55 protein-coding genes (2 of these 55 only partly in view) are annotated in these 57671 nt (G+C 50.7%); 16 read left to right on the forward strand and 39 right to left on the reverse strand.

The window, feature by feature from the left end; translation table 11 throughout:
• A protein-coding gene (locus HNQ57_RS00795; protein ID WP_184460737.1) for a TOL_0244 family TonB-dependent receptor crosses the window boundary here: on the reverse strand, positions 1 to 227 show its start. Its footprint begins 1738 nt before the window's first position; only the first 227 of its 1965 coding nucleotides appear in the window; its start codon is at positions 225 to 227; the stop codon falls past the left edge of the window.
• 238 nt (positions 228 to 465) lie between these two features.
• Here HNQ57_RS00795 and HNQ57_RS00800 point away from each other — a divergent pair, with 238 nt between their 5' ends.
• Positions 466 to 1485 (forward strand): AraC family transcriptional regulator, encoded by a 1020-nt coding sequence (locus tag HNQ57_RS00800; RefSeq protein WP_226968263.1) that lies wholly within the window; start codon positions 466 to 468, stop codon positions 1483 to 1485.
• A 15-nt stretch (positions 1486 to 1500) separates the two neighbouring features.
• On the opposite strand, the gene HNQ57_RS18125 is transcribed toward HNQ57_RS00800, so the two are convergent.
• The 5 genes from HNQ57_RS18125 to HNQ57_RS00825 all read right to left on the reverse strand — a co-directional run bounded on the left by HNQ57_RS18125 (position 1501) and on the right by HNQ57_RS00825 (position 6927).
• Complete coding sequence (locus HNQ57_RS18125; protein ID WP_184460738.1) at positions 1501 to 3036, reverse strand: acetyl-CoA acetyltransferase; 1536 nt, start codon at positions 3034 to 3036, stop codon at positions 1501 to 1503.
• Between the two features lie 128 nt (positions 3037 to 3164).
• A complete protein-coding gene (locus HNQ57_RS00810) occupies positions 3165 to 3944 on the reverse strand; it encodes an SDR family NAD(P)-dependent oxidoreductase (RefSeq protein ID WP_184460739.1) in 780 nt (259 codons plus the stop codon).
• A gap of 24 nt (positions 3945 to 3968) precedes the next feature.
• Positions 3969 to 4997 carry a phosphotransferase gene (locus HNQ57_RS00815; protein WP_184460740.1) on the reverse strand — a complete coding sequence of 343 codons (1029 nt, stop codon included), beginning with the start codon at positions 4995 to 4997 and terminating at the stop codon, positions 3969 to 3971.
• Positions 4998 to 5006: 9 nt separating this feature from the next.
• On the reverse strand, positions 5007 to 6230 hold the full coding sequence (locus tag HNQ57_RS00820; protein WP_184460741.1) for an acyl-CoA dehydrogenase family protein: 1224 nt from the start codon (positions 6228 to 6230) through the stop codon (positions 5007 to 5009).
• 25 nt (positions 6231 to 6255) lie between these two features.
• Positions 6256 to 6927, reverse strand: coding sequence for a histidine phosphatase family protein (locus HNQ57_RS00825; protein WP_184460742.1), 672 nt, complete (start codon positions 6925 to 6927; stop codon positions 6256 to 6258).
• 111 nt (positions 6928 to 7038) lie between these two features.
• On the opposite strand from HNQ57_RS00825, the gene HNQ57_RS00830 reads away from it, so the two are divergent.
• Positions 7039 to 7941, forward strand: coding sequence for a LysR family transcriptional regulator (locus HNQ57_RS00830; protein ID WP_184460743.1), 903 nt, complete (start codon positions 7039 to 7041; stop codon positions 7939 to 7941).
• Here the strand turns inward: HNQ57_RS00830 and HNQ57_RS00835 are convergent.
• The 4 genes from HNQ57_RS00835 to HNQ57_RS00850 all read right to left on the reverse strand — a co-directional run bounded on the left by HNQ57_RS00835 (position 7938) and on the right by HNQ57_RS00850 (position 10610).
• On the reverse strand, positions 7938 to 8264 hold the full coding sequence (locus HNQ57_RS00835; protein WP_184460744.1) for a hypothetical protein: 327 nt from the start codon (positions 8262 to 8264) through the stop codon (positions 7938 to 7940). The genes HNQ57_RS00830 and HNQ57_RS00835 overlap by 4 nt on opposite strands.
• Positions 8265 to 8643: 379 nt before the next feature.
• A complete protein-coding gene (locus HNQ57_RS00840; protein WP_184460745.1) occupies positions 8644 to 8895 on the reverse strand; it encodes a hypothetical protein in 252 nt (83 codons plus the stop codon).
• Positions 8892 to 9287 (reverse strand): hypothetical protein, encoded by a 396-nt coding sequence (locus HNQ57_RS00845; RefSeq protein ID WP_184460746.1) that lies wholly within the window; start codon positions 9285 to 9287, stop codon positions 8892 to 8894. The genes HNQ57_RS00840 and HNQ57_RS00845 overlap by 4 nt, the downstream gene beginning before the upstream one ends.
• 306 nt (positions 9288 to 9593) lie before the next feature.
• Complete coding sequence (locus tag HNQ57_RS00850) at positions 9594 to 10610, reverse strand: AraC family transcriptional regulator (RefSeq protein ID WP_226968262.1); 1017 nt, start codon at positions 10608 to 10610, stop codon at positions 9594 to 9596.
• A 172-nt stretch (positions 10611 to 10782) separates the two neighbouring features.
• Between HNQ57_RS00850 and HNQ57_RS00855 the strand changes: the two genes are divergently transcribed.
• The gene (locus HNQ57_RS00855; protein ID WP_184460747.1) at positions 10783 to 11823 is read left to right on the forward strand and encodes an AraC family transcriptional regulator; all 1041 of its coding nucleotides are present in this window, start codon (positions 10783 to 10785) and stop codon (positions 11821 to 11823) included.
• On the opposite strand, the gene HNQ57_RS00860 is transcribed toward HNQ57_RS00855, so the two are convergent.
• From HNQ57_RS00860 to HNQ57_RS00870, 3 genes are read right to left on the reverse strand one after another with little or no spacing between them, the layout of a single operon-like run.
• Complete coding sequence (locus tag HNQ57_RS00860; protein WP_184460748.1) at positions 11799 to 12938, reverse strand: acyl-CoA dehydrogenase family protein; 1140 nt, start codon at positions 12936 to 12938, stop codon at positions 11799 to 11801. The two genes, HNQ57_RS00855 and HNQ57_RS00860, sit on opposite strands and share 25 nt — an antisense overlap.
• 18 nt (positions 12939 to 12956) lie before the next feature.
• A complete protein-coding gene (locus HNQ57_RS00865; protein WP_184460749.1) occupies positions 12957 to 14159 on the reverse strand; it encodes an acyl-CoA dehydrogenase family protein in 1203 nt (400 codons plus the stop codon).
• A gap of 52 nt (positions 14160 to 14211) precedes the next feature.
• Entirely contained in the window at positions 14212 to 14631 is a 420-nt protein-coding gene (locus HNQ57_RS00870) for a hotdog domain-containing protein (RefSeq protein WP_184460750.1), read from the reverse strand.
• Positions 14632 to 15010: 379 nt separating this feature from the next.
• Here HNQ57_RS00870 and HNQ57_RS00875 point away from each other — a divergent pair, with 379 nt between their 5' ends.
• The 3 genes from HNQ57_RS00875 (at position 15011) to secD (ending at position 19769) form a co-directional block, all read left to right on the forward strand.
• Positions 15011 to 16570, forward strand: a complete 1560-nt coding sequence (locus HNQ57_RS00875) for a class I adenylate-forming enzyme family protein (protein ID WP_184460751.1) — start codon at positions 15011 to 15013, stop codon at positions 16568 to 16570.
• A 189-nt stretch (positions 16571 to 16759) separates the two neighbouring features.
• On the forward strand, positions 16760 to 17110 hold the full coding sequence (locus tag HNQ57_RS00880; protein WP_184460752.1) for a hypothetical protein: 351 nt from the start codon (positions 16760 to 16762) through the stop codon (positions 17108 to 17110).
• 127 nt (positions 17111 to 17237) lie between these two features.
• Positions 17238 to 19769, forward strand: a complete 2532-nt coding sequence (gene secD / locus HNQ57_RS00885) for a protein translocase subunit SecD (RefSeq protein WP_184460753.1) — start codon at positions 17238 to 17240, stop codon at positions 19767 to 19769.
• Between the two features lie 68 nt (positions 19770 to 19837).
• On the opposite strand, the gene HNQ57_RS17760 is transcribed toward secD, so the two are convergent.
• From HNQ57_RS17760 to HNQ57_RS00920, 7 genes are all read right to left on the reverse strand, one after another.
• Complete coding sequence (locus tag HNQ57_RS17760; RefSeq protein ID WP_184460754.1) at positions 19838 to 22447, reverse strand: c-type cytochrome; 2610 nt, start codon at positions 22445 to 22447, stop codon at positions 19838 to 19840.
• A gap of 177 nt (positions 22448 to 22624) precedes the next feature.
• Entirely contained in the window at positions 22625 to 23542 is a 918-nt protein-coding gene (locus tag HNQ57_RS00895; protein ID WP_221301529.1) for an FAD:protein FMN transferase, read from the reverse strand.
• A gap of 1 nt (position 23543) precedes the next feature.
• Positions 23544 to 24755, reverse strand: coding sequence for a DUF3570 domain-containing protein (locus tag HNQ57_RS00900; RefSeq protein ID WP_184460755.1), 1212 nt, complete (start codon positions 24753 to 24755; stop codon positions 23544 to 23546).
• A 33-nt stretch (positions 24756 to 24788) separates the two neighbouring features.
• Positions 24789 to 25001: a DUF4266 domain-containing protein gene (locus tag HNQ57_RS00905; protein WP_184460756.1), complete on the reverse strand. Its 213-nt coding sequence runs from the start codon at positions 24999 to 25001 to the stop codon at positions 24789 to 24791.
• Positions 24998 to 25501 carry a TlpA family protein disulfide reductase gene (locus HNQ57_RS00910; RefSeq protein WP_184460757.1) on the reverse strand — a complete coding sequence of 168 codons (504 nt, stop codon included), beginning with the start codon at positions 25499 to 25501 and terminating at the stop codon, positions 24998 to 25000. The genes HNQ57_RS00905 and HNQ57_RS00910 overlap by 4 nt, the downstream gene beginning before the upstream one ends.
• A 144-nt stretch (positions 25502 to 25645) precedes the next feature.
• Entirely contained in the window at positions 25646 to 27793 is a 2148-nt protein-coding gene (locus HNQ57_RS00915) for a 3-hydroxyacyl-CoA dehydrogenase NAD-binding domain-containing protein (RefSeq protein ID WP_184460758.1), read from the reverse strand.
• A gap of 99 nt (positions 27794 to 27892) precedes the next feature.
• Entirely contained in the window at positions 27893 to 29101 is a 1209-nt protein-coding gene (locus HNQ57_RS00920) for an acetyl-CoA C-acetyltransferase (RefSeq protein ID WP_184460759.1), read from the reverse strand.
• 356 nt (positions 29102 to 29457) lie between these two features.
• Between HNQ57_RS00920 and HNQ57_RS00925 the strand changes: the two genes are divergently transcribed.
• Positions 29458 to 31020 carry a long-chain-fatty-acid--CoA ligase gene (locus tag HNQ57_RS00925; RefSeq protein ID WP_184460760.1) on the forward strand — a complete coding sequence of 521 codons (1563 nt, stop codon included), beginning with the start codon at positions 29458 to 29460 and terminating at the stop codon, positions 31018 to 31020.
• 81 nt (positions 31021 to 31101) lie between these two features.
• On the opposite strand, the gene HNQ57_RS00930 is transcribed toward HNQ57_RS00925, so the two are convergent.
• A complete protein-coding gene (locus HNQ57_RS00930; protein WP_184460761.1) occupies positions 31102 to 33501 on the reverse strand; it encodes a TonB-dependent receptor in 2400 nt (799 codons plus the stop codon).
• A gap of 295 nt (positions 33502 to 33796) precedes the next feature.
• Between HNQ57_RS00930 and HNQ57_RS17765 the strand changes: the two genes are divergently transcribed.
• The 3 genes from HNQ57_RS17765 to HNQ57_RS17775 are packed head-to-tail and all read left to right on the forward strand — an operon-like array spanning position 33797 to position 34633.
• A complete protein-coding gene (locus HNQ57_RS17765; RefSeq protein WP_226968260.1) occupies positions 33797 to 34147 on the forward strand; it encodes a hypothetical protein in 351 nt (116 codons plus the stop codon).
• Between the two features lie 31 nt (positions 34148 to 34178).
• Positions 34179 to 34319, forward strand: a complete 141-nt coding sequence (locus HNQ57_RS17770) for a hypothetical protein (protein ID WP_244966081.1) — start codon at positions 34179 to 34181, stop codon at positions 34317 to 34319.
• Positions 34320 to 34348: 29 nt separating this feature from the next.
• Positions 34349 to 34633, forward strand: coding sequence for a cation:proton antiporter regulatory subunit (locus HNQ57_RS17775; protein ID WP_264299229.1), 285 nt, complete (start codon positions 34349 to 34351; stop codon positions 34631 to 34633).
• Between the two features lie 24 nt (positions 34634 to 34657).
• On the opposite strand, the gene HNQ57_RS00940 is transcribed toward HNQ57_RS17775, so the two are convergent.
• The 3 genes from HNQ57_RS00940 to HNQ57_RS17780 all read right to left on the reverse strand — a co-directional run bounded on the left by HNQ57_RS00940 (position 34658) and on the right by HNQ57_RS17780 (position 36588).
• Positions 34658 to 35578, reverse strand: a complete 921-nt coding sequence (locus HNQ57_RS00940) for an alpha/beta hydrolase (protein ID WP_184460762.1) — start codon at positions 35576 to 35578, stop codon at positions 34658 to 34660.
• 72 nt (positions 35579 to 35650) lie between these two features.
• Entirely contained in the window at positions 35651 to 36124 is a 474-nt protein-coding gene (locus HNQ57_RS00945; protein WP_184460763.1) for a hypothetical protein, read from the reverse strand.
• A 308-nt stretch (positions 36125 to 36432) separates the two neighbouring features.
• A complete protein-coding gene (locus tag HNQ57_RS17780) occupies positions 36433 to 36588 on the reverse strand; it encodes an EthD family reductase (protein ID WP_226968258.1) in 156 nt (51 codons plus the stop codon).
• 203 nt (positions 36589 to 36791) lie between these two features.
• Between HNQ57_RS17780 and HNQ57_RS00955 the strand changes: the two genes are divergently transcribed.
• From HNQ57_RS00955 to HNQ57_RS00965, 3 genes are all read left to right on the forward strand, one after another.
• Positions 36792 to 37334, forward strand: coding sequence for a DUF2058 domain-containing protein (locus tag HNQ57_RS00955; RefSeq protein ID WP_184460764.1), 543 nt, complete (start codon positions 36792 to 36794; stop codon positions 37332 to 37334).
• Between the two features lie 148 nt (positions 37335 to 37482).
• Complete coding sequence (recQ, locus tag HNQ57_RS00960; protein WP_184460765.1) at positions 37483 to 39630, forward strand: DNA helicase RecQ; 2148 nt, start codon at positions 37483 to 37485, stop codon at positions 39628 to 39630.
• A gap of 121 nt (positions 39631 to 39751) precedes the next feature.
• Complete coding sequence (locus HNQ57_RS00965) at positions 39752 to 40705, forward strand: GAF domain-containing protein (RefSeq protein ID WP_184460766.1); 954 nt, start codon at positions 39752 to 39754, stop codon at positions 40703 to 40705.
• A 64-nt stretch (positions 40706 to 40769) separates the two neighbouring features.
• On the opposite strand, the gene HNQ57_RS00970 is transcribed toward HNQ57_RS00965, so the two are convergent.
• Together HNQ57_RS00970 and HNQ57_RS00975 are read right to left on the reverse strand one after the other, a co-directional pair.
• Positions 40770 to 41483 (reverse strand): YebC/PmpR family DNA-binding transcriptional regulator, encoded by a 714-nt coding sequence (locus HNQ57_RS00970; protein ID WP_184460767.1) that lies wholly within the window; start codon positions 41481 to 41483, stop codon positions 40770 to 40772.
• 82 nt (positions 41484 to 41565) lie between these two features.
• Positions 41566 to 41985 (reverse strand): DUF3010 family protein, encoded by a 420-nt coding sequence (locus HNQ57_RS00975; RefSeq protein WP_184460768.1) that lies wholly within the window; start codon positions 41983 to 41985, stop codon positions 41566 to 41568.
• 707 nt (positions 41986 to 42692) lie between these two features.
• On the opposite strand from HNQ57_RS00975, the gene HNQ57_RS00980 reads away from it, so the two are divergent.
• Positions 42693 to 43613, forward strand: a complete 921-nt coding sequence (locus HNQ57_RS00980) for a glutaminase (protein ID WP_184460769.1) — start codon at positions 42693 to 42695, stop codon at positions 43611 to 43613.
• Positions 43614 to 43669: 56 nt separating this feature from the next.
• Here the strand turns inward: HNQ57_RS00980 and efp are convergent, their stop codons facing one another.
• From efp to HNQ57_RS01020, 8 genes are all read right to left on the reverse strand, one after another.
• Positions 43670 to 44242, reverse strand: coding sequence for an elongation factor P (gene efp, locus HNQ57_RS00985; RefSeq protein ID WP_184460770.1), 573 nt, complete (start codon positions 44240 to 44242; stop codon positions 43670 to 43672).
• A gap of 50 nt (positions 44243 to 44292) precedes the next feature.
• On the reverse strand, positions 44293 to 45426 hold the full coding sequence (earP, locus tag HNQ57_RS00990) for an elongation factor P maturation arginine rhamnosyltransferase EarP (protein ID WP_184460771.1): 1134 nt from the start codon (positions 45424 to 45426) through the stop codon (positions 44293 to 44295).
• An 83-nt stretch (positions 45427 to 45509) separates the two neighbouring features.
• Positions 45510 to 46139 (reverse strand): SCO family protein, encoded by a 630-nt coding sequence (locus HNQ57_RS00995; protein WP_184460772.1) that lies wholly within the window; start codon positions 46137 to 46139, stop codon positions 45510 to 45512.
• A gap of 68 nt (positions 46140 to 46207) precedes the next feature.
• The gene (locus tag HNQ57_RS01000; protein WP_221301530.1) at positions 46208 to 46552 is read right to left on the reverse strand and encodes a cytochrome C oxidase subunit IV family protein; all 345 of its coding nucleotides are present in this window, start codon (positions 46550 to 46552) and stop codon (positions 46208 to 46210) included.
• 10 nt (positions 46553 to 46562) lie between these two features.
• Positions 46563 to 47240, reverse strand: a complete 678-nt coding sequence (locus HNQ57_RS01005) for a heme-copper oxidase subunit III family protein (protein WP_184460773.1) — start codon at positions 47238 to 47240, stop codon at positions 46563 to 46565.
• 4 nt (positions 47241 to 47244) lie between these two features.
• Positions 47245 to 47925, reverse strand: a complete 681-nt coding sequence (locus HNQ57_RS01010) for a cytochrome c oxidase subunit 3 (RefSeq protein WP_184460774.1) — start codon at positions 47923 to 47925, stop codon at positions 47245 to 47247.
• Positions 47925 to 49691: a cytochrome c oxidase subunit I gene (locus HNQ57_RS01015; protein ID WP_184460775.1), complete on the reverse strand. Its 1767-nt coding sequence runs from the start codon at positions 49689 to 49691 to the stop codon at positions 47925 to 47927. The genes HNQ57_RS01010 and HNQ57_RS01015 overlap by 1 nt, the downstream gene beginning before the upstream one ends.
• Positions 49688 to 51106, reverse strand: coding sequence for a c-type cytochrome (locus HNQ57_RS01020; protein ID WP_184460776.1), 1419 nt, complete (start codon positions 51104 to 51106; stop codon positions 49688 to 49690). Before HNQ57_RS01020 ends, HNQ57_RS01015 begins: the two co-directional genes overlap by 4 nt.
• A gap of 793 nt (positions 51107 to 51899) precedes the next feature.
• Here HNQ57_RS01020 and HNQ57_RS01025 point away from each other — a divergent pair.
• Entirely contained in the window at positions 51900 to 52376 is a 477-nt protein-coding gene (locus HNQ57_RS01025; RefSeq protein WP_184460777.1) for an Lrp/AsnC family transcriptional regulator, read from the forward strand.
• 88 nt (positions 52377 to 52464) lie between these two features.
• Entirely contained in the window at positions 52465 to 53202 is a 738-nt protein-coding gene (locus HNQ57_RS01030; protein ID WP_184460778.1) for a hypothetical protein, read from the forward strand.
• A gap of 16 nt (positions 53203 to 53218) precedes the next feature.
• On the opposite strand, the gene HNQ57_RS01035 is transcribed toward HNQ57_RS01030, so the two are convergent.
• The 5 genes from HNQ57_RS01035 to HNQ57_RS01055 form a co-directional block, all read right to left on the reverse strand.
• Positions 53219 to 53974, reverse strand: coding sequence for an SDR family NAD(P)-dependent oxidoreductase (locus HNQ57_RS01035; protein ID WP_184460779.1), 756 nt, complete (start codon positions 53972 to 53974; stop codon positions 53219 to 53221).
• A 49-nt stretch (positions 53975 to 54023) separates the two neighbouring features.
• Complete coding sequence (locus HNQ57_RS01040) at positions 54024 to 55145, reverse strand: helix-turn-helix transcriptional regulator (RefSeq protein WP_184460780.1); 1122 nt, start codon at positions 55143 to 55145, stop codon at positions 54024 to 54026.
• 140 nt (positions 55146 to 55285) lie between these two features.
• The gene (gene dmpG, locus HNQ57_RS01045) at positions 55286 to 56314 is read right to left on the reverse strand and encodes a 4-hydroxy-2-oxovalerate aldolase (RefSeq protein WP_008249263.1); all 1029 of its coding nucleotides are present in this window, start codon (positions 56312 to 56314) and stop codon (positions 55286 to 55288) included.
• A 12-nt stretch (positions 56315 to 56326) separates the two neighbouring features.
• Positions 56327 to 57241, reverse strand: a complete 915-nt coding sequence (locus HNQ57_RS01050) for an acetaldehyde dehydrogenase (acetylating) (protein WP_008249262.1) — start codon at positions 57239 to 57241, stop codon at positions 56327 to 56329.
• A 44-nt stretch (positions 57242 to 57285) separates the two neighbouring features.
• A protein-coding gene (locus tag HNQ57_RS01055; RefSeq protein WP_184460781.1) for a fumarylacetoacetate hydrolase family protein crosses the window boundary here: on the reverse strand, positions 57286 to 57671 show its end. The gene runs 403 nt beyond the window's last position; only the last 386 of its 789 coding nucleotides appear in the window; its start codon lies beyond the right edge, outside the window; the stop codon is at positions 57286 to 57288.

Below are 57671 nucleotides of genomic sequence, written 5' to 3' on the forward strand. Positions count from 1 at the left end.
TGCTGAAGTGGTTCGCTACGCTTAGATACCGAAACCACGTCAATATTCATCAAGGACTCAAGGCTAAGACTGGCCAAATCATCGACGCGGGCAAGCAACAGCGGCTGAGGATTGACCGCATACACACTCGGCGCAATAAGCATAAATAGAATAGAAGCAGGTAACACACCACGGCAGGAAGTGTGCTTAAAATGTGTATTCACCGCCTGCATTCTCATTTTCGGCATATATTACACTCATTTTTTAACGGACTAATTTGTCCTAACTCTTATTCATGCCCTGCTTAGCTAAGGTTCACGGGCCCAATGTTCACGGTAAGACACAAATATTCTACCGACTATAGTATATTTTACTTATATAGGCCTTATATCCTTATCCCGCGATAAGGGGGCCTGTTATGATTGAACACCCAGAGCGCTCGTCTCTAGCAAACAATTTCAACACGCATGCCGTAAGTAGAAGAAAATGAGTAGCATAACGTCAATGCGCAACATTTCTGTTGCCAATTACTTTCTTCACGCCGTTCTCCACAATGCGGAGGCCAAGGGCTTAGACCCCAACCAGCTGCTTATGGATGCGGGCATATCCAAAGAACTACTTAAACAACAGAGCGCGCGTATTCCCGCCGTAAAATTAGGCAAACTGCAAACTATCGTTACGCGAGCAATGAAGGATGAATTTCTAGGGTATGGCCCCGGTCGCTACACCCTCGGAACATGGAACAATATGTGTTATTCGGTGATTAACTGCACGACGCTGGGCCACGCTCTAGCGCGCTATTGCCGGTTTTATCAGATGTTCGAGTGGGGCTTACAACCCTACTTTGAAATTAATGATGACGAGGCTAGATTAATTGTAGCGCCGAGCGATCAAGAGTATGAGTACCAAAATTACGCTTATGAGCTCGTCATGTTTAATCTGCACCGGTTTAGCAGCTGGATTACCCAGCAGCACCTGCCGCTCATTGCCGTAAACCTTCAGTACCCTGCCCCCGAGCATGCCGCAGAGTACCGCCATTTATTTCTGGGCCAGCCGGTATATTTTAACCAGCCACGCACCGAAATGATTTTCCACAGTAGCTTGGCCGATTTGCCCACGAAACAAAACGAGCAGTCTTTACACCGTTTTTTACGGCACCCAAATCTCGTATTCCTCATTCAACAGTACGATGAAAAAAGCTGGACCGCCCAAGTGCGGGTCATTATCAACAAAAGTCTGATCAATACGCCGGGCATAGAAGACATAGCCACACAGCTGTATTTACACCCCCAGACGCTACGACGACGCTTAGCTCAAGAAGGTACAAGCTTTAACGAAGTCAAAACTCAGTGCCGGCACGACACCGCCTTGTACTATCTTGGTAAATCCACGCTGTCAATTGAGCAAATAGCCCAACGCACCGGCTTCTCAGAAGCCAGTGGTTTCACCCGTGCCTTTAAAACGTGGACCGGAATGTCACCGCAAAAATACCGGCAACACCTCTAAGCCCCCAACGACCAACTAGTCCAGATTAAAGCTCACAATATTCTTATTTGCCTTGTGGTGTACTCTCACCTTACGACCAATCAATTCGGCTTCCCCCGCCATTGTTGCCAAACTAGACTCGTCCTCAGCGTCAGTATTGGCTAAAAAACGCCTACCATCATCAAAACGGCCAACCACCATACCGAGTGTTGCCACGCCACGGTTATACACCAGCGTATAGGTCTCAATACTGCCGACACCCTCAGCTTGCTCAACAAGCTCTGCGCGCGGCAAAGCATTGAACTTGGCCTGTAAATTAGGATCGGCATTGTGGCAAGGCTTGGCTGGTGCTTGCGCCGAGTAAACTCCCACGGACTGCTTAGACAAGAAACCACCATTGGCAGTAATCAAACCGTAGTCTTGCGGTTTGCTGCGCAAGGCGTCTGTTAGACTAGCGATGGCGTGGGTACTATAGCTATTCCCTGCGCCACCAAAGAACGGCAAACCGCCCGTTACCGTAAGCGGTTTATCCGTCGTCCAATCCAGCCCCATAGCCTCACAGGCAGCGAGTACCGCAATAGGAAAACAACTGTATATATCCATAATATCGATCTGATCAATCGACTTACCCACGCTGCCTAACACCGCATTCAAGCTCAGGCGCATGGTCTCGGACACAGCCAAGTCTGGCCGCTCCGACACCCAGCGATCATCGACATCAGCGTAGCTGTGCAAATATACCCATTGCGATTCAGGAATGCCCAGCTCAATAGCCTTATCAACCGAACACATTAACAAAGCGGCGCCCTGATTCACGGCGTCTTGCGCCACCATCCACTTAGTGTACGGCCTTGCTACCCAATAGTTTTCCTTAGAAACCTCATTGAGAAAGGCCTCACTGCGAACCGTGGGAAATTGCGAATAGGGGTTGCTTGCCGCCACTTCCGAAAATTTAGCAAACAATTTAGAGGCCAGAGTCCGGTGAGCAGCCTCTGACAAACCATGCCTGGCGCGCCAAGCATTTTCAAACAAAGGATAAACTTGGGTTGGGAAGGTGATACCGTGATTTATTTCGTAGTCGGTAAACAGCAAATGGCAGCCGCGATCGTCAAGCTGACCGTCCACCTGCTCACTCCAATCCAGAGCCAAACCGGCTTTCAACGCCTGCTTCATAATACCGGTGGCTTCTGCACCGGCTATCAAGCCCATGGTCATTTCACCGGCGGCAATTTTTTCTGCAAACTCATTTACAAAGCGCTGTGGAGAATGCCCGCCTTCGCGGCCATAAATAGCATTTTGAGGATCTGCGCCAATACGCTTAGCCAATGATCGCGGAACATTATTACTCGCACCAAGGGGACAAGCACCGCCGGGTATCGAATCAATAAATCCGCGAATATAGGCGATGGTATCAATATGTGCCGCGAGAGGCGTGTTGGCCTGCGCCGAGGCCAAAGCTACCTTTGCCGCTTCCGCAGCTATATCGACCGGTGCCAAGGCATTGTCGGCGGTAAGTACATCACGAAACACATACTGACCGGATGCGACTAAAATGGGTGTTGTGTTCGCCACGGGAATCCCTCTATATCATTATTTATTAAGCACGAAGTGTATCGCGCTAATTGCTAGATTGTATTGACACTAGCGGTCACCGCTAATGGTAAATGGGTCAAAGCAAACGAAGCTTTTATGCGGCAATTTTAGAGTGATTGCACTAAATGCCCGCCATCCACCGGTAGCGCCACGCCATTTAGAAAAGAACCGGCGTCGCTGGCTAATAATAATAGCGGCATACTCAGCTCATTCATCTGCCCAAGACGACGGGGGGGTATCTTACCCAAATACTGACGCCCCTTCTCTGTTTGAAAAAAGTCGCTATTAATCTCGGTTTCAAAATACCCCGGACACAAGGCATTCACCCGAATATTACTGCGCCACAATTCCTGCGCGGTATTTTTGGTTAACTGCACCACCCCCGCCTTAGCGGTTGCATACAAACTATTATTGGCGCTTGGCTGCAGCCCGAGGATCGAAGCAATATTAACAATACTGCCGCTAACACCCGCCTTAATCATCCGCGCGGATGCCTCTCGCGACACCCGCCACACCGCGCGTAGATTAGTATCAACGACAAAGTCCCACTGCTCCTCGGTGCTGTCCACAAAACGGCTTGGATCAGCAACGCCAGCATTGTTCACCACGATAACCACCGCGCCCACCGCCGTCTCAGCCTGATCGAAGGCTGCCACTACGGATGCTTTGTCATTAACGTCCATCGCCACCGCCAAGGCTTTCCCACCTTGCGCTGAAATATCTGCAACCAGCGCCTCTAGTTTGTCTACACGCCGAGCGGCAACCACCACCGTCGCGCCAGCCTGCGCCAATACTTTGGCAAAATGTGCCCCTAAGCCGCTAGACGCGCCGGTGACCAAAGCCACCCGGCCAGACAAATCAATACTCTTCGCTATTGCTTCATTCATTTTTAACAACCTAATTAACCCTTATTACTCGCCTTTTTCGATCAACGCCATGCCTAGTTCAGCAAGGGGTGCCGCCAACGCGCCATAGGCCATCGCTTTTTCGCTCGACGCATTGCCATCCAGCGCACGCTTGTACACGCCCTGCAAAATCGCGCTGAGACGGAAAAACGCAAAGGCCAGATAAAACACCCAGTGATCAATTCCCTCAATACCGCGCCGCTCACAATATCGACGTACGTATTCTTGTTCAGACGGTATACCCAACGCCTCGCGATTGAGACTGCCAAGCCCCGGAATGGCGGCATCACCAGGAATACGCAGTTGCATACACTGGTAAGCTAAGTCGGCGTAGGGGTGCCCCAAGGTCGACAACTCCCAATCCAACAAGGCCAAAACCGTAGGCTCTTTATTGTCGAACATCATATTGTCGAGCCGGAAATCACCGTGGTTAATACACACCAAACCGTCGTCTGGCGGCAGATTCGCATTTAACCACTCGATCATCGCTTCCATAGCCGGCACCGTTGCGGTTTCACTGGCGCGGTATTGGCTAGTCCAACGGCTGAGCTGGCGCTCAAAGTAATTGCCGGGACGGCCATAATCACTCAAGCCAATAGCGTCAACATCCACATTGTGCAAATCGGCTAAAACCTGATTCATGGCGTCGTAAATCGCGCCGCGCTCTGTGGGGCTCTGCTCTGGCAGCGCCGCGTCCCAAAGAATACGGCCATCAAGGTAATCCATAACGTAAAACATTGAGCCAATAATGCTGTCGTCCTCACACAGCACCCGCATTTTAGGCACCGGCACATTGGTTTGGGCCAGCGCCTTCATCACACGATACTCGCGGTCGACCGCGTGGGCAGATTTCAGCAACTCACCCGGTGGCTTGCGCCGCAGCACATATTTGCCACTGGCGGCCGCGATCAGATAGGTCGGGTTAGACTGGCCACCGGCAAATTTGTCGGCGGTCAGCGGCCCTTTAAAACCAGCGATGTTTTTTTCAAGATAAGCGCCTAAAACCGCAATATCTAAATCAAAGGTAGTTGCCATGCATCCTCCTTAAACAGCGTAGCGATCTATAATTTGTTTGCCCAAGGCCATTTGATGCACCTGATCTGGGCCGTCGGCCTGGCGACACCAACGCGCGTAATTAAACGCTTCAGCCATAAAGTAATCTTCAGTTAAGCCGCCGGCGCCGTGCAACTGCATGCAGCGATCTATGACATTTTGCACCAGCAGGGGTACGGTTGTTTTAGTGGCTGCAATCATATCGGTGGTTTGCATTGGCCCCTGTTCGTCGATCTGTTTACAGGTTTTTAAAACCAACAAGCGAGCCATTTCAATTTCGGAAAAGCTCTTAGAAATTTCCTCGCGCACCGATTGATGTTTGCTCAGAGGCTTACCAAAGGTAGTCCGTGACACCGCGCGCTGGCAAGCCAGCTCTAAGGAGCGCTGCGCCGCGCCAATCAAACGCATGCAGTGGTGCATACGGCCAGGGGCCAAACGTCCTTGCGCGATTTCAAAGCCACGACCTTCGCCCAGCAAAATATTTTCCAGCGGCACCCGCACATTTTCAAATACAATTTCTGCATGACCAATGGGCGCATCGTCGTAACCCAAGGTGCTCAGCGGGCGAATAATTGACAATCCCGGTGTACCCTTGGGCACCAATACCTGACTCTGCTGCTTATGACGGTTAGCATTATCTGGATCAGACTTGCCCATCACGATAAAAATTGCAGTGCGCTCATTCATTGCGCCGGTAATAAACCACTTACGCCCGTTCAGCACCCACTCATCGCCGTCTTTTACAATGCTAAGTTCAATATTGGTAGCATCGCTGGACGCAACCTGAGGCTCGGTCATTGCGTAAGAAGAGCGAATATCGCCATTGAGTAAGGGTGTTAACCACTGTTCGCGTTGCGCGTCAGTGGCGTATTTCATAAAGACTTCCATATTGCCGGTGTCGGGCGCATTGCAATTAAAAACTTCTGGCGACCAAATAACTCGACCCATTACTTCCGCGAGCGGCGCGTAGTCAGTAAAGCTTAAACCACCGTGCTCGCAGTACTCCGAGAATTCCTCGGGGCAAAATAAATTCCACAAACCTGCCGCCTTGGCTTTTAGCTTGAGTTCGTCCATTAAAGGTAAAATACCAAAGCGATTCTCGGCGCTGTGCAACTGCTCGGCATAGGCTTTTTCGTTTGGATAAATATGCTCATCCATAAAGGCAGTTAATTTTGCCAGTAACTGCTGACCTTTTTCGCTCTGACTCAAATCCATTATCGTATCCTCTATTTAATATGTATTAGGTGTAACTGATTAATTGCTGGTGGCCCGCTAAATGGGGCACTGCGTTAAACGTATTTAAATGAAACTGCTCGCCCTTGGTGAAATAGCGAGTAATACCGGAGTTCTTGGCCTGCAAATTTAAATTCACCATGGTCTCTACATCGACTTTAAGTGCTTCACGTAAAACAGCGCTAACAGGCCCGCCCGAGGTCACCACTAAAACGCGACCCTTGGCGGCCGCGAGGCTAGTCATGGTACCGCGCACCCGGCTTTCAAAATTAGCCCAGGTCTCTGTAACGTCGCTTAGTTCACCACGGCTCCAAGCCATTAACGCAAGGCGCAGGGTGCGATAAAAAATCCGGGGATCACTGTGGTCAATTTTTTGCTTAACATTTGACAAATAAGCAGCGATTAAACTGTGAAAATCGTATTCGTTCAGCCCCGGCAAGACCTGCGCATCAGGCATAGCAATGGCAGGCGAGGACTGGGCAACGACATCACGAATTCCCGCTAAGGTTTCTCTATGCCGGCGCATCGTGCCAGTAAAAACCGTATCAAAACCTGCCTCCGCAGCGCTAAAGTACTCACCAAGCAAACGGGCCTGCTCCCAGCCAATATCAGTTAAACGATCGTAATCGTCGCTGGCAAAAGCCGCCTGACCATGCCGAACCATTACTACTTCAGTCATAACTCGCTCTCATCTCTAACAAGAGCCAGATCATACTCAAACCAAATTCATTATTGAAATTGATTATCCTTATGAATCATAATAAGTATTATTTATAGTGGAATCGTCAAAATGAGTGCCGCCAAGATCGATCTAAATCTATTTGTGGTCTTCGATGCTATTTATTCTCATCAAAGCCTGACCCGAGCTGCAGGCGTATTACACGTGACCCAACCGGCTGTAAGCAGCTCTTTAGCGAAATTGCGCGCCGTGTTCGACGACCCACTTTTTGTGCGCACACCCAGTGGCATGACCCCCACGCCACTAGCACGCCAATTAATAATGACCGTCAGGGACGCCTTAAAGAACCTCGATAACTGCGTCACCACGCGAATTGCTTTTGCCCCCGCCAAGAGCACGCGAACATTCCGCATTCACGCCACGGAGAATGCGGAACTCCTGCTATTGCCAAAATTACTCAGCCAGCTCGCCACACAAGCGCCGGCGTGTAATCTCGAAGTGGTATTTATGGACCGCAGGGAAGTCCCTTTTGAATTGGCCAGTGGCAATATCGATCTCGCAATTGATGCCCCTCTGCTCAGTCATCCTGAGTTAATAAGCCAAGTCCTATACGCCGATGAATACTGCTGCGTTATGCGTAAGGGCCATGCTTTAAGTAGAGAACAGCTTAGCCTCAAGGGGTTTATCGACAGCCGACACATACATGTATCCAGTCGCCTAAGCGGCTCTGGGCATATTGATCTCGCCCTGCGCTCTATCGGCGAGCAACGACGAATTGCCCTGCGGTTGCAGCACTACGCCGCGCTGCCGGCACTGCTGAATCGATCCGATTTTATCGCGGCCATTCCCAGCAGTATCGCGACGCACTGGCAGCTCCCGAGTCAGCCACTGCCATTTGCCGCGCCTAAATTAGAACTACGCTTATTTCACCACAAAAGCGTTAGCCACGACCCCGCGTTACTTTGGCTAGGTGGGTTACTTCGCCAAGTTCAGACTAGGGATGGCGCCGTTTAAAAAGCTGGCTCGGTGAAACCATCTGAAGCCTGCCAGTAGGGTCGCCACAGCAAACCCAGCGCAGGCACATAAATATTACTCGCTGAAGCGCGGATGACAACTTCCTCTAATTCTTCCCGCGGGCTATCCCACTGTTCAGCCATCGCCGCGAGTTCTGTTTGTAGAGCGTGCTCTAACTCTGCAACTTGGGAACGCAGAGCCTCGGCATTTCCGACATCTTGGCTTCCTTTGCGAATGCGATTAGCCTTGCTCATCGCCGAGCCCGCCCGACGAGCTGTACTCGATTTTCGGCCGCCGCCAAACAAGGCGCTGCCAATAGACATCACCGTGTCTACCTTCTGTTGACTGGCCTGAGATTGTTCACGCTAAGTCACCTGCTCTGCTTTGCGCAGGCGCTCCTCCAAACGTTGAACCTTAGTCTCGTATTTATTGCGCGACTTCCCGGCGCTAAGATCGCGCTGTTCATTGGCCGCGGTTTGCAAACGAATTCAGAAAGCCTCCTTCAGTCTCCCCTACCTCAGAGCTTAGCTTCATCCCAGCGCTGCGATACAGTATTAAGGTGTGATCCGTCCGAATGTGGCGTTTGAATTGTTTCTCCCATTGCCTATAATTTTTACCGAGCGCCAAATTGGCCGGCGGCACGCGGTAGCCTGCCGCCTTGTCACCCTCGCTTTTTAAACTATTAACCTCAATTGCTAGCCTTTAAGCGTCCTGCCACGCAACATCCATTTCGCTATCGTCCAACTCTACACTCAAAACGTATTTTTCAAGACGCTCAACTTTATGGGTTTTACTACTAAACAATACCTCCGCAGCAACGACCAAACAGACGTCATAACACAGCCTCGAATCTTGTTCGGGCGCCGCAATAGTCGCGGCGAGGTAATACTGAGGAATATCTGACTCTATACTACTAGGTTGCTGCGCCAATACTGCCGATTGCGACTTCGTCACCGGTGCGCGGTGAATGTCTTGTCAGCTACAGACGCAAGATGTGAATTACTCTGCACAAACGCTGTGCTGTGCTCCCTAGCCTTTTGCTCCGTTAAGCGCTTAATTTTCTCGCGAGTCAGCGGCCCCGCGAAATAACTCATCACGCAACGGGTAGTAAAGATTTCCAAGTGGCTGTGTGCGTGTACGTAATGCACTAATAATTGGCGCTGACCGAGGCCAGCCAAGACTTTTTCCAACCCGCCCTTTTCAAATGCCTCCGCCCCCGTTGCAGCACCCAACAACCCTTCCAGCACCCGCTGTTTGTCACGATCGGTTTGCAAGCGGCCAATAAGCCAGGTTCCGGTATTTGACAGTCCTTTGTAATCCAAATCCACGGGATTCTGGGTGCTCAACACCACACCCAAACCAAAGGCCCGCGACTGCGTCCTCCCGAACTGCTTATTTTTCGGCCTAGATAAAATGCGCCTAGTTTTTCGCAAGCATTAACATGCTTCGCCTGTCGCCATGAGCTACACCATAAATATCCATTTACCCGAGCACAGCCATGAGCACTAAATAACGCAGGGCTGATTTACAAAGTAGTTGGCATTTGGACTAGGTACAAGCCGTGGTTAGCAGTGATGCATATTGTCAGAACGCTTAGCATTAAACACAATGTCACTATTTTTATAGCCTAAAAAGCACTACGGATACTGGCATCAATTTAATATTTGCTGACTCATTCTATAGCGGCCAGGTGCCTGACCAAACCAGCGCTTAAAGGCTTTTTGAAAAGCACTTTGATCACTGAAGCCCAACTCGGCCGAAATATCTAACAAGCCCATTTCACTGTCACTGATAAGTTTTTTAGACTGTTGCTTGCGCGCGTCATCGACTAAGCCTTTGAAATTGGTTTCAGTATTATTAAGCCGGCGCTGCAGTGTCCTAGAGGCCAAGCCTAGCTCAGCTGCCACATCTTCCAATTTGGGCACGCCCTCCGACAACTGACGAATAATACACTCCAAGACCTCTTTAACAATGCGATCTTCCATTTGTAAATTGGCTAATTCAGCGCGTGCGGCCTGCACCAACGAAATGTGAATCGCGGTATGTGGAAAACGAGTCGGCCGATCAAGGAAATGATTATCAAAAACAACGCAATTGGTACTGCTATTGTAGTGGACCGGGGCTTCAATTATCGCTTCGATTTCCTTGCAGCTATCCGGCCCACAATGATTAAAATGAATTTCTCGCTTACTACACCAACGATCGAGAATTGGCTTATTCACGTGATACCAGCTGGTAAAAAAGAACTCAACTAGCTGCCTAGAGGCTTGCTGACGCGGGGGTACTACCCAGCTTAAACACGCTAAATTTTCGTCTAAAACCGAATACTCAACATCGCCGTGGTCAATTAATAGCCTTGAGAAATCCACCACCGCATGCACGGCTTCACGCGTACTTGGCGCACTCATCCCTAGGTAACTCACCATACCCCAGGCTTCCTTAGAACTATGGGCTCCGGCGTGGGCGCCTAAATAAGGATCGTCAAGCAACTGGCTACCAGCATCGAGCATCATTTCAAATAAGCGCAAGGGAAAGCGACCGTGCTCGGTAATATGCTCCTCTGGCTTCAGTCGCATAATGGCGTGTAATTGGCTAGGGCGAACACCCTGACTGCTCAGATAAGCCAATAAACTGTCTAAGTATTCGACGCAAACCGTAGGTAATCGCAAAACTGTACCCTCATTATTTATATAATTTTTAGAGTCCGGCAGATAGCCAGCGGCTCGCTTCAGGGCCGCAGTCATAGAGTAACAAGATTTAAGGGCGACAAACCCGCGACCAGTATCATTACCGGCCATATTTTATTATCATTATCGTCCACAGCTACCCAGGTATCCAATAATGCAATTGTTCGAACTAGAACATATGGGCCGGCGTCGCCTAGCTACCTTAATGGAATTGCTGAAATCTGGCCACCCGGAAATTAACCGTGACGACTTAGCGGTGAGACATGGTATCGCTCGCGACTGGAGCCGAGCGAGCAACGACAACAGCATGTGGGCCTTTTTACACGCTTTACGGGAGCTAAAAACCGGCCCTATTCCCGATTTAGCGCTGCGAATCGGCGATCGCGCGCAACTCACTGACGCTGGGCTATTGGGTTACGCCGTACTGACCTCGCCGACGATCATGCATGCATCAAAACTCACCAGTCACGCACTGAACAGTTCTCATTATTTAGTGAGAACGCGGCTCTCATTGAATGAAGAGCTAGGTCGGGTAGTGTTTTCTGTCGTTAACGAAGCCCGGGAGTTTCGCCAAGAATTATTTGAAATGAGTTTATTGGCGGTGTGGCGCTGTACTCAGGTGATCCTACCCAGCGGCCGGGGCGCGATTCCCCTGTACGTAACGTTCAATTATCCCGCGCCGCCCCATGCCGACCAATACCGCGCGCTCTTCGGCTGCCCAGTAGAGTTTGACCAAGCGCACACTGTTCTCGCGTGGCCACTAGCGTGGATGCACGCCCCGATTCCCACAGGCAGTGCAGACTTAATGCGGCAATGCGCCTCTGAATTGGAGCAGGTGCTAGGCGAGGGTTACCGTGGCAACAGTATTGTCGCTCGGGTAAAACGGAACTTAGTCGAACATCCGCAAAGCTGTAACTTCTCCTTAGAAGGCACGGCGCAACTGCTCAAGATCCACCCCCGCAGCCTGCGCCGCTATTTGGCCGAATCCAATACTAATTTTCGGCACGTCTGCTTAACGGTCCGAATGGAGTTGGCTCAGCAATATTTGCGTCATACCAATATGCCCTTAAAAGCGATCGCCTACCAACTCAGCTACCGCCATGCCAATAATTTTAATCGTGCCTATAGTGACTATTACGGTGAGCCGCCCAACGAGCTGCGTCAACGCCATCAAGCGGCGTCGACGGTTAGCTGAGTTTGTCGCTGCGCCAAATAATTTAGCTGGTAATCGCGATTACCACACAAAAGGTCTAAGACCGTTAAGCGCTTAAAATACGCGCCAACGCTAAGTTCTTCGGTCATGCCAATGCCGCCATGTAGCTGCACAGCCTGCTGCCCCACATAGCGGCCAGCACTGCCTATTTGCGCTTTAAGCATGGCAACACGCTCGCCAAACTCACTGCTGCCTTGGACCTGAAATGCCGCCCACAGCAGTGACCGCGTTTTCTCACAAGCAATCATCATGTCGGACAAACGATGCTGCAAGGTTTGAAATGTAGCAATGGGCACACCAAATTGCTGGCGAGTTTTACAGTAGTCCAAACTTAGCGCGAGCAACTGATCCATTGCCCCGAGGCCATCTGCGGCCATGACCAGCAGCGCCTCATGAAGTGTCTCTTGCAAGGTAGCAGCGGCCTTGCCATCGGAAAACAGGGCTGCGTCTGCGCTTATTTCGACATTGCAAAACCGTATTTGCCCGGCGCGTTGGCCGTCGGCCAATGTCTGCGCCTGAACGTGTAAGCCGACTGCGTCACAATCAATCAAGTAGGCATTGAGGCCGCCATCCTCAGCCACTGCGGTCACAATCAATTTATCCGCCGAGGATGCCCCTAAAACCACACATTTTTCGCCATTTATCAGCAAATTATCGCCGATGTGGCTCCGCGTGGCGGTGGCGTTGACATCTAATGGGTTTCCGCGACTTGCCCGCTCTTCCCAGGCTAGGCAGAGCTTGAGATCCCCCGCGACAAGCTTCGGCAATAGCACATTGCTCAGATCACTATTATCCGCTTTAGCTAATAGCCCACCTGCCAGCACGACGGTAGCAATATAGGGCTCCAAGACTAAGCCCCGGCCAAACTCCTCGGCAATTGCCATTAAAAACCCGCTATCGACACCGAGGCCACCGACATTTTCGGAAAACGGCAAACCAAGCAAGCCTAACTCAGCAAACTGCTGCCAGTGCTCTTCGCTATAACCCTGTTCGCTTTTACACAGCGCTAAATGGCAATCATAGCCGTATTTATCCTGCACAAACTTGCGCAGCATATCTTTGAATTGGCTTTGCTCTTCGTTGTATTGATATTGCATATGGTCTCCTCGCTGCGCCTAGCTAGCCAGTATTGCTTTGGCCAATAGACTGCGCTGCACTTCATTTGAACCGGCATAGATGGACGCCGCTCGGGTGTTTAGGTAGTAAGGCATAACGAGCATGTCAGACTCCTCGCCAAAGCCAGCAATATCGCTACCCACCGCCAGCGCTGCGGTTTGCAATGGCAGGGCATCTAGGCCGACAATATCCAGCTGCAATTCAGAAAATTTTTGCATCACTTCCGAGCTAATAATTTTTAACAGCGACGCCATGGGTCCGGGGTTTTCACCGTGTTTTAAATTGGCATTCACACGCTTTTCAGTGTGTTCAACTGCACGAACGTCAATTTCGAGTTCCGTTAGACGGCGCTGAATATGCACATCATCGGCCACACTGCGCCCGCTATCATCGAGGGCAAGGCTGCTGCGGGCGCGTAATTTTTCTAAGGCAGGCACTAACCAAGCGCCAAAGCTGCTACCGCCGCGCTCAAACTCAAGCACGTATTTCGCGACATTCCAGCCTTTATTTTCCTCGCCAATGCGATTGCGCTTAGGCACCCGCACATCACTGAAAAACACCTCACATTGTTCCGGGCAGCCATCTAAACCAACGATGGGCCGCACTTCAATACCGGGGAAATTCATATCGAGCAATAAAAATGTGATTCCCGCTTGGGGTTTACCGGCGCTACTGGTTCTCACCAATGCGAACATTTTATTGGCGTGATGGCCGTAGGTCGTCCAGGTTTTTGAGCCATTGAGAATATAGTCATCACCATCGCTGTCCGCTCGGCATTTCAGTGCAGCCAAATCTGAGCCGGCACCTGGTTCGGAGTAACCCTGACACCAAAAATCCTCCCCCGACAACATCCCCGGCAAAAACTCTTCCTTCTGCTCTTGTGTGCCAAACCCCAATACCGCGGGTCCCACCATCTGTAAATTTTGTGGCAATAACGGCGGCACGCCACGTCGATTACATTCCTCGGCGAAAATATAGCGCTGTTCAACAGTCCAGCCGGTACCGCCATATTCTAGTGGCCACGTGGGTGCAACCCAACCTTGGCGAAATAGAATTTTGTGCCATGCCATGGTTTCTTTGAAGGGCGCAAAAACGCTGGTCGTCTTACGTCCGGCCTCAAGAATTTCCTCGCTTGGCGCCACGTCCAAGAAGGCGCGAATCTCAGCGCGAAATTCAACTGAGTGCTGATCTTCTATTAACAAAATATAAACCCCTAAATAATAGCTCGTCGCATCAAACCGACTAAGGTGTTAATTACGAGCGCGCAATGCGTAAAAAGCCGAGCATCTCTCCTTTTAATACCTCGCGAGTTGCCACCGGAATCATTCCAACGGCACCATCTAACTTTGAGACCAAGACCATAACCGAGCTACCCACGGCCAATAATTTATCCGCTTGATAAAAACGGCACCCCAAGGTGCAGCTACATTTCCCCAGTTCAATGACCGACAGCTCTAGTTCAACACTGGGGTGCGGCTGACAGGCGTGTAAATAATCAAATTGCAGCGACTGCTGCTGCCAAGCTTGTGAAAGACATGCCTTATCGCCTTGGGTGTGGCACTCGTCCAAATAGATTTTACCTGCCGCTTCAAACCACGCGCTGATCACCGCGTTTTTCACTAAACCACGGTCATCGTATTGACCTTCATCGGCGACAAACTGCTTATGTTGCATAGCGTGTTAACTCACTGCTCATTATGGCTAGGGTGCGCCATTTTATTTCACCAACATACTATTTAAGCGCTGACCAATAATAGTTTCAGCTTCGCTCATCATTCTCGATATCAAGGTCTCGCGACGTGGCAAATCGTGGATCAGGCCCATAGCGCAGAACTGTAAACACTCCCCCCGCTAAGGCACAGGTCGGTGCACGTCAGCACTTGTCTATTTACGTCACCGCACCACTGCAGCAGCCGAACCTAAAGTAGCATGCAGTGCTCAGTGAGAATGCGGTGGCGCAGAATAACCACCGCTGACGTGCCATGCTCTAGTGACAAATTCATAGAGCATGGAGAATGTAAGCTTAATAGCAGACTGCCACCAGAGGTTCTCCATGCTTATCCACCAGATGATTGAGTTCAATGCCATCAATCACTCAGAGCAAACCGCCATAAAATTTGGTGAGCACAGCCAAACCTATGCCGACTTTAACCAACTCGCTAATCGCCTGGCTCGGGGTCTAATCGCACTGGGGCTATCACCTGGCAGTCGCGTTGCATTACTGAGCAAAAACAACGCTGAGTTTCCACTCATTGCAACAGCATGCATGAAAAGCGGGCTATGCTTAGTACCACTAAACTACCGTTTGGCCGCACAAGAAGTTGCCTATATCTTGCGGGATTGTAGTGCCGACGTGCTCATTTGCGGTGACGACACATTATGCCTACTCGCCGAACAAAGTGGCGAAACTGAGAGCATCCCCCATCGTTTTAGCCTAGCGCAAACAACGGAAATATGGCCAAGCATAGCGTGTGTATACAGCGACAATAGCAGTAAATTGGCAAGCCTCGATCAACATGAAAAACTGATTGCAGCACAGATCTACACCAGCGGCACCACTGGCCACCCCAAGGGCGTAATGATTGGCTACCAGCAATTGCTAAGCGGCTACGTCATGAGCAACCACATCAGCCCGCGCCAGCAAGTAGCCCACAATTGCATTATGCCGCTACCGCTGTTTCATGTTGCTGGTTTCGCGGCCATGATGTTCTGGCTTGGCAATGGCTGTAGCATTGAACTCGTCGCGGACTTTCATCCTCAAGAAATAGTCGATGCGATTACGAGTAGTAGTAACTGCGATATCGTGCTCGTGCCTGCCATGATCCAGGCTATGTTGGCGTTTGTTCCCAATATACAAGACTATGATTTTACTCCCTTAAAACGAATTACCTATGGCGCTTCGCCCATTTCTATCGACGTTTTGCAGCAAGCCCTCGCTATATTTAAATGTGATTTTGTGCAGGGATTTGGTATGAGCGAACTCAGCTGTATGGTGCTCAGTTTGTCGGCCGACGATCACCGACGCGCCCTCGCCGGCGAACCCCAGTTGCTTCGGTCCTGCGGCCGAGCACTCCCCGGTGCAGAGCTGAAAATCATCAATGAGCAAGGTAGCGAACTCCCGACAGGTGAAACTGGCGAGCTATTAGTGCGCTCCCCCACCACCATGATCGGCTACTGGCAGCAAGCGGACAAAACTGCCCAAACCCTCTGCAATGGCTGGCTGCGCACTGGCGACGCAGGTTTTATCGACGACGAAGGCTATTTCTATATTCGCGACCGAGTTAAAGACATGATTGTCTCCGGCGGTGAAAATATTTATCCCGCCGAAATTGAGAATGCCTTATTCAGTCACCCCCAAATTCAGGACGTTGCGGTTATCGGCGTTCCGGATCATAAGTTTGGCGAGACCCCACTCGCAATCTGCGTTTTAACGCCCGGCAGCGAGCTACTCAGCGAAGATCTCATCGCCTACTGTAAAGAGCGCTTAGCAGCCTACAAGTCACCCCGACAGTTTGAGTTTATCGCGGCGCTTCCTCGCAACCCCTCAGGCAAGGTGCTTAAGCGACTTTTGCGGGAACCGTATTGGCGAGACGCAGAGCGCCAAGTCGGCTAGCCGCAAGAAAATTTGGCAATATTAAAATATAAATGTCCGGCCTAGTGACGGCTATCTAGCGCCGTGCTAGTGTGCGCGCAATCAACAGGCTATGCGATATTTTCGCAAGAGGAACTAGCCGCTTTGCCTATTATTAAAGCCACTACATACACGCAATTTTATGCGAAGTACCTTCGCAGATTGCACGCCGTGGCTGTTCACAAACCACTCATTGGCGGCTTTGCGGCGCTGATAACCCTATTTGTGCTGCTCGGGGCCAGCTCAAGCCTACCCTCGTCATATTTTACTGTCGTCAACGGCGATACGAGCAATGAGTTCGCACTGACCTCCCATGGTTTCAGTTTTGTGGAACCACGGCGACTGAATGCCGACAGCGGGACTCAGCCCGACGCCGAAAAAGCGATCGCGACCGAAATCCAAAACTTATCCGCCAGTATCGACTCAGATTTTGGCAGCACCGATTACGGCCATTGCTTTGACCAGCGCCAACGGTATTTCTTAAACAGCTTAAGTCCTCGCGCCCCTCCACTACAGAGTTAAGCCGACTAATACTGCCACGACCAGCCTGCGTCGTAACAAGTATTCGGCACCGCCTCAAAAAAAAAGCGACGAAATATTAATATTCGGTGACCACCGCTATGCCGTGGCGCCTTGCCGTGAGAAATATATGCATCACTTTAAACTCAAAGTTCTAAGTTATATCGCCATCGTACTCCTTGGCATCATTACTGCACTACCCAGCCTCCTGCCGAGCAATTACCTCGAAAGTGCACCCGCTTGGTACCAGCATCATAAGGTTACCCTAGGCTTAGACCTACGCGGCGGCTCTCACCTGTTGCTGCACATTGACGACAAAAAATTAATCGCCGATACCAGCCTGCAATTCGCCGACAAGCTCAGTAGCAAACTACGAGAGAACGCCATCAGCGCATCCCCCGCCAAAGTAAATACCGACTCAATTGTGGTGGAATTGCGACATTCCGCGCAGTTATCCGCGGCGGAGCAGCTCGTTATCGATTTGCAAAAAGACCAAGTTCCGCGCCCATTCCGGGTAAGTACAAGCGACAATCACTTGCTTATTGATATGAGCAAGTCCTACCGCGAGACACTCTTGGCCGACGCAGTGCAGCGCAGCTTAGAAGTGCTTAAACGCCGGATTAATGAGACCGGAGTGGTTGAACCCTTAATTACCAGCCAAGGTAAAAACGGCATACTCGTGCAATTACCTGGTGTAAAAGACCCCAGTAGAATCAAGGCTCTTATCGGCCGCACCGCACAAATGAGCTTCCACCTTGTTCACGAACCAGGACCCGATGGCGACGCCGCGACCCTGCGCTTAGCCGATGCCGAATCTCAACAACTTTACACTCTAAACCGGCTAGCCTTATTAAGCGGCGGCGACGTCAGCGATGCTCGCTTGGGCTTTGACCCAAACACCCAAGAAGCCGTCGTAAACTTTCGATTAAATCAGCACGGCGCAGAAATCTTTGCCGATATCACCAAAGCCAATATTGGCCGCGCCTTTGCGGTAGTACTGGACGACGTTGTCGTTACCGCGCCGGTTATTCGTGGCGTCATTGGCGGTGGCTCTGGACAAATTAGCGGCAATTTCACGAGTCGAGAGGCCGGCGACCTTGCCCTACTTTTACGCGCTGGCTCGCTTCCCGCGTCATTAACCATCGTCGAGGAACGCACCGTTGGCCCCGATCTCGGCAGCGACGCGATTGCCATGGGCGTCACGACCGGCCTCATTGGCGCAGCATTGGTCCTCTCCTTTATGATGGCCGCCTACGGTCGCTGGGGGCTAATCGCCAATACCGCGCTGGTCGTTTACTCCACTTTATTGATTGCCGCGCTGGCCGCTCTAAACGCCACGCTAACCCTACCGGGTATTGCCGGCTTAATTCTGAGCCTCGGCATGGCAGTAGACGCCAACATCCTGATAAATGAACGAATTAAGGAGGAGTGTCGCGCCGCAGTTAGCGGCCGCTATGCAGTACAACGAGGATTCGAACGCGCCTTCAGTACCATTCTAGACTCCAATATCACCACCTTAATTGCCGTGGGGCTCCTCTTTCTTTTCGGCAGCGGCCCGGTACGCGGTTTTGCCGTCACCATGGCTGTCGGGCTTGTGCTATCGATGTTTACCTCGATTGCCTTTACTCGTCTCATCATTGATTGGCGAGTCAATCGTCTGGGCAGAAAACCCCTGAACATTCAGGGACTTCGGCTGTTAAACAGCTTCGGCAAACACAAGACGATACCCTTTCTAAAGGCCAGCCGCGCCGGCATCATCGGCTCAGCAATCTTATCTCTGGCATCGCTAGCCCTACTCTTTCAGCCAGGTCTTAATACCGGCATCGATTTTAATGGCGGCACGGTACTCGAGGTGCGCAGCACCTCAACGACCAGCATAGACACCGTGCGGCAAAGCCTACGCAGCATCGCCCTCGATAATTTCGCCATTCAAGAATTCGGTGAACAAGGCAATTTTCTAGTGCGTCTGCCCAGTCAGACGCAAACTAAAAGTCCAGAAGCAGACATCGCCGCGATCAAAACGGCAATTGCCACGGTCGACGCCCAAGTGACGTTTCCACGCTTAGAAATGGTTGGTCCAAGCGTCAGCGGCGAGTTTATCGCAACCAGTGCCATTGCCGTTTTATTAGCCTGCGGTGGGATGTTTATCTACTTATGGAGTCGCTACGAGCGCTATTTTGCGATCGGCGCCATGGCTACCTTGGCATTGGATGTTACCAAGACCTTAGGTTTCTTTGCCCTAACTGGGGTCGAGTTTAACCTCACTGCAATCGCCGCGCTGCTCGCCCTAATCGGCTATTCAGTAAACGACAAGGTCGTGGTATTTGACCGCATTCGCGAAAACTTGCGTGCCACACCCGACAAACCACTATACGAGCTTATTAATGAAAGCCTAACATCGACCTTAAACCGGACCGTATTTACCTCTGCCACCACATTTTTAGCAATACTGCCGATGGGCATTGCAGGTGGTAGCGCCGTCGCGAGCTTTGCGCTGCCAATGCTGTTTGGCATTGTCATTGGCACCAGTTCATCTATTCTAATTGCGGCCCCGATTGTACTTCTACTCGGCGAGCGAACAATGGAAAAAGTTAAATCCCAGGCACAACTAGGCATTAAAGCCAGACCGCAAAGCCTGTTTTTAAACGAAGATCGTCCTTAATTTGCACCAGGCTCCCGTAGACTGTATCAGTGGTCTCCGGGGACCTGGTCGTTAGGCGCACTTAGAAACTACAAGGTTTTTAAATACTCAATAATGGCTCGACGTTCAGCGTCAGTAAGCACATCACTAAACGCGTGACCGCCATTGCCCTGGCTAAACATAGTGGTGTTATAAACTTTACGATTCTCGATATCCTGATTGCTCAAGGTCGGCGGATTGGCGATATTCCAACCTAACAATAGGTTTCCGTAAAATTCGGATAGGAAAAAAGCAGACTCCAAACCCGTAGGGTTACATTGAATCGACGACGATACTCCCGCCGCGGCGCAGTCTAACTTCTCATACTTCCAGCCCAAACGCTCGCGATCATAGGCGCGATTAAAATCGCTATCAAAGCCCATCACCACTGCGCCTGCTTGGTCTGCGCGGGCAGGTTTCGAGACTCGCTTCCAAACAGTTGGCCGCTTACCTGAATCCAACAAACTCCAGACATCTGGCACCGCGCCATTATGAAGATAGGGTGCTGTCGCCCAAACGCCATACAACGGCGGTGCAGCGTAACCCGACGGACGCTCTTGTCCCTTAGCATCAATTTGCATGCCCGGCATATTTTGCACCCGACAATCGTCAATCCCTTCTCGGTTTGCGGTTTCTGGGTAAGCCACCGAGGTATTCGAGTTCGCCTCATTCGTACCCTCATTATAACTTTCCAAGCGCACACGGTCGGTATCAATTACTTCAATAGGTACAACATAACTCGCGATCCCGACTAACGCCGGGTTGGCAAGAAACTCAGGCTTGTTCACATAGCGTGGGGAATAGGCACCGTGGCAACTTGCACAGCTGCCATTGCCGCCTAGCGGTTTGGCAATAAGGTTATTTAAATTAACCGCCCACAGGTCTTTGGCGTGGAATAACACCGCGCCCTGTTCTGCAAGATCAGTGTTAATAACACTGGGATAAACCGGCGCACGCCGGGACATAATATAGTGGTCACCGTCCTGCACGTGGGCGCTAATCCAGCCGGGATTCTGCTCGGGCACGCCGTATTTATTGGTCAGCAAGGGTGAGAACAAGGCAAAGTCCACGCGCACGGCATCACCGGGGAACATGGCATCAACAAATTTTACCGGGCGGTGACCAACGTTCCACCAAGCCGGCGTATCGCCCGTGCCGGTTGTGCCATTGTTCATCACCGCTGCAAATTGCTGGGGCGTTGTCACCCCGGTCAAGGCGGTAATATTAGAGAACTGAGCATTATTTGTGCCGCGTACCCGCCCGGCCAAACCGAGGCGATCGATTGCAACGCCACTGGGCGAGCCGAAGGCCGCAAAATCTCGGGAACTCACACTGGCATCTAACATGCCGCCACCGCCGCCGACCGCAAATTTATCGCCGATTTGTACGCCGTGGCAGCCCTGACAATTACTGTTAATCTCACCACTGTAGCTGCCGTCAGGAAAGCGCGTTTGAATCATACCGAAGGGCAAGGCGCCACTACCGCCGTTAGTGGCATTGGGATCTTCACCAGGCAGCGGGTAGGGATACTTGGGGTCCGGCGCACCAAAGCCATAGCGCTCGGCGACTAGCTCATCTAAGTTATCTGGGCGACCTGGCAAGCCCCATACCACCCATAAATTATTGTACTGATCGGCACTCAGCGCGGCATTGCCGTGAGGGTAGTCACCAGCAAAGGTGGTGGCTGGGCGAATGATTTCACCGTCTGGGTAAGTTTTATAATTGCCGCTGGCATCCAGCATAGGGGCGTCACCCATAATCACCGCGCCGCGCTCAAAACTCGCCTTAAATTCGCCACAGGTTTTTGGATGGGGGTATTCATTTACCAACGCCGGATCTATATGACAGTCCTTCCAAAAGGCATTAAAATAAACTGCACGGCCGTCATTATATCCAGGCTTAACCAAGGCTCGCGGATCAACGGGTAAAACCGCCGTCGCCACCCAGTTTTTAGCCTCGCAGAAATCTACCCAGGCATGACCACCGCGGGAGCTGCCTAGCAGCGGCTGCTCAGTGCCGGTATCCACCGAAACCAAGCTACACTTTTGCGGGTCCGCCCAACATTGCAATAAACTACGCATATTGGCGTATTCCGCTGTGCTGACAGCCCACTGCTTGCCACCTACATGGGGATCGGTCTGGGCGCGACTGTCACTGGCTTTGAATAAAATAGGACTTTGTTCAACGCCGCCGCCAAGTCCATTCCAGTCGCTGTGCAATTTGAGCAATTCATCCGCTAAGCTGGCGTTCTTAATCAGCATAAAGCCACGGCCATCACCGGCACCATCAGAGTCAGCAACGCCGCCAGCGACATGGCAGGTACTGCATATCTTTAACGAGCTGTGGACATTGGCTTTATAAAATTCGAATATCGGGTCCTTACCGCCACTTCCTGAACCGCTGCCATTGCCGTTGCCATCTGCAATATCCGGGGTATCGCAAGCATCGCCTATGCCGTCGTCGTCACTATCCGCATTTTGGCCGTCGGCATTGGCAACAAAGGGGCAATTGTCGTCTAAATCAACAATACCGTCCCCATCACTGTCGGTCAGGGGGTTGCCGACAATATCAACCACATCGCCGCTGGAACTGCCGCCACAGCCCACCATTAGGCTTGCGCTAAATAGTATTACCCAAAGAACACGCCGATACCTAGTCATATGCCGAACCCGATAACTGTTATTTTGAAACATTCAGGCTGACATTATTGCCACAATCATGCCAACTCAAATTGGTTAAAGCTGCCGTTGTCTGTCACAAGGCGACACCGCAATTCCATGGGGAAACAGGGGGAAACAGGAAGCAGAATGGACTTTATTCGTATGACAAAATCTAACTCAGGACTGCCATGGCCCTAGATCCCCGCCGGTTTGTCCGTTCGCCTGCACCCAGCAGTGAGGCAAGCCGAGTTCGTCTAGCCATGCTGGCGCTGCGATCACGCCCTTCAGCAGACCCACCGTGGCGGCCGTTCCGGCCAATAAACACAGCGGCGCCACGACACTGAGTGATCGAAAGGTATTTTCCACCGGCCAGCCGCTACGGGGGTCAAGAATATGGCTGTAGCGCTTACCGGCTATCACCATAAAACGCTCATAATCGCCACTACTCGCCAAACCCCCGCTCTTTAACGGCACCACCAATTTCGCTTGGGTCGGCTGCTGAGGATCACGTATACCAATTTGCCAAGCACTACCGTCTGGGTGGGGCCCGAGCACCCGAATATCACCCCCTAAATCAACTAGGCCATGAGCAATACCCTGTTCGGCACAAACTCGTGCTGCGGCATCAACCGCATACTCTTTCGCAAATCCGCCAAAATCCAATTCCATACCAACCTGACTTAGCCGGACTTTGCCCGCGGTCAATTCAACCTTAGGCCAACCCAGCACCGCAACTAAGTTTGCCACCTCACGCTCGCTAGGGAGTTGTCCTGATTTAAAATTCCACGCCCGTCGCAACACCCCTGAACTTATATCAAATAAACCATCACTTTGCTGATAGGCGCTATCGGCGTACTGCAATAACGCGCTGGTCTCACTATCAATGGTGACGGCATCGCCGCCCGCCGCGCGATTTATTGCGCTCAACACACTGGTGTGACGATACCGAGAATATTTTTGTTCTATGCGATCAACTTCGGCTATCGCGGCCTCAGCGGCGCGATCAGCGAAGCCTTGCGAAGTTGCATACAAGCGCAATTCACAGGGGCTCGCCATAGCGGTAAAGGGAAATAAAAAAAGGTGTAATTCTGCCACGCTATAAATGTAGTTTCAGGCCAAGGGATAAAATATCAAACTCGACTAAACCTGGGTTTTCCACCCCGACGTCGTCCAGCGCCAGGCTCGCCGCGGCGCGATAACTTTCCCATTCCACGTTTGTAGAAAACTCACCCCAGTTACGCTCCAAGCGAAGTCGAAAACTTAGAGCGCCGTAGGGTGACAACCGGTAGTCGCTAGAAGCGTAGCCATCGCTGCGCGCATTGTAAAAAAACGGTCCATAAAAATACGCCTGAGATTGGCTGTAATAACGCAGCGAAGGCGTCAACTGCCAGTTGTCGCCCAAGTTCTGATACCAAGCTAAATCAACGGTATGGGAGCTGATGTCCCAGTCATCGTCAAAAAACCGGTAATCCACATGCAGAGCAGCTCTCACCGCGGGTAGGTAGTGACGCATACGCACGTTCAATACCAATTGCTGCCGTTCATTGGGTCGCGCATCAGCAACGGTATTGCTCAGATCCGCCCGCCACACTTTCTTATAGGGGTCAGATAAATAGCCGTCATTCGTCACCATACTGAGGCTGCCCTGCACTACGGTATTGGCATTTAAGACCTGCGCCACGGCAACAAACGCCGTTGTGCTGCTGCGGCTAGCGCTATCGATACGGTCTGGCATCTCAGGGTCAGTTGGCTCAATCTCGTCGTCGCTAAAACCAAGGCCAGCCGTCAACGTCAATTCCCGCGCGGGAATCTCTATACTACCCTCTACGCCCATATTCACTGCTTGGTAATCATTTTCAGTTGAGTAACCCAACAAAACCTTGGCAGCATGCTGGGAAGAAAAATAATGGCCAAGGCTAGCCTGTATATCTTTGCGCTCTTCTTCAATACTCGCCCCGCTCATAACCTGCACGGGGCCATTACCGCTAGTGCCCGGCATAATAAACCACGGCGAGGCACCACTCATGGTTTCGTAACTAAAGTCTACCGCTAGGTCCGAGGCGCGACCAAGAGGCGATATAAAGCGGAGCTGATGGGTGTCAATCTCGTAACGCGAAGCAGAGCCAGCGGCTAATTTGCTGCGTTCAATATCCGCTTCGCGGTAGGCGGAAGCTTTGTAGCCTAGTTCAGCCTCGGCAATCGGCGCCGCGGCCTGAGCCGTGCTCACGATACCCGGAATCGCTAGGGCTGCTGCGCTAAGCGCCATGAATGCGCTAGCCCCTTGGCCGCGCGCATTTTTTTGCTTCATAAATATGGCCTCATAAGATTCACGCTAAGACGTTTAATTGCAGCCACAGCCACCACCACCGGCGCTGGCAGCCCCGCTGCTAGCCTCTTTACTGAAGTAGACATGATTGCGCTGGCTGGCGCTCAAGCTATCAGGATCCCAGGCCATTTCGGGCCGGGCCAAATAACCACGATCCCACGCTTGCAAGGGCTCTACTGCACAGGCCGAGAGCAATAGCGCTGTTACAAAAAGGAATAGCAATTTCATGATTTTTCCTCGGCCAACAAGGCCAGCACAATTTCTCTTAGGCGAGCCCCATCACCGGGCCGAAAGCCCTCGTGAACATGGCGGACAACACCCTGGCGATCAATGAGATACGCACTCGGCATGCCCTTTAGCCCGAAAAGCTTCGGCAATTCCTGCTCGGCATCATAAATTAAGGGGTAGCTGACAGGCCGAGATTGCAAAAACCGCTTTGCATCGCGGATATCGGCGTCCACATTCACCGCCAATACCATAAAACCTTGGGAATTGAACTCTTGATACAGGCCTTCTAAGGTCGGCAAGGACGCGCGACAAGGGCCGCACCAAGAGGCCCAAAAATCCAAATACACCAATTGACCGTGAAAATCAGCCAGCTGAATTTTGTGTACAGCGCCCAACGCCGGCGCAGAAAAATTCGGCGCTTTTTCACCGACCTGCAAAGCCAGTGCCGATTGCAAAAAAAGTCCCACAAAAGCCAGTGCCAAGGCGACGCTACGCAGCATACTGCTACCCCGCTTATCATTATTGTAAAGCCAGTATAAGCGAACATAGCGCGCCGCGCCGCCATTGTTATTGTTCTTTGCCGCCCTGCGCTGCTTTAAGCCGCCACTTTCTATTTGGCGACTTAAAGCCGTAAGCTTTACTCGCTAGGCAAACAACTCCCCTTTTTCGGCCTTATCGAGCAGCACTTGCGGTGGCTCAAAGCGCTCACCGTATTTCTCGGCGAGCACGGCAAGGCGAGTAGCGAATTTTTTCAGGCCGTAGGTATTAATGAACTGCAGGACACCTCCGGTATGGGGCGGAAAGCCAATCCCCATGATCGAGCCAATATTGGCGTCGGCCACGTTATTCATTACACCTTCTTGATAGCAACGCAGCGATTCCACAATCTGGCGAAACAAGAGCCGATCTTTAATATCATCGCTGGGCAGGCTAACAGCCTTGTTATAGTGCCAATTGTAAACTTCCGGCCAGAGGAATTTTTCACCGTCGGTAGGATACTCATAATAGCCGCCGCCGTGAAAACGACCTGCACGACCAAACTCGTCAATCATTCTTTTGGCCAAGCGGTAAGACGCCGTATCTACGGCATAATTATCACCTATACGCTTATCTAATTCGCGATTGGTTTCTATGGCCTTCACCGCTAGCTGCTGGCTAACTTCGTCCTGCACTGCCAATGGGCCAACTGGCATACCAATGGCTTTACCTAGGTTTTCGATCACCACCGGATCAACACCTTCTTCAAACAGTAAAGCCCCCTCATCAATATAGGTAGCGAATACTCGAGAGGTAAAGAAGCCGCGAGAATCATTAACAACAATTGGGGTTTTCTTGATTTGCTGGCTGTAGTCAAAGGCCCGCGCCAAGGTTTCGTCGGAGGTTTTATCGCCGACAATAATTTCCACCAGCGGCATTTTATCGACGGGAGAAAAGAAGTGAATGCCGATAAAATTTTCTGGTTTTATTGAAGGCTCGGCAAGCAAGGTGATTGGCAAGGTTGATGTGTTGGAGCCCCAAACACCATTCTCGGCCAACATGGGCTCTAATTCCTGAGTGATCTTATGTTTGAGATCAACATTTTCAAACACCGCCTCAATAATTAGATCACAGCCGCGCAATGCATCGGCTTGTGCAGACGCAGTAATTAAATTTAACACAGCCAGCTTTTGCTCTTCGCTCATGCGGCCCTTGACCACGCGTTTGCTAAGTAATTTATCGGTGTAGGCCTTGCCTTTATCTGCAGCGTCCTGGCTTATATCCTTTAATACCACCTCAATCCCGGCCATTGCCGAAACATAGGCGATGCCCTGCCCCATCATTCCCGCGCCTAAAATACCAACTTTTTTAATCTTAGACTTAGGCACCGCTTTCGGCCGGCTGCCACCGCCATTGACCTGATTCATTTGCAGAAAGAAACTCATCAAGTTTTTGGCACTGGGCTCGGTTAGCAAACTTATAAACGTGCGCGTCTCGACCAATTGCGCAGTATCAAAATCCAAACGCAGGGTACTGGCGATTACATCCAAAATCTTAATCGGCGCCGGCACAAGGCCCCGACTTTTCTGGAAAATCATGGGGTTCGCACCCTGAATCATTTGCGAAATAGCCGGTTTACGCAGGTCACCACCAGGGATTTTAAAGCCCTTAATATCCCAAGGGTTCTGCGCTTCGGGGTTCGCCTTAATCCAAAGCTTAGCCTTCGCCATCATGTCGTCTACGTCGCTGGCCAATTCATCGACAAAGCCATTACCCAGAGCTTTTTGGGCATTAAAACGAGTTCCCTCTAACAAGGGCATAATCGCTCGTTCAACACCAAACTTACTCACCAAACGCACCACACCGCCGCCGCCGGGCAACAGGCCCAAGCTTACTTCGGGCAGGCCGAGCTGCACCGTTTTACTGTCCAATGCAACGCGATAGTGACAGGCTAAACAAATTTCATAACCGCCGCCAAGCGCAGCGCCATTAATTGCCGCGACCACCGGTTTGCCAAGTTTTTCAAGTCGGCGCAGTTGTGATTTAATACTGAGATTGGTTTCGAACATGATACGTTCGTCATCGCCCGCCTCAATAGTCAACATACTTTTAATATCGCCACCGGCAAAAAAAGTGCTTTTGGCGGAGCTAATGATCACCCCAGCAATACTGTCGCGCTCAGCCTCAAGGCGATCGACGGTCGCACCCATTAAGTTGAGGTATTCGTCGTTCATCGCATTTACCGGGCCACTCATGTCCATAGTGACGGTTACGATATTGTCGCTGTCTTTTTGATAATCAAATGTGCCTGTCATTGCTATTTCATCCTGTCTAATTTGCTCAGGGCTTAAACCGCGAATTCGAGATACCGGCCTATGGCCACGTACATCTCTTGTCTTTTGCAGCAAGCCGAATTAAAGGCGTTCAATAATTGTTGCGATGCCCATACCGCCGCCCACACACAGAGTAACCAAGCCAAAGCGCTTATCGCGGCGCTCCAATTCATCGAGAACCGTGCCCACCAGCATGCCACCAGTCGCACCCAGTGGGTGACCCATTGCAATCGAACCGCCATTTACATTTATTTTTTCCCAAGGAATATTGGTGTCTTGTTGAAAGCGCAGCGCGACTGAGGCAAAGGCCTCATTAATCTCAACCAAATCGATATCTTCGATTTTCATTCCCGCTTTCTTCAACACCTTCCATGTCGCAGGTGCCGGGCCGGTGAGCATGATTGTAGGTTCTGTTCCGGTCACGGCTGTGGCCACGATACGACCACGGGCTTTAAGCCCTATTTTTTGGCCTGCGGCAGCGCTGCCTATAAGTACCGCCGACGCACCGTCGACAATACCCGAGGAGTTACCCGCATGATGGACATGATTTACTTTAGCCACTTGGGGGTATTTGCTTATAGCGATATCATCAAAACCCATGCCGCCCATCATGGTAAAAGACGGCCGCAAACTGGCTAGGCTTTCGATAGTCGTACCCGGTTTTATAAAATCATCACGCTGTAAAATCGTCATGCCATTAACATCTTTTACCGGTAAAACTGAGCGGTCAAAATAACCTGCATCCCGCGCTGCAGCCGCCTTAGCTTGAGAGCCAACTGCAAATTCGTCGAGGGTAGTTCGACTGAAACCGGCTAGCGTCGCGATGAGATCCGCGCCAATGCCTTGCGGCACAAATGCCGTGTCGGTGGCGATTTGCGGATCTTCAGCCCAAGCACCGCCGCTGCTGCCCATCGCCACGCGGGACATACATTCAACACCACCCGCTACGACTAACTCTTCCCAGCCCGAGGCTATTTTCATCGCCGCCAAATTAACCGCCTCAAGACCCGATGCACAAAAGCGATCTAGCTGCACACCAGCGACAGACTCGGCCCACCCGGCCTTGAGAACCGCTGTTTTAGCAACACACGCGCCCTGCTCACCCACGGGGGTAACGCACCCAATCACCACGTCATCAACTAAACTGGTATCAATATCATGGCGATCACGTAAACCATTTAACAGGCCTGCCAATAAATCCACCGGTTTTACCTGACTTAAGGGCGACCCCATTTTCCCCTTCGCCCTTGGTGTGCGCACGGCGTCGTATATATAAGCTGTGTTACTCATGTTAGCGTCCCATTTATGTAGCGATTTTTGACATGGTGTAAAAGTACATAAGATTGCCCCCCTCTCAGTGTAATGACAATGATATGCCATGACAGCAGATAGACATTTAGTTACAAAGTTTTCCGTTTTAAACCACGCCCGCGAACTCAATGGCACACAGAGCAATTTGACGGCAGCTGGGGAACAAGCTAAATATGGCCGACTAAGCCGAGAAAAACCGCGGACTTTATTGTCTTCAGCCGCCACTAATTCCTCCGCCGCAGCTCAAACGTGTCAGCTAGGGCTGGGCATAGCTCACGTTGCGATTTAAAGTAGATCGTAATAAAAGCAATGGCGCTTTACGGAGACAGACAGGCATGCTGATACATCAATTTTTCGACTACCACAGCCAACGAAACCCCGAGCAAGCGTGCTTGTTATTTCAAGGACAAACTCTTAGCTACGCTGCGATTGCCGCGGAGTCACTACGTATTGCCAATGGCCTACGCACCCAAGGTATTGCGAGTAATGACCGGGTTGCCATTCTCTGTGAAAACTGTCCCGAAGTTTTAGCTATCGTTATTGCATGCAGTCGTATCGAGGCAGTGGCCGTGCCACTAAATTACCGTCTGGCGGCGCCGGAAGTTGCCTATATTCTGAATGACGCAAAAGCTAAAATTTTATTCGCCCCCGACATGGCGCTAGTCGACTTACTCGGTAAATTACGGCCACTGGCTGACGCGGCTCTACCCGTTATTGCGGCGAGCGCGGATGGTGTCGAAAATTGGCAGCACTGGCTTAGTAAATGCGCCAGTACGCCGGTTCTCGGCGACGATATCAGCGCCGATGCTGGGATACTTCAGCTGTATACCAGCGGCACCACTGGCAAACCTAAGGGCGTTGTCACCAGTCAGCGCAATATCTTTGCCCTGTACACGTCGGCTTCGACCTCACTGAAAAATAAAGCTGGGCCAGGAACTCGCGATTTGGTTTGCGCACCGAATTTTCATATTGGTGGCATTGGCACACTGCTGTTACCAATTCTTGCCGGCGCGACGGTGGTATTACACGCCAGTTTTAATCCGATGGCTGTGGTTGACGATTTAGAAAATCATAAGATTGACAATATGTTTATTGTGCCCGCCATGATCATGGCCATACTCGACTACGTACCCAATGTTGAGCAGCGCGATTTCGGCTCCCTGCGCCAACTGCTGTACGGCGCCTCCCCTATTAGCACCGGTCTGCTAGAACGCGCACTAAAAATATTCAAATGTGACTTTTATCAATGCTATGGCATGACTGAAACCACCGGCACCATTGTGTCCCTCTCGCCGGAAGACCACAGCCGAGCGCTGAACGGCCAGCCTGAGCTGTTACAGTCTTGTGGTCGGCCCCAAGCCGGCGTTGAAGTTAAGGTTGTCGACACCAGCGGCAACACCCTCGCCTGCGGCGAAACGGGTGAGCTCTTAGTTCGCTCCGAAGCAAATATGCTGCGCTATTACAATCGTGAAGCCGCCACCGCCGAAACATTGCAGGACGGCTGGATACACACTGGCGACTCGGCGATTATTGATGAACACGGCTACATTTTTTTACGTGACCGCATTAAAGACATGATCGTCAGCGGCGGTGAAAACATCTACCCCATCGAAATTGAAAACGTGCTAAGCCAACACCCCGCCGTCGGCGATGTTGCTGTGGTTGGTGTGCCTTGTGCTAAATTCGGCGAGGCGCCACTCGCTTGTATTGTGTTAAAACCCGAGCAGAGTTTGAGCGAACAGGAAATGGTCGACTTTTGTCGCGAGCAATTGGCCGGCTATAAAATACCCCGCCAGCTAAAAATCTTTGAGGTGCTGCCCCGCAACCCTTCAGGCAAACTACTGAAAAAGGATTTACGCGCGCCGTTTTGGGCAGATCATGAACGCGGTATAAATTAGTTATCAAAATAAAAATGAAATAGTACAAGGCAAAAAAGGTCACTCCGCCCCAGAAGGGCACGCGGCTGGCTAAGCAATAGTTTAAAATTCCCCGCGCAGCGTAATGCCGTACATCCGGGGTGCGGCAACATAGGCATTGTGGTCATCCCGCGAGCCAGAAACCCCGCCCTGTAGCGGGGTGTTAAAATGCTGCGTAACATAGCGTTCGTCGCTGCAGTTTTGGCACCAGATATTCACCGAAATTCCACTGCTATTTGAAGCGAGCCCCAAGGTCGCACTGTATTCAATCTGAGCATCGCGTTTTTCATTGTTGGCAGGGTTAGTAAACTGCTCACCCGAGTAACTGCTGGCAATTCGACCCCGCAGCGACAGGGTGTCACTTATCGGTTGATCCATAGTCAACGACACATTGCCGACAATTTCTGGGGCTTGGGCGAATTCGCGACCAGACAGAATGCCAAGGGATGCAATATCCAGTGCCTCAGATTCACCAAAGCGGGCCTCTGGCAGCCAGGTCATATCAATAGCTAACGTAAATGCGTCGCTGAGAACAAATTGATTCTCCACTTCAAGGCCGTACACTTCGGCGTCGGGAGAATTCAAAATACCAAAGGCGAGGCCGTCAAAAGTGGCGACTTGCAGATCGGTAAGTTCATTATAAAATATGGCAAAGTTACTACGCGCGCGGCCATCAAAGTAATCGGTTTTTAAACCTAGCTCATAACCGTCGACAAATTCCGAGGCATAACGAGGATCATTGGGTTCTTGGTCACCCAAGGCCGCCGAGCTTGGCTCTTCGGCATTGTCACCCACTTTACCCGCCGCCTGGTTGTCGAGATTTACCCCGCCAGATTTATAGCCGCGACTAAAGGACAAATAACTCATGGTGTCGTCGTTAAACTGATATTGCAGGGCTATTTGGCCACTTATCGCGGAGTCAGTATAACTTTCATTGTACTCAGGACCCGGTTGCGCGCCCAGTACTCGGAAAGGCTCCAAGGCACTATCGCGGAAGAAGCGGCGATACATCAAGCCGGTTTTTTCATCTTGGGAATAGCGTACACCCGCGGTCAAACTCAACTGGTCGCTAATATCCAGACTTAAATGCATAAATGCCGCGTAGGATTCACCGGTGCCAGCCATGTGAATATCACTAATCAATCCTGTTGGGGCATCTAGGACATTAATCAACTCGTAAATTGTCCAAGTCGTTTCGTTTGGCGCGCCGGCCTCAGTCGATGGCACGTAGACGTTTAGGTACTCCTGAGCTTGCTCACCCCAATATAATTGATGATCAGCCTCAATAATTTCATCGGCATAATAAACACCCAATACATAGTTAGCGCCTACGAAGGGACCAAGATCAGTAAACTCCCCCGACAGTGTAAATTCCTGAGAAAAAATATCGGTCGACAAGGTTTCGTTGATCCCGAGAATACTCGCGCCACTAAAGTCGGCGTCCATACCACTCTGGGCGATATTCCAGCTCCGATAGGCGGTCACCGAGCCAATAGTGGCGACGTCGCTAATAAACCACTGGGTGTTTAGGACAACACCTTGGTCTTCAACACTTTGCGCTGGGGCCTCACTAATAACCTGCTGGTAATCCTCGAATTTAGCCGAGGGCGTGCGCTTGCCGTTACGCCGTGTTAATTCATCGATGTAGGCCTGCATGCCGCCGTCAACATCATCCATTTGCCCGTAACAGCAGTTGGCATCTTCCTGCGACCAGTCGGCAATTAAACGCATACTGAGGTTTTCGGTCACTTCAAAAAGGAGCTGCGCCTTCAATGCACGAGGCGCGCTGTCATTGTAATTACCACCATTGGGATCTTCGATAAAGCCGTCTTTCCTGCCCCACAAGCCCGCCACCCGCAATGCCGTCTTATCGCTAAGCGGAGTATTAAAGCCGCCCCGCACCAGCTGCTTGCCGTAATTGCCAAGGGTGAGTTCGACATCACCTTCACCTCCGTCCAAAGACGGCGCCTTACTATTAATAATCAGCGCACCAGCCGAGGTGTTTTTACCAAATAAGGTTCCCTGGGGTCCGCGCAGTATTTGCAGGCTTTCAATATCTAACCAGTTTTGCATCGCTTGACCGGCACGAGTGCGGTATACGCCATCAAAGAACACGCCTACCGCGCCCTCAAACGAGCGATTATTACCCACTGTGCCAATGCCCCGGATAAAAATATTGGCGCTATTGGCGGGACTGTTTGTCACGTCAAATTTAATACTGGGCGAGATCGCACTGATATTACCTATACTATCGACTTGAGCATAAGCCATGTCTTCCGCTGTGGCGGCGGTCACCGCCACGGGCACGTCTTGCATACTCTCGCTGCGTCGCTGGGCGGTCACCACTATTTCTTCGAGCTGCCGACTCTGCTTCTGCTGAGCGATAAGCTCGCTTGGCACCATTGTGCTACTTACCGCTAATACTGCTGAGTACAAGGGAAGGAGTTTATTTTTATGAAGCATTCGTCACTCTCATCGTGTCGTTATCTTGTGGGCACGGCATATGGAAGTAATGCTGTTTTTAGCAGCATGCCAAATCGTTGCGGCTATAATCCTCAGATTCAAGACAAAGCGATTGATTAGATACGCCAGTTATTGTTTTAACGTACCGCGCTACGACGAGTTACTGAGCAAAAGTTGGCCCTTCGGTCTGGCGATTTTTTCAATAGAGCATGTGTCAATTGTCCACGCGATAGTTGGCCTACATTGTAAGTGCGCCGTATATGCCTAACACCAATAAGTACTTGGAGCACCAATTATGAAACTTGCGATCTTGTCCTGTCGCCCCAAGAGTTACAGTACCAAGCGGCTAAAGGAAGCTGCAATACAACGCGATCATGATGTTAAAGTCCTCGACCTCTACTATCGTCAAAAGCGACTAAGCCACTACGATGCGGTATTACCTCGTATCGGTGCTTCGATCACTTTTTATGGCACTGCCGTCGTGCGCCAATTCCAGGAAATGGATGTATTTTGCGCCAACACCGCCCACGGCATTAGCAATTCTCGAGATAAACTTCGAAGCTTACAAATATTGAGTCGCCATCAGATTGGTATTCTCCGAACGACTTTTGTGCGAGATAAAAAAATATGTTTTACCGGCCATTGAACGTGTCGGCGGGGCACCAGTTATCATTAAATTGATCGAGGGGGCGCAAGACATTGGTGTCCTGCTGGCAGAGTCGGTAAAGGCCGCTGAAGCTATAATTGAGCTGCTGCAGAGTCAAAAACAGAATGTGTTAATCCAGAAATTCGTATCGGAAAACAAAGGCAAAGGCTAACGGTTAGCAAAGGTTATGGTGTAAACGAAATCTATGTACCCGAAGGTTCTAAATTTGTGGGCAGTGCGATTCAAGGCACTAATTTACGAGAACAGGATATTAATGTGCTGACACTGTACCGCGGAGCTAAAATCATCCCGAATCCGCGAGCCGATCGCATTTTAGAACCGAATGACAAGCTGCTTTGCTTTGGTAAAATGAATTCCATGCGCGATATGGTGCCCGCTAAACCACGGCGTCGACGCAATCCGAAAATTACTGAGCTGCCGCCCAACCTAGCCGAAGCTACGAAGCCGGAAGACCTCGGAGATTAATTTAGGCTTTCGCGACGCTCACCGTCACACTTCAATCGCTCGCTCAGCTTGGCGGCCAAACAACGCCGCGAGCCAGGCACAAATTTCCATCATGCCCTCTTTGTGAAGGCGCGTCGGGCCCTGTAAACCAATAAATCCGTGGGTGGCGCCGGGGTAGAGACTCTGAGTCACCGCAACGCCCTGCTCCGCGAGTTTATTAGCATAGGCAATCCCTTCATCCTTAAGCGGGTCGCGCTCGGCGGTAATGACTAGCGCAGGCGGCAAGCCACTTAGATCGTCAACCGTCAACGGTGTCGCTAGGGGGTGGCGAAGCTGACCAGCCTCGAGGGCCCTACTGTTTGCGAAGTAACTGTCCCAAAACCAAATCATAATTGACCGCGTCAATACCGGACCTTGCGCGTTTTCTGTATAAGAAGCCGTAGCCCGTACATAGTGATCCGTGACCGGGTAAATCAAAATTTGGCCTTTCACCAGTCCAGGCATTTCACTACGCGCCTGAATAGCCGTAACCGCCGCGAGATTCCCCCCAGCACTATCTCCCGCTAGGACAATGGAATCAGCACGCCCGCCGTAAAGTGCGATGTGCTCGGCGACCCAAGCAAGCGCCGCGAGACAATCATCAGGCGCTGCGGGAAAGGGGAACTCCGGCGCGCGCCGGTAATCAACTGCCACGACAATGGCATCACTGCGATCACATAAATCCCTGCACATTGGGTCGTAGGTTGCTAAATCACCAATTACCCAGCCACCTCCATGAAAATACACCACGACCGGAAATGGTCCATCGCCAGGCGGCAAATACAGCCGCAGCGGGATGTGCTGGTCTGACTGCTCAACGGCAAGATCCAATACCGCAATGTGCTTCGCGGTTTTCCCTGCCCACGCGAGTCGCGCTGACCCCCTAATAAAAGTGCGAAATACTGCCGTTTTAATCTTATTTTTCATCGGCCCACCATGGCTCGTTTATATTGGTTCTGGATACTAATTAGTGCTGGCTACGAATCACTCCAGGGCAATTCACTCAGTTGGCGATAAGGCACCTGAGCTGACGTCGCGGCCATTACCGCCGTCGCGAAGATAAAGCTTACTGCACACCCAACCGTCCGGCGTATAAAACCCCCACTTGCGAATTTTCGGGCCTGTAATAAAAAGCGTTAAGCTGTCTGCTGACTTTAGCAGTAAGCGGTGCGGCGCGCGCCCCAAGCGTGCGGTCAAGGTACCAGTAGGCAAGACCCGTTCGCCGCTGGGCATTTCTTCAAGAATTTCGCCACGCAGCACCATCGAGTAATTAAACAGCCAGGGATGATCATGGAGGTTTACGTCAGGGTCATTGCCGGTGACGTGGTGCAGATACACATTAAACAGCCGGTTGCGCGGCAATACGTGCCAGCGCCGCAGGTAATCGGTGCCGATCACCTTGGTCGGCCGTCCTTGCGTAATTTGCTCTGCTTTAGCCTGTAGGCGAGTAAGTAAAAAAGCCGGTACGCGCATAAACCCCTGTCTCTAGTTTGAAAACTGCCCGCATAGTATCACCACAAGCGCCTTGCTGAAAAACCACTCTTGAGCCATAGAGACAAATACGCCGCAGACCAAATCTTGGATCAATCCAGAGAGACCGGCTACACAGCCATCATTGCATCAAAATGTGGGACAACTTCACTTATTTAGATCTGCGGGACTTGATCAGTGTAATTTGGTAAATCCGCCATTATTTTACCGACATGAGGTAAGAAACCCGCCTGGAACTCATCAATAGACACACAATACCAATGGCCCATCGCAATATTCAGTGGTGGGATTCAGGCACCCTCACCCACCAAACCCCGATCGATGGTATAGGACAAGCAGTAATCCCCCATTAGCTCTTTGACCATCGGAAAATGCTGATCGCGGTAATAGGCATGGTCAAACCGCGCTCCCGGTGACTTGGGGTACATCACACTGACTTTAATCATTAACTCACTCCTTGTAAGTATTCGTCCAATACTAAGCCCAACTGCGGCATAACCGCGAGGCAAACTAATAAACCACTTAGCACCACCCGCAGTTTTCCGCAGCAAGCGGCGGCTTTCAGCAAGTGCTTTTAAGAAGTTTTTCCAAGCTCTGGCGGCAATAATCCCTTAGAATGAGCGCATCCTCAACACTCAAGAGGCCTGGCATGGCATCCTTACAAGAACAGCTACTCAAAGCGGGTATGGTCGACGAGAAAAAGGTCAAAAAACTCAAGCAGGAAAAGCGCAAACAAGCGAAGCAGCCCAAAGGCACCGTAGTCGTTAACGAAAGTAAGGAAGCCGCACAACGGGCACTAGCAGAAAAGGCTGAACGCGACCGTGAACTCAATCGCTTACGTCAGGCCGAGGTCGAGAAAAAGGCAATTCAAGCGCAAATCATTCAGCTGATCAGCCTAAATCGCATCGACCGTAAAAAAGGTGAGATTGCCTATCAGTTCACCGACGGCAAAAAGATAAAAAAGGTGTTTGTCGACAGCCTGCTGCAGACCCAATTAGTTAAAGGCATTATAGCCCTGGTTAAACTCAAAGACGGCTACGAACTGGTGCCCGCTACTATCGCTGACAAAATCGCCCAGCGCGACCCGTCGGCTATCTTGGTACACAACACCAAATCAGCCAGTACGGTTGCGGCAGTCGAAGAAGATGACCCCTATGCGGCCTATCAAATTCCAGACGACTTGATGTGGTAAAACAAAATAACCGCGCCCGGCACCGAGACATTCAGCCATTAGCCGCACGGCGCGGCCGCTAGGTAATTAGTCCCGTTTTCTGCGCTAAAAGCAGCGCAACCACCACTGCCCGTGGTGTATTTCAGAGGTCGACATCCAAAACACTGACATGAACACAGCTAATCACGCCGATATCAGCCCCAGCAAAAGTAGCGCGCTGCACGTCCTGCAAAGCGTTTACGGCTATGAGTCTTTCCGCAATCAGCAGGCCGATATTGTCGACCATGTAATTCAAGGTGGCGACGCCCTGGTGCTGATGCCGACCGGCGGTGGTAAGTCCCTGTGTTTCCAAGTGCCCGCGCTCGTGCGTGAAGGCACCGCCATTGTGATTTCGCCCTTAATCGCCCTGATGCAGGATCAGGTTATGGCGCTGCGCCAAAATGGTATAAAAGCGGCCTTTTTAAACTCTAGCCTCAACGGCATGGAAGTGAATGAGGTCGAAAATCAGTTGATGAACGGCGAGCTGGAGCTACTCTATATTGCCCCAGAGCGGCTGATGATGCCGCGCATGTTGCAGCTACTCGACAATGCGCCGCTATCCTTGTTCGCTATTGATGAGGCCCACTGCGTATCCCAGTGGGGCCATGATTTCCGCCCCGAATACATCAAACTAACCATACTTCACGAGCGTTTCCCCAATACGCCGCGTGTCGCGCTAACCGCCACCGCCGACGGCCCTACCCAGCGAGAAATTATTGAGCGTTTGTCGCTGCACAATGCGCAAGTTTTTAACGACGGCTTCGACCGCCCCAATATTCGCTACCGCATTACTGAAAATCAGGGCACTGCGCGGGAGAATTTACTGCGCTTCATTCTCAATGAACATGAGGGCGAGGCTGGAATCGTCTACTGCCTGTCGCGCAAAAAGGTCGACGAAATCACGCTTTGGCTCAGCGGCAAAGGCATGACCGCCCTGCCCTACCACGCTGGCATGAGCAATGAGCAGCGCCAGCAACATCAGGAGCGCTTTCTGCGCGAAGATGGCGTGATTATTGTTGCCACCATCGCCTTTGGTATGGGCATAGACAAACCCGATGTCCGCTTTGTTGCCCACCTCAACCTACCCAAAAGTATAGAAGCCTATTATCAGGAAACCGGCCGCGCCGGCCGTGACGGTCAGCCTGCTGATGCGTGGATGGCCTACGGCCTACAAGACGTGATTACCCTGCGCCAAATGCAGGGCAATTCCGGCGCCGAAGAAAGCCGCAAACGGCTTGAGCAGCACAAACTCGACGCCATGCTCGGCCTCTGCGAACTCACCACCTGCCGTCGGCAAGCGCTGCTGCGCTATTTTGACGACGACTACGACCACGCCTGTGGCAACTGCGATAACTGCCTGACGCCCCCCGAAACGTGGGACGCGACGGTGGCCGCCCAAAAAGCCCTGTCTTGTGTTTATCGCACCGGTCAGCGCTTCGGGGTAAGTTATTTAGTAGACGTGCTGCTGGGTAAAGAAAACGAACGCATCAGCCAGTTTGGTCACGATAAAATTTCGACCTTCGGCATCGGCGGCGAATTGAATAACACCGAGTGGCGCACGCTGTACCGGCAAATTATTGCTCGAGGCTTATTACGGGTCGACGTTGAGGGACACGGCAGTGTTCAGCTTACCGATACCGCAAGACCAATCCTGAAAGGCGAAAGCCAATTAACCCTGCGCAAAATGGTTAAAGTCAGTAAGAGCGAACGTCGCAAATCCAAAGCTTACACCGGCACGGGAAATGCGGTCCTCTGGGAAGCCTTGCGCGAGCACCGCAAGACGCTGGCCACCGAGCAAGAGATTCCCGCTTATATGATTTTTCATGACGCCACCCTTGCCGAAATGGCCGAGCGCCAACCCCAAACCCTCGAACAGCTGAGCCGCGTGTCCGGGGTTGGCGAGAGCAAACTCGCCAAGTACGGCGCAGGCTTTCTGGCGGTAATTCTCGCCAACCTTAATACGCAAACCGCGGAAGACATCAACGACACCGCCGCCACCAGTATCGCCATGCTAAAGCAAGGCAAGGACCCGGAGGCCATTGCCGGAGAACGCAGCCTCGCCATCACCACTATTTATGGCCACCTCTGCCAAGGTATAGCGAGCGGTGAACTCAATATCGGCGATGTTGTCACATTAAGCGATGCCGAGCTCAAAGAAATCCAATTTGCCTTTGAACACAGTGAAGACGGCAAAATAAAGCCGGTCTATGAACTGCTGGACGGCGAGTACGACTACAACATACTTAAATGCGTAAAGGCGACCTTACACGCCATATGAGTCTTTGCCTGCGGATTTCAATTAGAATTGCGATAGACCCCCGCGACAAATACAGGCAAAACCTTATAAAGTCTGCTTAACTTACTCTAAACTCAGCTATTACAGCGCTTAAGGATACTTAGTGAAATCGCCAGATCTACCCAAAAATGAAAAATCACGGCTGGCCGCCCTCAGTGCTCTTAATATTCTGGATACCCCGCCAGAAGACCGCTTTGATCGTCTCACTCAAATGACCAAGCAAATTCTCAACGTGCCCGTTGCCGTTATCAGTTTGGTAGATGAAAATCGCCAGTGGTTTAAATCATGTATTGGCTTAGACGTAAGTGAAACCCCTCGCGACATTTCGTTCTGTGGTCACGCCATTAATGGTGACGACCTTTTTATTATTCCCGACGCGAGTCAAGACGAGCGTTTTGCCGATAATCCTCTGGTAGAAAACGACCCAAAAATCCGGTTTTACGCAGGCTGCCCTCTCAAAGCATTGGACGGCAGCAAGCTCGGTACGCTGTGTATTATCGACCAACAGCCTCGCCAGCTGAGCGCAGAACAGCAGCACACACTGAAGAATTTTGGCGCTATTGTCGAACGAGAGCTATACGCTATTCACTATGCAACCCGTGACGTACTCACCAATATCAATAACCGCGACGGTTTTATTTTACTCGGCCAGCAGCAAATGAGAGTTGCAGAACGCCAAAAAACGCCCATGACAGCAATATTCTTGGAGTTGCGGACGTCATTTTTTGACAATGACTTAAATATCAACATGGATAATGTCATTCGCTTATTTAGTGATAATGTTACGACAACACTGCGCGACGCCGATTTATTTGCCCGACTCAGCGACCGCCGGTTTGTGATTTTGCTGAACAATACCGGCGCTGATCAGGCGCCAGGTTTTATCGAACGACTGAAAAAAACATGCCAGCAAGCCCACAGCAACGGTGATAAGGCCGCGCCGTTTACTGCAGTGAATATCGAGGTAAACACCTTTACCCACGTCACGATTGAATCGCTCGTCGTCGAAGGTGAACAATTATTAAACGATAAGCTTAAGCAGAGGGGCCTTAAATAACGACCCCAGACGAATTGTTTAGCGCCAGAGCTATTGATATAGCACAGGCCAGCGAGCGCTGGCCTTACAACGCGACGTTGTGAAAAACGTTTTGCACATCATCCAAGTCGTTGAGCATATCCATAAACTTCTCAAACATCGGCATGTCTTCATCGTCGATGGTTGTGGTGGTTTGGGGCAAAAACTGAATTTCGGCCACATCAAAGTCACTTACACCAAATTCAATCAGGGCTTGCTGAGCTTTGAAGTAATCAGTATTGGGTGCAAATACCGAGATCTTGCCATCTTCATTCTCTATATCTGTCACATCCACATCCGCATCCATTAGCGCTTCCAGCACACCCTCTTCATCGTCACCGGAAAACACAAAAATTGCCGAGTGATCGAACATATGACTAACACTGCCCTGAGTGCCAATTTTACTCTTAGTCTTGGTGAAGCACAGCCGCACATCACCAAAAGTGCGGTTTGCGTTATCCGTTAAACAATCGATAATCACCATGCAATTGCCTGGGCCATAACCCTCGTAGCGCGACAGTGCAAAATCTTCGCCGCCACCGCCTTTCGCTTTATCGATGGCTTTTTCAATAACGTGGGTGGGTACTTGGTCTTTTTTCGCGCGCTCAATCATCCCGCGCAGGGCCAGATTACCTGTGGGGTCTAGCCCCCCAGCTTTGGCACACACATAAATCTCACGACCGTACTTACTATAGACTTTGGCCTTGGCATCTGAGGTCTTGGCCATTGAATCTTTGCGGTTTTGGTAGGCTCTGCCCATTGCGCTGCTCCGCTTTATTAACAAAGAGCCTGATTTTACAGACCGAGGTTTAGATAGGGAATCTTTTCGTGGAATTAAAGACCTACATATGCGCCGCATAAGCAACGGTAAATGCCCCTTCTTGGAATCCCTTCAAGCCTGTATCGGCAAAGGGTATGACCAAAGGGTTTTCCGCCAGCGTCGCTTTAATTTCGCTTGGCGTTAGTAATCGCACCTCAAGATTGGCCATCAACTGCAGCGCAGCCTCTAATTTAAAACTAATAGCGCCGCCAGCAAACTTCCCTTTGGGCATCCGCCCTCTAATCGCCACCGAATCGACTTTATAGTCGCCCATGAGCTGAGCAAATGCCTGCTGAAACTGCAATAAATCATGACGCGTGTGATCTTTCGGTAAACTTAGCTTCCGTACCCGACACTCCGGCAAATTAAACTGCTGCTTGTCATAGTTCAGTAAACAGACAACGGCGTCATTGCCGGTCAATTCAACACCACAAATTTTCATTAATATTCCTTGGTTCAGCGGCTTTTAGCACACTTTTTGGGGCAGGTATGTACAGGATTCAGCCAGCATTTTTCATATAGCAGTGGCACTTGTTAGCAAAACAAGCACAGCCAACACAAATCAATATTTGCGAGAATATCATTAAATACCGGCGAGCACTGACAAATACCGTTAAAGATACGTGCAGGCCGAATTATAGAGAGGTTCTTAAGCGCTTAGACCGGAAACAATAAGCTGAATGATCGGTATTAGCACTAGAATGGCAACTGGGTGCCAGGACTGGAGCATACGACTGGGCGACGAGATTTTTTCGCGGCCTGCATTGTCTAAATTGCGACTGAAAATCATATCGAAATATACCTCCGACGAAGTAAGTGAATTACTCACCGAGAAAACTGTATAGTGCACTCACGACAATTCATCAGCGCATTGGCATTCTGCCGCCTTATCGCCTCCCTAGGTATAGTGGATAGTAACTTTTGTGGGCTGAGTCACAGGATTTAGATCAAAACTAAGCGTATTCGTTATATTAACGCCAAGTATGCCCCCACGCTGAACACGCATGGCAATATTCAGTCTAGAAATAGCTGCCGCAAGCTGTGCACAGCGAATATAATAACCGTACCAACGCTTATGGGTGGTGAGCTCTGCAGGTGTTCTGCCTCCATCTAAGACTTACTCTGATTCCGACACAACAACACAAAGCCATGCAAGATATTATCGACGACATCTGTGCCACCATGAAAGATCGCAGCGAACGCGGTCAGGTAGCAAATTATATCCCCCAGCTCGCCTGCGTTAATCCAGGCCAATTTGGCATTAGCGTAGCTCTACCCAACGGACAGGTATTCAGCGCGGGTGACGCCGCCACCTTATTTTCCATCCAGAGCATTTCCAAGCTATTTACCCTCACTATTGCCTTGGGCAAGCTCGGCGATGCCGTGTGGTCAAGAGTGGGCAGGGAGCCTTCCGGCGACCCGTTTAATTCCATAGTTCAGCTCGAGCATGAAAGCGGTAAACCCCGCAACCCCTTCATAAACGCCGGCGCGATTGCCATAGTTGACGCCATTATGATGGGCCACCAACCCAAAGAAACCCTCGCCGAAATACTGCAATTTGTGCGATTTATCGCCAATGACAGCAGTATTGGCATCGACGAGAAAGTAGCTCTATCTGAACTTCAAACCGGCGACCGCAATGCGTCACTAGCGCATTTCATGGCATCTTTTGGCCGTTTTAAAAACCCTGTCGATTGCGTACTCGGCACCTACTTCCATCACTGCTCGATTAGTATGAGCTGCCAACAATTGGCGCAGGCAGGCCTGTTTTTGGTCTCTGACGGTATCAATTTAAGCACCGGAGCAAGAGTTGTTTCGGCCCAGCGAGCGCGACGTATAAATTCACTCATGCTGATGTGTGGTCACTACGACGGCTCGGGTGAGTTTGCCTATCGCGTCGGTTTACCCGGCAAGAGTGGCGTAGGCGGCGGCATTCTTGCGGTTGCACCAGGGAAAGCTTCTATTGCTGTATGGTCACCCGGTTTAGACAGTATTGGCAACAGCAAGCTGGGCACCGAGGCGCTAGAAATGTTAGTTCAGCGCACCGGCTGGTCAGTATTTGGCCATTAACCACGCGGGCATAAAAAAACCGACACAATGGCCGGTTTTTTAGCGTTACATACCGCTTAAACAGGGGCTTTAGCGCGACATTTGTACTCGCCGTTGCGAGTATCAATCTCAATCCAGTCGTCGATTTCACAGAAATCGGCCACTTTAACCACCGTGCCATTACTCAATTGCGCAGGCTTCATTACCTTGCCAGAGGTATCGCCACGGGCGGAACCTTCGGTATAAACAATTTGGCGGACAATTGTGGTCGGCAGATCAACTGAGATCACTTTACCTTCAAAGAATACGGCTTCACATTCGTCGGTCATGCCATCGACGATATAGGGCAAAACGCTTTCAATATCCTCAGCACTCAATTCATATTGGTTGAAATCTTCGTCCATGAACACATAGACGCCGTCGGCGACATAGGAGTAGTTCACGGTAATTCGGTCTAGAATGACCGGCTCAACCTTATCTTCTGACTTGAACACCGTCTCAGTAGAAGAACCACTCAACAAGTTTTTGAGCTTCATTTTAACGATGGCGCTATTGCGACCAGACTTAGTGAATTCGGCTTTTTGAACTAGCCAGGGCTGGCCCTCGATCAGCATCACGCTATTGGGCTTCATTTCTTGTGCGGTTTTCATACTTGCATCCGAAAAAGGATTAATGGGATGCCATCAATTGCGGCTGCGTATCATAACCAGTTTTGGTGAAATTGCACTAGTGAATCAGCAAGATTTTCTACTGTCATCTGCCGACCACACCAACGCTCTGCATGGCCCGTCAGCGCTGGCGCTGCGCCAATCAGTTCAAAGCAGCTAACAGGGCAATTTTGACTCTGATTCCATGCTAGCCAGCAAGTCTTCACGGCCAACTGCAAGTCAGGGGGTAAGCCCTCGCAATAGCGCTGTAAAAAAGCATCTAACTTGATTAAATGCGCACCCTCCTCCTGAGGATAAATATGCCAAATAAAGGGCCGCCCAGCCCATTGCGCGCGAACAAAAGAGTCCTCACCCCGCACAATATTAAAGTCACAAACCCATAGTAGTCGGTCATAATCGTCCTGACTGAGGAAAGGAAGCACCTGAATACTCAAGGCGCCGCGCCGGTAGAGGCGGCCAACGTGAATACTGGCTACGCCCAAGTAGTTTGCCAGATCAGGAAGGATTCGACCTTCCGGAACGAGTATATGAGAAGGCCTTTCCGCACCAACCAAGCTCGCCAGCCACGTCGATAAGCGTCTATTCTCATAAGAAAACAGTGAGATTAATTGACTACCTGGCGACCAATGAACGCCAAGATCTTGTAAAAAACCAGCCTTGGCCACCTCGCGCGATTGAAAGTCCTGACGCCGCTGTATGAGACCGGTTTCCCGCAACAGCCCACCAGTTTTCGGTGTAAATCCCGGAAAGAAGAAATACTTCGCTAACGTATTTTCCTGCAAAGACGGCAAGCCATGGCAGCCCTCAACCCAAGCCTCCGCACTTAAATATTCCAAATTTAACCACAGTGGAGGTCGCTCACGCGCAGTCATGGCGACAATATATTGCCCGGGCAACTCGCAGCCAAACGCCTCAATAACCACCTCTGCGGCTTCAACACCCGAACAATCTTCAGGCCAGCGGTGAATTGCGACGCCGCAATGATGTTGAACACGAAGGTTGGGGTCACCAGCTGGGTAAATGCGGCAAAAAGCCGCAATATCATCAAGCCACAGCCGCACTTCAAGCCCTTGTTCTGCGGCCAATTGCCGCGCCAAACGCCAGCTCACGCCAATGTCACCGTAATTATCGATAACTTTACAGAAAAGATCCCAGCGATTGGGCATAACAACCTGCGATAGTAAGATGAAACGCTCCGGTAGCGACCAATGCGCCCATTATGCCAAAGGCAAGGCGACAGGCAATATAATTAACGTTGGCTGGCAAACCACTGACGAAGTGCGAGATAATCCTTTAATAAAGCCTCGGCCTCATAGTATTTACTACCATCTCGCGCTGAAATAGGTGCCAAAGACGCTCGCAAGCGCGCTTGTTCATCCAATAAATATAAGCGAAAACCGTGTGCAATTTCTGGGCTATTTGAATTCGCCGCCACATCCCCGTTCGCCAGTTCAGGCTCACCGTTGCGGTAACTCTGCAAACCCATGCTCCGCTCAAAAATAGCAGCTTGCGCTGGATCATCGGCCCGCAAACCGATAAAGCGGCCATCGAACCACGGCACATAATTAGCCAATTTTTCAATACTATCGTGCTCTGGGTCGATACTGTAGAACTGCACTTGCAGATCGTGGAATCGCGTTTCTTTATCGAGTAATTTTAGGAATCCGGCGAGGCTCGACAACATCGTTGGACAGATGTCCGGGCACTGAGTGTAGCCATAGCTAATTAATTGCCAGCGCCCAAAAAAATCAAGCTTATGGACTAGTTCGCCACGATGATTGCGCAGTTCAAAGCTTGGCAGTGCTAGTGGCGTCGCCAAAACTGCACCATTAACGTCAGGAGCTTGCTGAAACTGAGTTCGCAAGATGGAATTTGCCATAAAGGCACTGCTTATGAGCACCCCCGCCAGTAGGCTGGGAATCAAATATCGCGGGAGCCGGCCGCGCCTCATGTCCCCCCCGACATAAAGGTGAGACGACTCAGAAAAGTGTAATCAGCTTCTACCGCCATAAAACCAATAAACACCACTATCGCAATAACCGGCAAGCCCAACGCCAATTTTAATGTACTGGGTTCCCAAGCAAAATGCATGAACACCGTGATAATCAGCCCTGCTTTGAGAAACATAAACACCAGTATTAAGGTCCAGCGCAAATACCCTACAAAATGAAAATAATCTACCGCGTAAGACATTGAACTGAGCACAAATAGCAATATCCACACTTTAAAATATAAACCTATAGGGTGTTGCTGCCCCTCGCCATGACTCACTGTTTCAGGCTGACCACTCATCTTGAGCTCCTTACCACAAATAGAAAAAGGCAAAAATAAAGACCCAAACCAGATCGACAAAATGCCAATACAGGCCGGTTATTTCAACGATTTGGAAACCCCGTTCATCGTAATGGCCCCGCAATACCTTAAAGGCGACTACCGTAAGATAAATTACGCCAATGCTCACGTGCACACCGTGAAAACCAGTAATCATAAAGAACGCGGAACCAAACTGAGCGGCCCCCATGGGATTAGACCAAGGCCTAACCCCCTCATCTAAAATCAGTTTGCTCCACTCAAACACCTGCATACCGACAAAACTGGCGCCGAGAATTGCGGTGGCAATCATCAATTTAAACGTGGCGGCTTTATTGCGCTGGTAGGCGCAGTTAACTGCCATCGCCATGGTGCCGCTACTGGTAATCAAGATAAACGTCATAATGGCAATGAGCAGCAAAGGGATGTCGGCGCCACCAACGTGTAAGGCAAACACCTCACTCGTTAGCGGCCAGCTGTCCGTCGCTGACATTCGTACATTCATATAGCCAATCAGGAAAACGCTAAAGATAAAGGTGTCACTGAGCAGGAATATCCACATCATCAGTTTGCCCCAGGAAAGCTTGAACACTTCTCGGTCGGCGCCCCAGTCATTGACTAGACTCTGCCAATAACCACTTTTTGCATTTACTGCGGGAGTATTCGCCATAATCTCATCCCAGGCCGCAGGCTGCGGCAATCAGTGCATAAGTTTCAGGTGTGCGGGTTAACATAAAAAACAATACAAACCAGAGGCCTAACAAGTAATGCCAATACACCGCGCAGGCTTCTATCGCCGCGTGGCGATTCTGTAAATCGCCCTCCTCTCGCAAGCTATACACTACCCGGCTCAGGGCCACCAAACCACCAACAAGGTGCAAGACGTGTAAGCCCGTTAAGATATAAAAATAACTATTCGCCGGATTGCCAGCAACGCTATAGCCCATGCCTGCCAAAAACTGCCACACCGATATTTGTAAAATAATAAAGAGGGCCGCTAGCACAGCGCCTATCGCTAGCAAGCACAGTAGGCGCAAGTTTTGATTGCGGCGCAGTGCATAAACGGCCCCTTGCATCGCAACACTCGCCAGCACTAATACACCGGAGTTAATCCACAGCCGCATAGAATTGGTAAAGGGTTGCCAGGGCTCGCCAGCCAGCGCTAAAAAATCGTCGTATTGGGATCGACTGATAAAGGTAACGAAAAACAGCAGAAAAAATACGCTGATAATACCCAACATAAACCGCAGTGATATTTTAACCGCGGGGGTATAAGCGGTACGCCCCCATTCAGCGCTCGTGCCCTGTGCCTCAGGTATCCATGGCTTTTCTGAGAGTATTCCGAACCAGCCCATTACTCACCCTCCCCAACCCGGCGGCCGCCGGCTTCGTACTCGACATTTTCTTCGGCGACATGCTGGGGGATAAAATCGTGCTTCGCGCCCGGCACGCTGTAATCGTAGGCCCAGCGGTGTACGGTCGGTAAAGCGTCGCCCCAGTTGCCGTGCGCTGGCGGCACATCAGGAGTATGCCACTCGAGGGATGCAACGCCCCAGGGATTGCGCACCGAGCGCGGACCCGAGCGCAGAGTCCAAATTACATTCACGACAAACACCAGCTGGAATAGGGCAACAATAATCGCGGCAATAGTTATGTCTTCATTTAATACGTGGGCCGACTCCGGAATAAACGAGGTATCACCCAGTGCGTAGTAGCGCCGCGGTACACCGAGAAACCCCAAGTAATGCATAGGTAGATAGATCGCATAAGTACCCAGAAAAGTGCCCCAAAAATGTAATTTGCCAAGGCCGGTGTGCAATTGCTTGCCGCTAACCAGTGGAAACCAATGATAGAGCGCGGCAAACAGAACCATTATCGGCGACACCCCCATAACCATGTGAAAATGGGCGACCACAAAAAAAGTGTCTGACAAGGGTAAATCGACCACCACGTTCCCCAAAAACAGACCGCTTAGGCCGCCGTGAGTGAAGGTGAAAATAAAGCCAATCGCAAACAGCATAGGTACAGTGAGGTGAATATTGCCCAGCCACAGCGTAAGCACCCAGTTATACACTTTGATCGCCGTGGGCACGGCAATAATTAAGGTCGTGGTAGCAAAGAAAAAGCCGAAATACGGGTTCATACCACTTACGTACATATGGTGGGCCCACACAACAAAGCTGAGGCCACCGATAACCACAATTGCCCACACCATCATGCGGTAGCCGAAGATATTCTTGCGAGCGTGAACACTCAACACGTCACTAACCATACCAAAGGCCGGTAGCGCCACGATGTAAACTTCAGGGTGACCAAAGAACCAAAACAAATGTTGAAACAGAATGGGACTGCCGCCCTCGTGATTTAAGGGTTCGCCCAAAGATACGATGGCAGGCATAAAGAAGCTGGTGCCCAATAGGGCGTCAAACAACATCATGATGGCGCTAACCAACAGCGCCGGAAACGCCAACAAACCGAGGATGGTCGCGGTGAGAATGCCCCATATAGTCAAGGGCATACGCATCAACGTCATGCCCCGTGTCCGCGCCTGAAAAATAGTGGTGACGTAATTCAAACCACCCATCGTGAATGCAACGATAAATATCGCCAGCGACAATAGCATAAGCACAATTCCGCTCCCTGAGCCTGGGGTACCTGCTAAAATCGACTGCGGAGGATACAAAGTCCAGCCCGCGCCAGTGGGGCCGCCAGTCACAAAAAAACTGCTCATTAAGACAATTACCGAAACGAGATAAAACCAGTAGCTGAGCATATTTAAATACGGGAACACCATATCTCTGGTGCCGACCATCAGCGGAATCAAGTAATTGCCGAAGCCACCTAACAACAGCGCAGTGAGCAGATAAATCACCATTATCATGCCGTGCATGGTCACAAACTGGAGATAGGCATCCGGACTAATAAAATTAAATTGACCGGGAAAACCCAACTGCAGGCGCATGAGAACCGACAATAACAAGGCTATTAAACCCACAAATATCGCCGTTACCGAATATTGAATGGCGATGACTTTGTGGTCTTGGCTCCAAATATATTTACCAATAAAGGTCTTGGGATGGTGTAAATGAGCGGTCTGATCAGCGATGGCAATATGTGTCATGGTTGTTGCGTCCCCTCTGCAATTGTTGCCCGTGCAAGCTGTTCCTGGTGGCTGCCCGACACCGGCAAGGTCGCGATATACGCCAGTAAATCTTGCAGACGTTGAGGACCTTGAATCGTGCTGGTCATTAAGCGCATTTGTGAACCGTACTGATCTTTGGGGTGTTTGCCCCGCCAGCCCATGCTGAAATATTTAAGCTGCGTGTATAAATACCAGTCGGCCTGCCCTGCCAGTTGCGGCGCCTGCAATGCCGCAGTGCCTTGGCCATTAGCGCCATGACAAACAACACACGGCTGGTAAACCTGGGCGCCACGCGCCGGATCGCCACCCAAGGTTGAGGTAGCAGCGACCGAGGGTAGGCTTTCAACATAAGCAAGGAGATTATGCAGATCATCGGCCTTGGGCACCGACTTAGCCATGGCAGCCATTTGTTGGCCGCTGCTGTCTGCTGGGTGAGCCCCGCGGACACCCTCGCGGTAATAGCGCAGCTGGCGATCCATATACCACGCCGCCAAACCACTTAAATTAGGTGCTTGCATTGCTGCCAAACCACCACCGTTGATACCGTGGCAGGCGGCACAGGTAGAATACAGTTGTTTACCCGCCACCAAGTCTGGCGCGGGATTACGCTGAGTTTGGGCAAATGTCGGTTGGCTGTTCAACCACTGTAAATAGGCATCTTCTTCCTCAATAATTACCTGGGCGCGCATGGTGAAATGTGCGACGCCGCAGAGTTCTTCACAAAGAATATCAAAGGTGCCAACCCGACTAGGCTCAAACCACTGATAGGTCACGGTTCCCGGCACCAAATCCATTTTCACTCGAAATTGCGGCACCGCAAAATTGTGTAGCACATCATTTGAGCGTAAAAGCATCTTCACAGGTTTGCCCACCGGCAAATGCAATTGATGACTGTTTACGATGAGATCGTCCTGGCCTTTGGGGTCTTCAGGGTCAATACCGTAGGGGTTTGTCGCGGTAACAAAACGCGCATCCGCGCCGCCAAGCTCACCGTCAGCGCCGGGGAACCGAAAAGTCCACTGCCACTGCTGACCAATCGCCTCGACATTCGTCGCCTCACTCGGCACATTCACCACCTTGGCCCAGGCAATTAAACCGGGGGTGAGCATGGCGATAACACCGATGGCGGTGAGGCCGGTAAGCCATAACTCTAGCTTTTTACTTTCCGGTTCATAGTGCGCTTGATGTTTACCGGTATGTTTATAGCGCCACACTACCCACGCCAAAAAACAGTTAACGGCAATAAAAACCAGACCGGTAATCCAGAAGGAGATTTCGATAGTGGTGTCGATAGCACCCCAATTAGAAGCGATGGGCGTCAGCCACCAAGGGCTGTAGAGATGGAACAGAACCGTGATAATCACCAGTCCTAAAATAATTAGTGCTATTACCATGACGCATCCCTTATCGAGTTCATCAGGTATCAGTAAAACCTGGCATTGCGCCAGACTGCGTTTACCGCATCCCATTTCATCAAAGCAACAGTCTTTACGATGACTGCTTATTCTTTTCTGCGAATCCGCTGCTTCGATAAAACGACAGGTTTACATACCGCAAACTACCGAGATTAGCGCCATAGACTAGCAACCAGCCCTGCCCTACAACTAATTGTTCAGCAACGATTTATCGCTCTGTAAGCATAGCGGCATATAGTGCAATTACCACCTAAATGCCGTCACATTATTTTTAGCTATTTACTGGCTTTTTAACAACATTCACGCTGCTTCTGCGCAAGCGAAGTTGAGCTCTAAACTAAAGCAATTGTGGACATTTTAAAATTATCAACACACAAATAATTTCATTAAATCGAGCTACCATTCAGCAATGACGAGGCCAAAATAAAAAAATTTTATAATATAATTATCTAAAAACAATCAGTTGCCGCAATTTTTGCCATCTTAAAACTATACATAAACACCCATTAAAATGAGATTAAATTACTAAAGAAAATATTCTAAGCTTAAAACGGTATAAGGATCACAGCCCTCTGAACTATTTTGCACGCTAAAAGAGGACTAAGCCTGCGCCACAATAACCCTCCCGCCTCCACAAAAAGGCACTAGCAGTCCCGTTTTGCATGCCTGCGCCCTATTCAGGGTTTAAATAACGCGACTCGCGATTCCATTAATCCAATAATTCTGCATAAAATAGACCTATATAAAGCAATTAAAATAAAAAGGAGTCCTGATGAGTGCCGATTTAAGCCGCCAAGACGTTAATATTCTTAGCATTTTGCAATCTGATGCCAGTAAAACCTCCAGTGAGGTAGCGGATATTGTTGGCATGTCGCAGTCGCCATGCTGGCGACGTATTAATCGAATTGAGCAAGACGGCCTCATTCTAAAGAAAGTCGCGGTTCTCAACAGGCAAACACTCGGTATGGATTTGGTGGTATTTGCCACGGTTAATCTAACTACCTCTGGACGCCAAAACCTCGTGGAATTTGAATCGTCAGTTCGCAATTTTGACGAAGTCGTCGAGTGCTACACCATGACGGGGATCTGGGATTATATGTTAAAAATAATTGTGAAGGACATTCGCAATTACGAAAGCTTTGTTCGCGACCGCCTATTGGCCCTACCAATGATTCGCGAACTGCATTCTCATATCGCCGTGACCGAAATTAAAAACACCACAGAGTTACCGCTAAAAACTCAACTTTAGCCGGGAATAGTTTTGTACGAGCAAGGCAAGATTGACGGCGCTATGCTAGCTTGTAGGGATGAGATTTCAAATAAAGTGAGTAAGACTATTGACCAGAAAGCAAATTAAAACGCTGATATTCAGCGGCATATTATCCATATACTGCACCCAAACGTGGTCTGCAGAAGTCCGCAATAGCCAATCGGGCTTTTTAGATTTTAATGTTTATCCGTATCTTTCTGATGTCGACAATGACAGTGTTTTCACCTTAAATATTACCGCGACACTTCCCAAGCGTTTTTCCTATTTCAGCTTGCTTAATATAAGCAATCAGCCTGCCGACAACGAGCTAGGGGACACCACCAACTACTATACGGAGCAAAATATTCGCTGGCAATTTCGCGACTCATCGCCCCTGGATTTAACTGTGCAGTACAATATGCGCAGCGGCGAAGACAATGATCGACTGCGATTTGGCGTGCGCTGGCGCATAAATGACAGCCCCGCGCTGCAATCCTTTTTCGCCAAAATCAACTTTAGCTACGCTGTTAATTTACACGCCATTCAAATCGACGACAGCGATGCAAGCGTGTGGCAACTGGAGCATTCATTTGCGCTGCGCTTCCCCTACCTCAGCGACCGGCTTTATTTAGCAGGATTTATCGATCACACTTTTAATGAAAATTTAGCGATGCAGATACCGTCAAACCCGATCGTTGTCGAAGCACAGCTTGGCTATCGGCTGATAGAAAATTTATATATTGTCAGCGAATATCGCCTCAATGAGTATCGGCGCAGCGATGTAAACAACCTCGCGATTGGCGTGGAATACAAAATAAAGTGGTGATTTCGCAGGCAGGAGCTTAACGCAAAAAGGCTTGGCCACCGTCAATAGGCAAGGTATGGCCAGTGATGTAACTCGCATCGGGGCCACACAAAAACACCACCACGCGGCCAACGTCTTCCTCGCAATCACCCACGCGACCAAGGGGAACCGTGCCAAGAAAATCTTCGACGTCATCACCACCGCCTTCAACCCAGCGACTCATTGCCGGCGACATGGCCAGTGGCATAATGCAGTTAACCCTGACATTGTCTTCGCCCCATTCACAGGCCGCAGCCCGACTCAATGCTCTAATGGCCTCTTTTGCTGCCGCATAAGCGCCAAATCCGGCGGAGTCGGAACGCATTGCGGCGGAGCTCGCGAGATTAACAATACTGCCATCACCGCGTAAAAAGGGATAACAGGCTTTCATAAAGCGAAAGGTGGCAAGCGGGCCGGAATCCATGCCCTCTTGGTATTCGTCATCATTTATCTCGAGGAGACGACCCAGGGGAACAATTTGAGCGTTGTTGACCAAAATATCGATACTGCCAAATTCATCGACAACTTCCATTATGGCGGCGTCGATATCCTCAGCCTCGGTCACGTCGCAAACAAAGGCTTGAGCCTCACCACCACGGTGGTGAATTTCAGCGCAGGTGGCTTCCAACGTGGCTAATGTTCGTCCCAGCACAGCAACCACGGCACCCTCGGCGGCAAGCGCAAGTGCAATACCAGCGCCGACCCCCTGACCACCACCGGTGACTACCGCAACTTTATTTTCCAAAATAGCCATACCGCCCATCCTCAGTTGCTATGAATAAGCAAATCTTCTCTTTCGATAACTAGTCGGCCAGTTGTGCCACACTTTTAAGAATTAGGCGTACTAATAAAGTTTGGCGACTGACACCGGTTTTTGAAAAAATCGATCGCAAGTGTGTGCGAGCCGTATTGCGACTCATACCCAGCGCCGCTGAGGCCTCATCAAGCGAAAGGCCATCAGCCAATAACAGCGATAACTGCGCTTCGGTAGGGGTAAATCCGAAGAGCTGAATGATCACCGCAACCGGCGCTTCGGCGCCGTATTCCGGGTCGCTAATAAATATCGCCACGGTGGGTACTGACTTCCCTTCTGACCATTCGGTCATTGGCACCGGCCGCGCTATGACACCAAGGTCAGAAAAGTCACCGTCTCGGCAAACTCGCATCGCTTCCACTACCGTGGGTTCATCCCCGACCTTATGACTGAGGATGCGGTCTATGAGGCGCTGGAGCTTCTTGGTTGTCGCTTGGTCTCCTAAGATTAAACGCCCATCTTCAACCCGTACATCGGGTTCGCGTATAATCAAATGTTCGGCCATACGGTTGCAACTAAGGACCCGACCATTCTCATCTAGAATAATAGTCGCCAGCGACAAACTTTCCACTGCGCCGGCATAAAGTGCGCGCTCTGACTCAATTTTGTTTAAGCGTACATGCAGGCGCAGTGCCCGCTCTAAATGAGGTAAGAGGGTATAGATTAAATCGCGATCGGCCTTATTAAAACTGGGCGACTGCTCACCCCGCGCGACGCGTAAGCCCGCGTCCATTTCGCCAGGCACATGGATATCAACACCGAGGGAATCGTAAAGCCCAGCAGGTTTCATACACAGATTATAAAGCTCGCTCTCTAGCCAATTCTCACTGGGCACGAGCTCCATTAAACTTTTCACTTCGCCGGGCCGCAATGATTGAAACGGATCCATAGCGAAAAGCCGCTCTTGATAGCGAGCAATACCTTCCAAATTCCCCCCCACCACCCTCAGTACCCCCAAACCCTTCTCCGACGGTGGGTTCAGGACTAAAGTCACGGATACGGCGCCCATCAGCTTACACAACACTGACAGAAAATCCTGCCACGGCTCCTCCTCGAGTGGCCCCTGATAGATTGTGGCAATAATTTCATCAAATGCGGGATCAATAAGCATAACGGAATGAACGACCCTTCTTATATGTTTGGGCCGCTAGTATAACCGAGAACAATGAACAGGAAAGTGCTAGCGCGTCCACTCCTCGACACATCGCTGTCTGTCGAGGAGCATACGCTGTAGGGCGGGCGTTTAGGGCCTTAAATTAAGCCGCGCGCTTTCGCCATATCCAGCGCCAAATCCTCAATCATATCCTCTTGCCCGCCGACCGTGCGCCGCTTGCCAAGCTCAACCAAAATATCACGGGATGACACCCCGTATTTTTCAGCAGCGCGCTTGGCAAACAGCAAAAACGAGGAATACACACCGGCATAACCTAAGGTCAACGAATCACGATCAATTCTGATCGGGCTGTCCATGATAGGGGTAACCAAATCCTCGGCAACATCCATGATTTTATAGAGATCAATGCCATGATTAACGCCCATACGGTCCATTACCGCCACCAAGACCTCCAGCGGTGTATTCCCCGCACCGGCCCCTAAGCCCGCCACCGAGCCATCAATGCGGTTCGCCCCAGCCTCAACCGCCACCAGCGAATTCATCACTCCTAGACTGAGATTGTGGTGGGCGTGGAATCCAAGTTCAGTCTCGGGCTTCAGTTCCCGACGCAAGAGCGCAATACGCTCCTTAACCTGATCGGGCAATAAATAGCCTGCAGAATCCGTGCAGTAAATACAATTAGCGCCAAATGACTCCATGAGCTTAGCCTGCTCGACAATTTGCTCGGCCTCGATCATATGGGTCATCATTAAGAAGCCGACGGTATCGAGGCCCATCTGCGCCGCCATGCCAATATGCTGCTCTGAAACATCGGCTTCGGTGCAGTGGGTGGCAACCCGAATGGTTGTTACGCCCAAATCTGCGGCCATCTTCAGGTGATCAACCGTACCAATACCCGGCAGTAATAACGCCGAAATTTTCGCGTTTTTTACAACGCCAATCACGGCTTTGAGGTACTCTTCGTCGCTGTGAGCGGGGAAGCCATAATTCACCGAAGCGCCACCCAAGCCGTCGCCGTGGGTCACTTCGATTAGCGGCATACCCGCCTCGTCTAAGCCCCGGGCAATGCTCTTCATTTCATCCAAGGAGATTTGGTGCTGTTTGGCGTGCATGCCATCGCGCAGGCACATATCGTGTAAAACGACTTTTTTACCGCGTAAATCCATTATCGTATCCCCTTAAGCAGCCGTCGGCTTTAATGTTAAACGGCCAGCCAATATTTCTTCGGCAAACATTTCAGCGGTGCGCAAGCCCGCTGCAGTCATAATGTCGAGATTACCCGCGTATTTAGGCAAAAAGTCGCCAAGCCCCTCTACTTCCATAAAAATGGATACCCGATTGCCATCGAACACTGGGCCATTTTTAAGGCGGTAACCGGGTACGTATTTTTGCACTTCAGCAACCATGGCATGTACTGAGGCTGTTATCGCTGCCTGATCGGGAGTATCGACTGTTAGGCAATGGATAGTGTCACGCATCATTAACGGTGGCTCAGCAGGGTTGATGACAATAATCGCCTTACCTTTGGTCGCGCCGCCCACTTGCTCAACCGCGCCAGCGGTTGTGCGGGTGAACTCATCAATATTCTTGCGAGTACCAGGCCCAACAGAACGCGAACTCACCGTGGCGACAATCTCGCCGTAGCTCACTTTTTGTACCCGTGACACGGCCGCTACCATTGGTATGGTTGCCTGGCCGCCACACGTCACCATATTGACGTTCATGCAGCCCTCGGCAAGCGCGTCATTCAAATTAACCGGCGGCACGCAGTAAGGACCAATGGCCGCGGGCGTCAAATCGATCATGAGAGCGCCCTGTTCATTTACCTTGCGAGAATTCTCCGCGTGAACATAGGCTGACGTTGCATCAAAGCAAATCTGCACACCATCTGCACGCATCGTTGGCACCATACCGTCAACACCCGCAGAGGTGACCTTTAAGCCCATGTCAGCCGCCCGCGTTAAACCCGGCGAGTCTGGATCAACACCCACCATCCACACCGGCTCGATAAACTCAGAGCGAAGTGCCTTCATCAATAAATCAGTGCCAATATTGCCCGGACCAATTATTGCTGCCTTAATTTTTTCAGCCATTATTGTTAACTCTCATAGTAAATTCAGGTGCCGTCGATATTTCTTTACACAAACTGCACAGCGGCGCGACCAATTCCGTGTAGCTCCATGGTCATTTTGTCGCCAGCTTGAACGGACTCAAGTGGCACTAGTGAACCCGACAAAATAACCTCGCCCGCTTTAAAAGGAATCCCAAAGCGGCCCAAGGTATTCGCCAGCCAGGCCACTGCCGTGAGTGGGTTGCCCTGTACTGCACTACCCAGACCTTCACTGAGCAGCTCGCCATTTTTCCACACGGTAATTTTTAAATTGGGTAAATCCAAACCTTTCGGGTCTGCGCTGGCATCGCCAAGCACATAGACACCGCAAGAAGCATTGTCAGCAACTGTGTCTTGGATTTGAATTTTCCAATCGCTAATGCGCGAATCAACAATTTCAAAACACGGCATAA

This window comes from Zhongshania antarctica, assembly GCF_014202945.1.
Taxonomy (GTDB): Bacteria; Pseudomonadota; Gammaproteobacteria; order Pseudomonadales; family Spongiibacteraceae; genus Spongiibacter; species Spongiibacter antarcticus.

Bases quoted from the DNA above. Each gene is read 5' to 3' on its own strand.
- HNQ57_RS00815 (WP_184460740.1), bottom strand. From the start codon at position 4,997: ATGGCAACTACCTTTGATTTAGATATTGCGGTTTTAGGCGCTTATCTT.
- HNQ57_RS00870 (WP_184460750.1), bottom strand. From the start codon at position 14,631: ATGCAACATAAGCAGTTTGTCGCCGATGAAGGTCAATACGATGACCGT.
- HNQ57_RS00835 (WP_184460744.1), bottom strand. From the start codon at position 8,264: ATGTCTATTGGCAGCGCCTTGTTTGGCGGCGGCCGAAAATCGAGTACA.
- HNQ57_RS00825 (WP_184460742.1), bottom strand. From the start codon at position 6,927: ATGACTGAAGTAGTAATGGTTCGGCATGGTCAGGCGGCTTTTGCCAGC.
- HNQ57_RS17760 (WP_184460754.1), bottom strand. From the start codon at position 22,447: ATGACTAGGTATCGGCGTGTTCTTTGGGTAATACTATTTAGCGCAAGC.
- HNQ57_RS00995 (WP_184460772.1), bottom strand. From the start codon at position 46,139: ATGGCAAATTCCATCTTGCGAACTCAGTTTCAGCAAGCTCCTGACGTT.
- dmpG (WP_008249263.1), bottom strand. From the start codon at position 56,314: ATGGATTTACGCGGTAAAAAAGTCGTTTTACACGATATGTGCCTGCGC.
- HNQ57_RS00945 (WP_184460763.1), bottom strand. From the start codon at position 36,124: ATGCGCGTACCGGCTTTTTTACTTACTCGCCTACAGGCTAAAGCAGAG.
- HNQ57_RS00855 (WP_184460747.1), top strand. From the start codon at position 10,783: ATGCAATTGTTCGAACTAGAACATATGGGCCGGCGTCGCCTAGCTACC.
- HNQ57_RS00810 (WP_184460739.1), bottom strand. From the start codon at position 3,944: ATGAATGAAGCAATAGCGAAGAGTATTGATTTGTCTGGCCGGGTGGCT.
- HNQ57_RS01050 (WP_008249262.1), bottom strand. From the start codon at position 57,241: ATGGCTGAAAAAATTAAGGCAGCAATAATTGGTCCGGGCAATATTGGC.
- HNQ57_RS00905 (WP_184460756.1), bottom strand. From the start codon at position 25,001: ATGAAATTGCTATTCCTTTTTGTAACAGCGCTATTGCTCTCGGCCTGT.
- HNQ57_RS00820 (WP_184460741.1), bottom strand. From the start codon at position 6,230: ATGGATTTGAGTCAGAGCGAAAAAGGTCAGCAGTTACTGGCAAAATTA.
- HNQ57_RS00975 (WP_184460768.1), bottom strand. From the start codon at position 41,985: ATGAAAATTTGTGGTGTTGAATTGACCGGCAATGACGCCGTTGTCTGT.
- HNQ57_RS17780 (WP_226968258.1), bottom strand. From the start codon at position 36,588: ATGATTAAAGTCAGTGTGATGTACCCCAAGTCACCGGGAGCGCGGTTT.
- HNQ57_RS00970 (WP_184460767.1), bottom strand. From the start codon at position 41,483: ATGGGCAGAGCCTACCAAAACCGCAAAGATTCAATGGCCAAGACCTCA.
- HNQ57_RS01020 (WP_184460776.1), bottom strand. From the start codon at position 51,106: ATGGTAATAGCACTAATTATTTTAGGACTGGTGATTATCACGGTTCTG.
- HNQ57_RS00925 (WP_184460760.1), top strand. From the start codon at position 29,458: ATGCTGATACATCAATTTTTCGACTACCACAGCCAACGAAACCCCGAG.
- HNQ57_RS00900 (WP_184460755.1), bottom strand. From the start codon at position 24,755: ATGAAGCAAAAAAATGCGCGCGGCCAAGGGGCTAGCGCATTCATGGCG.
- HNQ57_RS00920 (WP_184460759.1), bottom strand. From the start codon at position 29,101: ATGAGTAACACAGCTTATATATACGACGCCGTGCGCACACCAAGGGCG.
- HNQ57_RS00800 (WP_226968263.1), top strand. From the start codon at position 466: ATGAGTAGCATAACGTCAATGCGCAACATTTCTGTTGCCAATTACTTT.
- HNQ57_RS00940 (WP_184460762.1), bottom strand. From the start codon at position 35,578: ATGAAAAATAAGATTAAAACGGCAGTATTTCGCACTTTTATTAGGGGG.
- HNQ57_RS01005 (WP_184460773.1), bottom strand. From the start codon at position 47,240: ATGGCGAATACTCCCGCAGTAAATGCAAAAAGTGGTTATTGGCAGAGT.
- HNQ57_RS17765 (WP_226968260.1), top strand. From the start codon at position 33,797: ATGAAACTTGCGATCTTGTCCTGTCGCCCCAAGAGTTACAGTACCAAG.
- HNQ57_RS00955 (WP_184460764.1), top strand. From the start codon at position 36,792: ATGGCATCCTTACAAGAACAGCTACTCAAAGCGGGTATGGTCGACGAG.
- recQ (WP_184460765.1), top strand. From the start codon at position 37,483: ATGAACACAGCTAATCACGCCGATATCAGCCCCAGCAAAAGTAGCGCG.
- HNQ57_RS00860 (WP_184460748.1), bottom strand. From the start codon at position 12,938: ATGCAATATCAATACAACGAAGAGCAAAGCCAATTCAAAGATATGCTG.
- HNQ57_RS00980 (WP_184460769.1), top strand. From the start codon at position 42,693: ATGCAAGATATTATCGACGACATCTGTGCCACCATGAAAGATCGCAGC.
- HNQ57_RS00875 (WP_184460751.1), top strand. From the start codon at position 15,011: ATGCTTATCCACCAGATGATTGAGTTCAATGCCATCAATCACTCAGAG.
- HNQ57_RS00930 (WP_184460761.1), bottom strand. From the start codon at position 33,501: ATGCTTCATAAAAATAAACTCCTTCCCTTGTACTCAGCAGTATTAGCG.
- secD (WP_184460753.1), top strand. From the start codon at position 17,238: ATGCATCACTTTAAACTCAAAGTTCTAAGTTATATCGCCATCGTACTC.
- efp (WP_184460770.1), bottom strand. From the start codon at position 44,242: ATGAAAACCGCACAAGAAATGAAGCCCAATAGCGTGATGCTGATCGAG.
- HNQ57_RS01040 (WP_184460780.1), bottom strand. From the start codon at position 55,145: ATGCTTATTGATCCCGCATTTGATGAAATTATTGCCACAATCTATCAG.
- HNQ57_RS01000 (WP_221301530.1), bottom strand. From the start codon at position 46,552: ATGAGTGGTCAGCCTGAAACAGTGAGTCATGGCGAGGGGCAGCAACAC.
- HNQ57_RS00915 (WP_184460758.1), bottom strand. From the start codon at position 27,793: ATGACAGGCACATTTGATTATCAAAAAGACAGCGACAATATCGTAACC.
- earP (WP_184460771.1), bottom strand. From the start codon at position 45,426: ATGCCCAATCGCTGGGATCTTTTCTGTAAAGTTATCGATAATTACGGT.
- HNQ57_RS00830 (WP_184460743.1), top strand. From the start codon at position 7,039: ATGAGTGCCGCCAAGATCGATCTAAATCTATTTGTGGTCTTCGATGCT.
- HNQ57_RS01010 (WP_184460774.1), bottom strand. From the start codon at position 47,925: ATGGGCTGGTTCGGAATACTCTCAGAAAAGCCATGGATACCTGAGGCA.
- HNQ57_RS01025 (WP_184460777.1), top strand. From the start codon at position 51,900: ATGAGTGCCGATTTAAGCCGCCAAGACGTTAATATTCTTAGCATTTTG.
- HNQ57_RS01015 (WP_184460775.1), bottom strand. From the start codon at position 49,691: ATGACACATATTGCCATCGCTGATCAGACCGCTCATTTACACCATCCC.
- HNQ57_RS00910 (WP_184460757.1), bottom strand. From the start codon at position 25,501: ATGCTGCGTAGCGTCGCCTTGGCACTGGCTTTTGTGGGACTTTTTTTG.
- HNQ57_RS01035 (WP_184460779.1), bottom strand. From the start codon at position 53,974: ATGGCTATTTTGGAAAATAAAGTTGCGGTAGTCACCGGTGGTGGTCAG.